Origin of the sequence: Elongatibacter sediminis, assembly GCF_037892215.1 — a bacterium.
In the GTDB taxonomy this organism is placed as follows: Bacteria; Pseudomonadota; Gammaproteobacteria; order Xanthomonadales; family SZUA-36; genus Elongatibacter; species Elongatibacter sediminis.
In genome coordinates, this window is sequence record NZ_JAZHOG010000008.1 from 57,672 (window position 1) to 115,342 (window position 57,671).

52 protein-coding genes and 3 tRNA genes (2 of these 55 cut by a window edge) are annotated in these 57,671 nt (G+C 61.5%); 50 read left to right on the forward strand and 5 right to left on the reverse strand.

Features of this window, described 5'->3' with window-relative positions; all coding sequences use genetic code 11:
- On the forward strand, positions 1–100 hold the end of the coding sequence (locus V3330_RS12510) for an outer membrane protein assembly factor BamC (RefSeq protein WP_354695769.1). It extends 575 nt beyond the left edge of the window; 100 of the gene's 675 nt are visible here — the last part of the coding sequence; its start codon lies off the left edge, out of view; its stop codon occupies positions 98–100.
- Between the two features lie 62 nt (positions 101–162).
- Here V3330_RS12510 and fdxA read toward each other — a convergent pair whose 3' ends face one another.
- Positions 163–486: a ferredoxin FdxA gene (fdxA, locus tag V3330_RS12515; RefSeq protein WP_354695770.1), complete on the reverse strand. Its 324-nt coding sequence runs from the start codon at positions 484–486 to the stop codon at positions 163–165.
- A gap of 44 nt (positions 487–530) precedes the next feature.
- Positions 531–606, reverse strand: a tRNA-Glu gene (locus V3330_RS12520).
- 183 nt (positions 607–789) lie between these two features.
- Between V3330_RS12520 and pcnB the strand changes: the two genes are divergently transcribed.
- From pcnB to tldD, 13 genes are all read left to right on the forward strand, one after another.
- Positions 790–2,046, forward strand: a complete 1,257-nt coding sequence (gene pcnB, locus V3330_RS12525) for a polynucleotide adenylyltransferase PcnB (RefSeq protein ID WP_354695939.1) — start codon at positions 790–792, stop codon at positions 2,044–2,046.
- Between the two features lie 7 nt (positions 2,047–2,053).
- Positions 2,054–2,533, forward strand: coding sequence for a 2-amino-4-hydroxy-6-hydroxymethyldihydropteridine diphosphokinase (gene folK, locus V3330_RS12530; RefSeq protein ID WP_354695771.1), 480 nt, complete (start codon positions 2,054–2,056; stop codon positions 2,531–2,533).
- 347 nt (positions 2,534–2,880) lie between these two features.
- Complete coding sequence (gene pgi / locus V3330_RS12535; protein ID WP_354695772.1) at positions 2,881–4,506, forward strand: glucose-6-phosphate isomerase; 1,626 nt, start codon at positions 2,881–2,883, stop codon at positions 4,504–4,506.
- Between the two features lie 313 nt (positions 4,507–4,819).
- A complete protein-coding gene (gene leuS / locus V3330_RS12540; protein WP_354695773.1) occupies positions 4,820–7,429 on the forward strand; it encodes a leucine--tRNA ligase in 2,610 nt (869 codons plus the stop codon).
- 10 nt (positions 7,430–7,439) lie between these two features.
- Complete coding sequence (locus V3330_RS12545; RefSeq protein WP_354695774.1) at positions 7,440–7,943, forward strand: LPS-assembly lipoprotein LptE; 504 nt, start codon at positions 7,440–7,442, stop codon at positions 7,941–7,943.
- Positions 7,944–7,955: 12 nt separating this feature from the next.
- Entirely contained in the window at positions 7,956–8,990 is a 1,035-nt protein-coding gene (gene holA, locus V3330_RS12550) for a DNA polymerase III subunit delta (protein WP_354695775.1), read from the forward strand.
- A gap of 24 nt (positions 8,991–9,014) precedes the next feature.
- The gene (gene nadD, locus V3330_RS12555) at positions 9,015–9,659 is read left to right on the forward strand and encodes a nicotinate-nucleotide adenylyltransferase (RefSeq protein WP_354695776.1); all 645 of its coding nucleotides are present in this window, start codon (positions 9,015–9,017) and stop codon (positions 9,657–9,659) included.
- 88 nt (positions 9,660–9,747) lie between these two features.
- Positions 9,748–10,128, forward strand: coding sequence for a ribosome silencing factor (rsfS, locus tag V3330_RS12560; RefSeq protein WP_354695777.1), 381 nt, complete (start codon positions 9,748–9,750; stop codon positions 10,126–10,128).
- 15 nt (positions 10,129–10,143) lie between these two features.
- Positions 10,144–10,614 (forward strand): 23S rRNA (pseudouridine(1915)-N(3))-methyltransferase RlmH, encoded by a 471-nt coding sequence (gene rlmH / locus V3330_RS12565; RefSeq protein ID WP_354695778.1) that lies wholly within the window; start codon positions 10,144–10,146, stop codon positions 10,612–10,614.
- 14 nt (positions 10,615–10,628) lie between these two features.
- Positions 10,629–11,228 (forward strand): Maf family protein, encoded by a 600-nt coding sequence (locus V3330_RS12570; RefSeq protein WP_354695779.1) that lies wholly within the window; start codon positions 10,629–10,631, stop codon positions 11,226–11,228.
- A gap of 114 nt (positions 11,229–11,342) precedes the next feature.
- The gene (rng, locus tag V3330_RS12575) at positions 11,343–12,809 is read left to right on the forward strand and encodes a ribonuclease G (protein ID WP_354695780.1); all 1,467 of its coding nucleotides are present in this window, start codon (positions 11,343–11,345) and stop codon (positions 12,807–12,809) included.
- 33 nt (positions 12,810–12,842) lie between these two features.
- Entirely contained in the window at positions 12,843–16,691 is a 3,849-nt protein-coding gene (locus V3330_RS12580; protein ID WP_354695781.1) for a YhdP family protein, read from the forward strand.
- Between the two features lie 72 nt (positions 16,692–16,763).
- Positions 16,764–18,203, forward strand: coding sequence for a metalloprotease TldD (tldD, locus tag V3330_RS12585; RefSeq protein WP_354695782.1), 1,440 nt, complete (start codon positions 16,764–16,766; stop codon positions 18,201–18,203).
- Positions 18,204–18,240: 37 nt separating this feature from the next.
- Here tldD and yjgA read toward each other — a convergent pair whose 3' ends face one another.
- Complete coding sequence (gene yjgA, locus V3330_RS12590; protein WP_354695783.1) at positions 18,241–18,798, reverse strand: ribosome biogenesis factor YjgA; 558 nt, start codon at positions 18,796–18,798, stop codon at positions 18,241–18,243.
- A gap of 44 nt (positions 18,799–18,842) precedes the next feature.
- On the opposite strand from yjgA, the gene pmbA reads away from it, so the two are divergent.
- From pmbA to V3330_RS12750, 32 genes are all read left to right on the forward strand, one after another.
- Positions 18,843–20,204: a metalloprotease PmbA gene (gene pmbA, locus V3330_RS12595; protein ID WP_354695784.1), complete on the forward strand. Its 1,362-nt coding sequence runs from the start codon at positions 18,843–18,845 to the stop codon at positions 20,202–20,204.
- Positions 20,201–20,989, forward strand: a complete 789-nt coding sequence (locus tag V3330_RS12600) for a hypothetical protein (protein WP_354695785.1) — start codon at positions 20,201–20,203, stop codon at positions 20,987–20,989. Before pmbA ends, V3330_RS12600 begins: the two co-directional genes overlap by 4 nt.
- 85 nt (positions 20,990–21,074) lie before the next feature.
- On the forward strand, positions 21,075–21,827 hold the full coding sequence (gene tpiA / locus V3330_RS12605; protein WP_354695786.1) for a triose-phosphate isomerase: 753 nt from the start codon (positions 21,075–21,077) through the stop codon (positions 21,825–21,827).
- 37 nt (positions 21,828–21,864) lie between these two features.
- Complete coding sequence (gene secG, locus V3330_RS12610; RefSeq protein ID WP_354695787.1) at positions 21,865–22,332, forward strand: preprotein translocase subunit SecG; 468 nt, start codon at positions 21,865–21,867, stop codon at positions 22,330–22,332.
- A gap of 15 nt (positions 22,333–22,347) precedes the next feature.
- Positions 22,348–22,432 (forward strand) — tRNA-Leu (locus V3330_RS12615).
- A 28-nt stretch (positions 22,433–22,460) separates the two neighbouring features.
- Complete coding sequence (locus V3330_RS12620; RefSeq protein ID WP_354695788.1) at positions 22,461–22,817, forward strand: NADH-quinone oxidoreductase subunit A; 357 nt, start codon at positions 22,461–22,463, stop codon at positions 22,815–22,817.
- A gap of 92 nt (positions 22,818–22,909) precedes the next feature.
- Positions 22,910–23,341 carry a NuoB/complex I 20 kDa subunit family protein gene (locus V3330_RS12625; protein ID WP_435791828.1) on the forward strand — a complete coding sequence of 144 codons (432 nt, stop codon included), beginning with the start codon at positions 22,910–22,912 and terminating at the stop codon, positions 23,339–23,341.
- A gap of 4 nt (positions 23,342–23,345) precedes the next feature.
- The gene (locus V3330_RS12630; protein ID WP_435791824.1) at positions 23,346–24,086 is read left to right on the forward strand and encodes an NADH-quinone oxidoreductase subunit C; all 741 of its coding nucleotides are present in this window, start codon (positions 23,346–23,348) and stop codon (positions 24,084–24,086) included.
- A 2-nt stretch (positions 24,087–24,088) separates the two neighbouring features.
- Positions 24,089–25,342 carry an NADH-quinone oxidoreductase subunit D gene (locus V3330_RS12635; protein ID WP_354695790.1) on the forward strand — a complete coding sequence of 418 codons (1,254 nt, stop codon included), beginning with the start codon at positions 24,089–24,091 and terminating at the stop codon, positions 25,340–25,342.
- Positions 25,342–25,854, forward strand: coding sequence for an NADH-quinone oxidoreductase subunit NuoE (locus V3330_RS12640; protein WP_354695791.1), 513 nt, complete (start codon positions 25,342–25,344; stop codon positions 25,852–25,854). The genes V3330_RS12635 and V3330_RS12640 overlap by 1 nt, the downstream gene beginning before the upstream one ends.
- Positions 25,855–25,866: 12 nt before the next feature.
- Complete coding sequence (nuoF, locus tag V3330_RS12645; protein WP_354695792.1) at positions 25,867–27,162, forward strand: NADH-quinone oxidoreductase subunit NuoF; 1,296 nt, start codon at positions 25,867–25,869, stop codon at positions 27,160–27,162.
- The gene (nuoG, locus tag V3330_RS12650; protein WP_354695793.1) at positions 27,159–29,546 is read left to right on the forward strand and encodes an NADH-quinone oxidoreductase subunit NuoG; all 2,388 of its coding nucleotides are present in this window, start codon (positions 27,159–27,161) and stop codon (positions 29,544–29,546) included. The genes nuoF and nuoG overlap by 4 nt, the downstream gene beginning before the upstream one ends.
- Entirely contained in the window at positions 29,546–30,583 is a 1,038-nt protein-coding gene (nuoH, locus tag V3330_RS12655) for an NADH-quinone oxidoreductase subunit NuoH (RefSeq protein WP_354695794.1), read from the forward strand. The genes nuoG and nuoH overlap by 1 nt, the downstream gene beginning before the upstream one ends.
- A complete protein-coding gene (nuoI, locus tag V3330_RS12660) occupies positions 30,583–31,071 on the forward strand; it encodes an NADH-quinone oxidoreductase subunit NuoI (protein WP_354695795.1) in 489 nt (162 codons plus the stop codon). Before nuoH ends, nuoI begins: the two co-directional genes overlap by 1 nt.
- Positions 31,072–31,087: 16 nt before the next feature.
- Complete coding sequence (locus V3330_RS12665) at positions 31,088–31,702, forward strand: NADH-quinone oxidoreductase subunit J (protein ID WP_354695796.1); 615 nt, start codon at positions 31,088–31,090, stop codon at positions 31,700–31,702.
- A gap of 10 nt (positions 31,703–31,712) precedes the next feature.
- A complete protein-coding gene (gene nuoK, locus V3330_RS12670; RefSeq protein WP_354695797.1) occupies positions 31,713–32,018 on the forward strand; it encodes an NADH-quinone oxidoreductase subunit NuoK in 306 nt (101 codons plus the stop codon).
- A gap of 1 nt (position 32,019) precedes the next feature.
- Complete coding sequence (gene nuoL / locus V3330_RS12675) at positions 32,020–34,014, forward strand: NADH-quinone oxidoreductase subunit L (RefSeq protein ID WP_354695798.1); 1,995 nt, start codon at positions 32,020–32,022, stop codon at positions 34,012–34,014.
- Between the two features lie 13 nt (positions 34,015–34,027).
- The gene (locus V3330_RS12680; RefSeq protein WP_354695799.1) at positions 34,028–35,569 is read left to right on the forward strand and encodes an NADH-quinone oxidoreductase subunit M; all 1,542 of its coding nucleotides are present in this window, start codon (positions 34,028–34,030) and stop codon (positions 35,567–35,569) included.
- Positions 35,570–35,582: 13 nt separating this feature from the next.
- On the forward strand, positions 35,583–37,028 hold the full coding sequence (gene nuoN / locus V3330_RS12685; RefSeq protein ID WP_354695800.1) for an NADH-quinone oxidoreductase subunit NuoN: 1,446 nt from the start codon (positions 35,583–35,585) through the stop codon (positions 37,026–37,028).
- Between the two features lie 62 nt (positions 37,029–37,090).
- A tRNA-Met gene (locus tag V3330_RS12690) sits at positions 37,091–37,167 on the forward strand.
- A 267-nt stretch (positions 37,168–37,434) separates the two neighbouring features.
- Entirely contained in the window at positions 37,435–37,908 is a 474-nt protein-coding gene (gene rimP, locus V3330_RS12695) for a ribosome maturation factor RimP (RefSeq protein WP_354695801.1), read from the forward strand.
- Positions 37,909–37,961: 53 nt separating this feature from the next.
- Entirely contained in the window at positions 37,962–39,461 is a 1,500-nt protein-coding gene (nusA, locus tag V3330_RS12700) for a transcription termination factor NusA (protein ID WP_354695802.1), read from the forward strand.
- 30 nt (positions 39,462–39,491) lie between these two features.
- Positions 39,492–42,029, forward strand: a complete 2,538-nt coding sequence (gene infB / locus V3330_RS12705; RefSeq protein WP_354695803.1) for a translation initiation factor IF-2 — start codon at positions 39,492–39,494, stop codon at positions 42,027–42,029.
- A 20-nt stretch (positions 42,030–42,049) separates the two neighbouring features.
- Positions 42,050–42,433 carry a 30S ribosome-binding factor RbfA gene (gene rbfA, locus V3330_RS12710; RefSeq protein ID WP_354695804.1) on the forward strand — a complete coding sequence of 128 codons (384 nt, stop codon included), beginning with the start codon at positions 42,050–42,052 and terminating at the stop codon, positions 42,431–42,433.
- Entirely contained in the window at positions 42,433–43,356 is a 924-nt protein-coding gene (gene truB / locus V3330_RS12715; RefSeq protein WP_354695805.1) for a tRNA pseudouridine(55) synthase TruB, read from the forward strand. Before rbfA ends, truB begins: the two co-directional genes overlap by 1 nt.
- A gap of 172 nt (positions 43,357–43,528) precedes the next feature.
- Complete coding sequence (gene rpsO / locus V3330_RS12720) at positions 43,529–43,798, forward strand: 30S ribosomal protein S15 (protein WP_354695806.1); 270 nt, start codon at positions 43,529–43,531, stop codon at positions 43,796–43,798.
- A 99-nt stretch (positions 43,799–43,897) separates the two neighbouring features.
- Entirely contained in the window at positions 43,898–45,991 is a 2,094-nt protein-coding gene (gene pnp, locus V3330_RS12725; RefSeq protein WP_354695807.1) for a polyribonucleotide nucleotidyltransferase, read from the forward strand.
- Positions 45,992–46,107: 116 nt separating this feature from the next.
- The gene (gene metA, locus V3330_RS12730) at positions 46,108–47,175 is read left to right on the forward strand and encodes a homoserine O-succinyltransferase MetA (RefSeq protein ID WP_354695808.1); all 1,068 of its coding nucleotides are present in this window, start codon (positions 46,108–46,110) and stop codon (positions 47,173–47,175) included.
- A gap of 397 nt (positions 47,176–47,572) precedes the next feature.
- Complete coding sequence (locus tag V3330_RS12735; protein ID WP_354695809.1) at positions 47,573–48,208, forward strand: response regulator transcription factor; 636 nt, start codon at positions 47,573–47,575, stop codon at positions 48,206–48,208.
- 336 nt (positions 48,209–48,544) lie between these two features.
- A complete protein-coding gene (locus V3330_RS12740; RefSeq protein WP_354695810.1) occupies positions 48,545–49,021 on the forward strand; it encodes a response regulator in 477 nt (158 codons plus the stop codon).
- 81 nt (positions 49,022–49,102) lie between these two features.
- The gene (locus V3330_RS12745; protein ID WP_354695811.1) at positions 49,103–49,528 is read left to right on the forward strand and encodes a hypothetical protein; all 426 of its coding nucleotides are present in this window, start codon (positions 49,103–49,105) and stop codon (positions 49,526–49,528) included.
- Positions 49,529–49,559: 31 nt separating this feature from the next.
- Complete coding sequence (locus V3330_RS12750) at positions 49,560–49,931, forward strand: PAS domain-containing protein (protein ID WP_354695812.1); 372 nt, start codon at positions 49,560–49,562, stop codon at positions 49,929–49,931.
- Between the two features lie 54 nt (positions 49,932–49,985).
- Here V3330_RS12750 and V3330_RS12755 read toward each other — a convergent pair whose 3' ends face one another.
- Both V3330_RS12755 and V3330_RS12760 read right to left on the reverse strand, forming a co-directional pair.
- Positions 49,986–53,702 carry a PAS domain S-box protein gene (locus V3330_RS12755; protein ID WP_354695813.1) on the reverse strand — a complete coding sequence of 1,239 codons (3,717 nt, stop codon included), beginning with the start codon at positions 53,700–53,702 and terminating at the stop codon, positions 49,986–49,988.
- A gap of 23 nt (positions 53,703–53,725) precedes the next feature.
- On the reverse strand, positions 53,726–54,466 hold the full coding sequence (locus V3330_RS12760; protein ID WP_354695814.1) for a response regulator: 741 nt from the start codon (positions 54,464–54,466) through the stop codon (positions 53,726–53,728).
- A 291-nt stretch (positions 54,467–54,757) separates the two neighbouring features.
- Here V3330_RS12760 and V3330_RS12765 point away from each other — a divergent pair, with 291 nt between their 5' ends.
- The 4 genes from V3330_RS12765 to V3330_RS12780 form a co-directional block, all read left to right on the forward strand.
- Positions 54,758–55,381, forward strand: a complete 624-nt coding sequence (locus tag V3330_RS12765) for a pilus assembly FimT family protein (RefSeq protein WP_354695815.1) — start codon at positions 54,758–54,760, stop codon at positions 55,379–55,381.
- Between the two features lie 2 nt (positions 55,382–55,383).
- On the forward strand, positions 55,384–56,085 hold the full coding sequence (locus V3330_RS12770) for a PilW family protein (RefSeq protein ID WP_354695816.1): 702 nt from the start codon (positions 55,384–55,386) through the stop codon (positions 56,083–56,085).
- Positions 56,086–56,149: 64 nt separating this feature from the next.
- Complete coding sequence (locus V3330_RS12775) at positions 56,150–57,616, forward strand: pilus assembly PilX family protein (protein WP_354695817.1); 1,467 nt, start codon at positions 56,150–56,152, stop codon at positions 57,614–57,616.
- 7 nt (positions 57,617–57,623) lie between these two features.
- Positions 57,624–57,671 carry the beginning of a type IV pilus modification PilV family protein gene (locus tag V3330_RS12780; RefSeq protein ID WP_354695818.1) on the forward strand. Its footprint extends 2,094 nt past the window's final position, so only the first 48 of its 2,142 coding nucleotides appear in the window; the start codon lies at positions 57,624–57,626; its stop codon lies off the right edge, out of view.

Sequence of the window (57,671 nt, forward strand, 5' to 3'; positions counted from 1 at the left end):
TGAGAAGGCTCGAGTCTACGTCAAGAATGCGGACGGCTCGGAACCCGACCCGGCGGCTTCGGAACACATCCTGGTCGTACTGGGCGAGCGCCTGGGCTGAGTGTGCATCTGGCCGTGCTCGCGCGGGTGCATCGGGGACGGGGCGGGAGCCCGCCCGGGCATTCAGCGTTCGAGTAAATCCAGCTTGTTCTCTTTTCCGTCCCAGTCATCCGCATCGGGTGGAGCATCCTTGCGCTGGGTGATCACCGGCCACTGCAGCGACAGTTCCGCGTTCAGCCGAATGAATGATTCCTGACCGGCGGGCAGGTCGTCCTCCGGATAAATGGCCTCGATTGGGCATTCCGGTTCGCAAAGTGTGCAGTCGATGCACTCCTCAGGGTCGATCACGAGGAAGTTTGGACCTTCGTGAAAGCAGTCCACGGGACAGACTTCCACGCAGTCGGTGTATTTGCACTTGATGCAGTTTTCGGTAACGACGAACGTCATATGGCTATCCCGGGCAAAGCCGGCACCCGGGCCGGACCGATAGGTGGCGCTCCCTACGAGAATCGAACTCGTGTTTCTGCCTTGAGAGGGCAGCGTCCTGGACCGCTAGACGAAGGGAGCACATTGTGGCATTCCGAGGTTGGAATCACTGAATACCGGTCGCACATGGTAAACTAGCGCAGACGCCGGATTCAACCTGCATCTGTTCCCATTTGAACACCCTCGAGAACGGGGCCGGGAGAGCTGTCGTTTCAATCAGGCACCGATCACCGACCAGGAATTCCTATCAGTAACTACACATCCATTCCAGAAGCAGAGCACGGTATTCCGCTGAAAGAACTCTGCCCGCATGCGACCGAAGTCGTCCGCGAACTCCAACAGGCAGGCTACCAGGCGTACATCGTCGGTGGCGGGGTGCGGGATCTGCTGCTGGGCAAGGCGCCCAAGGATTTCGACGTGGCCACGGACGCGACACCGGAGGAGGTGCACGACATCTTCCCCCGCTGCCGTTTGATCGGCCGCCGTTTCCGATTGGCGCATGTGCGCAAACGCGGAAACCTGATCGAGGTAGCCACTTTCCGCGGTCCACACGATGGCGAAGAGGGCAATGGCAGCGCCAACGGCCGAATTCTGCGGGATAACGTTTTCGGTACGGTCGAGGAGGATGCCATTCGCCGCGACTTCACGATCAATGCCATGTTTCTCGACCCCGTCAGTGGCGAGATCCGTGACTATGTCGGCGGTTACCAGGACCTGTGCGAGCGCCGGCTGCGCCTGATCGGCGATCCGGAAACCCGTTACCGGGAAGATCCGGTGCGCCTGCTGCGCGCCGCGCGCTTTGCGGCCAAACTCGGTGTCGAGCCCGATGCGGAATCGGAGGAGCCGATTCGGCGTCTGGCCGTGCTGCTCGAAGACGTACCCCCGGCCCGGCTGTTCGAGGAAGTCTGCAAACTGTTCCTGACCGGTCATGCGATGCGCAGCATGGAATCCCTGCAGCGTTTCGGGCTCAGCTCGACCTTGTTCCCCGTGTTGCCGGAGTCCGACAAACCCGGTGGTGTGATCATCGGGCCGTTGTTGAAAGCAGCGCTTGAGAATACCGATCAGCGTATCGCCGAGGAAAAACCGGTCACGCCGGCCTTTTTGCTGGCGGCCCTGTTCTGGCTTCCGGTCAAGGCGGGTACGGAGCGTCGCATGGCCGCCGGAGAAAGTGAGCACGAAGCCATCCTGAACGCCGCGGAAGAAGTGTTTTACGCGCAGTCGCGCCGCACGTCGGTGCCCAAACGCTTCACGGCCGTCGCCAAGCAGATCTGGGCCATTCAGCCCCGGTTCGCCAAAACCAGCGGGAAGCGCTGGACCCGGATATTCCGGGAGCCCAAGTTCCGTGCCGCCTATGACTTCCTCTTGCTGCGGGCGGTCGAAGACCCGGCACTCGAGGAACTCGGCGCTTTCTGGACCCAGGCCCAGGAAAGCCGGCCTATGGAAGCCCCTGCACCGGCCCCGTCCGGTCCCCGCAAGCGCCGTCGGCGCCGCCCCCGGTCGCGAAACCGCAAGCGCGCGTGACGCCGCCGTGGCAGTGCTGGTCGGGCTGGGCAGTAACGTCGGCGCCGGGCCGGCCACCCTCGATGCCGCGCTGGATCGTTTGAACAACACGGCCTCGGTCCGGGTCCTTCGTGTTTCCTCGTATTACCGATCCGCTCCCTGGGGTGAGTCCCACCAGCCGGATTTCACCAATGCGGTGGCCGAGTTGGGCTGCACCGTGTCGCCGGAGGGCTTGCTGCAGATTCTGCTGAACATCGAAACGGATCTGGGTCGGGTACGCGACGGGGTTCGCTGGGGACCCAGGACCCTGGATCTCGACTTGCTGGTGTTCGATGACCGCATTATCGATACGCCGCGTTTGCAGGTGCCGCACCCGCGCATGACCGAACGTGCGTTTGTGCTGGTTCCGCTGCTGGAACTGGAGCCGGCCTTCCGCATTCCCGGGGCGGGTTCGGCGCAACGCTGTCTGGATCGGCTGGCCGGCCAGACAGTCAAGCGCCTGCAATGATTCCAAAAGCCCCGCGGGAGTTGCAATCAGTGCGGATAGTGGTATTATTACAACCAACCTTGGTAAAACTGCAACGTTTAGCAAGGTCGCAGGGCGCGAAAGACGGGTACATCACTCCAAAAGCCTGCCTCTCCCCTTCACGGGGAGAGGTTTTTTTTTGCCCTCGAAATCATGCCGCCCAGGTGCCTTCCGAAAGCGGCAAATCATTCCCGAACCCCCTGTAAAATGGCGCTTTTCGCACTTGCGGGATACATCCGTCACGGGTACGGTGATGCGGCCGCATGGCGGCTGGTCGGCGCGATCCCCGAGTCGCCGCGAAGGATTCCGCGTGAAAAGGCAGCCCAGATATGAACGAATCCCGAAATATCGCTGAAAAACTGCTTTTGTTGCGAAAAAGCAACAGTTTCCCGGTCGATCCGGGCAGGTTGTTGCGTTCGGACCCGGATCGGTTTCAACGGTTTTCCGCCCGGTTGCCGGGAATGCTGATGGACTACAGCCGCAACGCCGTTGACGACGCCGGCCTCGGAGTGCTGCACGAGTTGAGCGCCGCTTCGATTGCGCAGGCACGCCAGCGCATGTTCGAAGGCCGCCGAATCAACACGACCGAGGATCGTGCGGTGCTTCACCACGTGTGGCGCAGCCGTGATTTCGACGCCCTGCTGACGCCCGATGAGGCCCGGAATTGCCGCGACGGCATCCAACGGATGCGGTCAATCAGCAGTTCCCTGCACGCGGGCCATCTGCCCGGTCTTCCCGATGAACCGGTCCGCGACGTGGTTCACATCGGCATCGGCGGCTCGCTGCTGGGCCCGAAACTGCTGTGTGAGGCCTTTCCGCCGGCCGGCCCGACGCCCCGCGTGCATTTTCTCAGCTCGGTGGACGCCCTGGAACGTGAACAATTGCTGCCACGGCTCGAGGCCCGGACTACGGTTGTCGTTGTCGTATCCAAGAGTTTCTCCACCAGCGAGGTGCTGGCGCATGGCGAACGGCTGCGGGAATGGCAGACCGCATCGCTCGACGATTCCGCGGCGGAGCGCAGGCGTTTCGCGGTTACGGCCAATCCGGCGCGCGCGGAGTCTTTCGGCGTGCCGCGCTCCGGGATACTTCCCATGGGTGAATGGACGGGCGGACGGTTTTCGGTGTGGTCGCCGGTCGGATTGACGGCGGCGATCGCCATGGGGCCGGATGCCTTCGATCGCCTGTGCGAAGGCGGCGCGAGCATGGACCGCCATTTTCTGAATGAAAACCACCGGTCCAATCTACCGGTGCTGCACGGCTTGCTGGCTTGCTGGAACCGCAACGTCGGTGGTCTGGCGGGCCACGTCCTGGCGCCGTACGACAGTCGCCTGGCTGGCCTGCCTGCGTGGCTCCAACAGGTCAGCATGGAGTCCAATGGCAAGTCGGTGACGCATGCCGGGCGAACCGTGAATTACGGGACGTCACCGCTGGTGTTCGGGGCGTGCGGCACCGATGCGCAGCACGCCCTGTTTCAGGCCTTCCACCAGGGTACCGAGGTGGTTCCCGTCGACTTCATCGGTGTCGTGCGCCCGGATCACCCGGATGGCGATGCCCATACCCTGTTGCTGTCGCACCTGCTGGCGCAGGCGACGGCGTTGGCCCTGGGGCGGGATGCCGAAGAGGTTCGTGCCGCGATGGCCGATGGGGATGCCGGTTCGGCGCAGGCCGGGGCCCTGGTGCCTCATCGGGTGATGCCGGGGGGGCGGCCGTCCACGGTCTTGCTGCTCGATCGCCTGGTACCCGAGACTCTGGGGATGTTGCTGGTGTTGTACGAACACAGCGTGTTCGTGCAGAGCGTGATCTGGGACATCAATGCCTTCGATCAATGGGGGGTGGAACTGGGCAAGGAGTTGTGCGACCGGATCGTGCCGGCCCTGTCCGGGGAGACCGCGCCCGCGAATGATCTCGCCAGCCTCGCGGGACTGGTCGAGGAGATTCGGGATCGTTCCCGTTGAATTGTCAGGCTCCGGGTGCTTGCGAATCGGTGCGGTTCAGGGCGGATCAAGGCGGCGGCCGGGCGTTACCCGCGTCCGCGGATCGTCCCGGTTATGCCACGCAGAGGGATGCGCCATTGGCCCTTGCCGGTCCCGGCGGGTTTCGCTTCGGGCACGGTGTTCACCCCGCCCCGGGGTGGTCGGAATTCATGATGTGACGCTGATCGCCGCCCGCGAAGCTTTTTTCCGCGCGGGGGGTCAGTTAAGCTTCCGCATTCCGCAACCCCGGCTCCGGTAGTGCATGCCGGGCATGGCAACACAGAAGAATCGCTGCATGACCCTACCCGAATACCAGCCCCAGGAAATAGAGCCCCTAATCCAGCAGCGATGGGAGCGCGAACAGGCGTTTCTGGCTGACGAGGACGCAGCGGGTGAAAAGTACTACTGCCTGTCGATGTTGCCGTATCCGTCCGGCGCGCTGCACATGGGACATGTGCGCAACTACACCATCGGGGACGTGATCAGCCGCTTCCATCGAATGTGCGGCCGCAATGTGCTGCAACCCATGGGGTGGGACGCGTTCGGACTGCCGGCGGAGAATGCGGCCATCAAGAACAAGACGGCGCCAGCCGCGTGGACGTACGCCAACATCGAGCACATGCGCGATCAGCTCAGGCGCCTCGGGTTCGCTTACGACTGGACCCGCGAAGTGACGACCTGCAGGCCCGAATACTACCGATGGGAGCAGTTGATGTTCACGCGCCTGATGCGTCAGGGGCTGGCCTACCGGAAAGACGCCGAGGTCAACTGGGACCCGGTCGACCAGACCGTGTTGGCCAATGAGCAGGTGGTGGACGGCCGGGGATGGCGATCGGGCGCCGTGGTCGAGCGGAGGACGATTCCGCAATGGTTCCTGCGGATCACCGAGTACGCCGACGAACTGCTCGAAGGCCTGGATCGCCTGGAGGGCTGGCCCGATTCGGTCAAGACGATGCAGCGCAACTGGATCGGCCGTTCCGAAGGCGCCGAGTTTCGCATGGCGGTTTGTGACGCGGACGGGGCCCTCGACCCGGCCGGACATGAAGTGGCCGTGTTCACGACCCGGCCGGATACCGCATTCGGCATGACCTACGCCGTGCTGGCACCCGAGCACCCGCTGGTCGATCGGGTCACGACACCTGAACAGGCGGAGGCCGTTACCCGGTTCGTGGCCGATGCCGGTGCGGCTTCGGAGGCGGATCGCCTCGACGTCCAGGGCGGCATGGAAAAGCGCGGGGTATTCACCGGCGCCTACCTGCTCAATCCGTTTACCGGCAAGGCGGTCCCGCTGTACATCGCCGACTATGTATTGATGGCGTATGGCACAGGCGCCATCATGGCCGTACCCGGCCAGGACGAGCGCGACTGGGACTTTGCCCAGAGTCACGGCCTGCCAATCGTCCGTACGGTGCAACCGCCGGAAGACTGGGAAGGTGGCCCGTGGACCGAAGACGGTCCCGCCATCAACAGCGAATGGCTCAACGGGCTGGACGTCACCGAGGCGAAACAGAAAGCCATCGAGTGGCTGGAAGCGGAGGGTATTGGTGAGCGGCGCGTGAATTTTCGCCTGCGCGACTGGGGCGTGAGCCGCCAGCGCTACTGGGGTTGCCCGATACCGGTCATTTACTGCCCTGAATGCGGGGCCGTTCCCGTGCCGGAAGCGGATCTGCCGGTCGTGCTTCCCGAAGACGTCCGGTTCATGGGGGTGCAGTCGCCGATCAAAGCCGACCCGGAGTGGCGTAAAACGACCTGCCCCGAATGTGGAGCCGCCGCCGAGCGGGAAACCGATACCTTCGACACGTTCATGGAATCGTCCTGGTACTACGCGCGTTACTGCAGTCCCGACGCCGAGGCGCAACTGGACGAACGTGCGCGCTACTGGCTTCCGGTCGATCAGTACATCGGCGGCATCGAGCACGCGATCCTGCATCTGATGTATTTCCGCTTCTATCACCGCCTGATGCGCGATGCCGGTCTGGTGGACGGGGATGAACCGGCGACGAACCTGCTGTGCCAGGGCATGGTGGTCGCGGATACGTTCTTTCGGGAAGATCCGGACGGTGAAATTCACTGGATCAATCCCGCCGACATCGACATCGAGCGCGACGACAAGGGACAGGTGAGCGGTGCCGTGCACCGCGGTGACGGCCAGCCGGTCCAGATCGGCGCCGTCGAGAAGATGTCGAAGTCCAAGAACAACGGAATCGATCCACAGGGCCTGGTTGATCGTTATGGCGCCGATACCGTGCGCCTGTTCTCGATGTTCGCGGCACCGCCTGACCAGTCCCTGGAATGGTCGGAATCCGGCGTGGAAGGGGCGTCCCGTTTCCTGCGCCGCCTGTGGAACCAGGTGAATGCCCATGCGGCGTGCGGTGTGGCTGAGGGGCTTGATCCGGAAGCGCTGAACGATCAGCAGCGTGAAATACGCCGGCGGGTACACGATGCCATCGCCAAGGTGAGCGACGACATTCGCCGCCGCTATACTTTCAATACCGCGATCGCGGCCGTCATGGAACTGTGCAATCACCTGGCCCGGTTTGAAGATTCGAGCCCCAACGGCCGCGCCGTGATGCAGGAAGCCTGGGAAGCGGTGGTTCGCCTGCTCAACCCGATTACGCCGCATATCTGCGAGGTATTGTGGCAAACCCTGGGTCACCAGGGACCGCTGTGTTCCACGTCCTGGCCCGAAGTGGACGACGCCGCGCGGGTACGACAGCAGGTTACCCTGGTGGTGCAGGTCAATGGCAAGGTCCGGGGGCGGGTCGAGGTCCCTCCGGGGCTGGATGAGGCCGCGGCGCGCGAGCGTGCGCTGGCCGAGGAGAATGTGCAACGGCATGTTGACGGAAAAACCGTGCGCAAGGTCATTCATGTGCCCGACAAGCTGCTCAACATCGTGGTGGCCTGATGCGGCGGCCATGAGGCAGAGACTGTTCACGTTACTGCTGGCAGGCCTTGCGGCCGTGCTGCTCAGCGCCTGCGGATTTCAGCTGCGGGGCAAGGCGGAGTTGCCGCCCGAAATGGCCCAGACCCATCTGGTGATCGACGATCGCTACAGTCCCTTCGCGCGGCGTGTCCGGGTATTGCTGGAACAGGCGGGTGTGAACCTGGTTGGCCTCAACGAGGCCGCCGCGGTTCTCGAAATACCGCGAAATGACGTGCGCACCGAAGTCCTGACCATTGGAGACAATGCGCGCGTGCGCGAGTATCGCATCAGCCACACCGTGCAATTCCGCCTGCTGAGGGCGGATGGGGCCGAACTCATTCCCCTGCAGACCATCCGCCAGACCCGCGACATCAGTTTCGATGAGCAGCAGATTCTGGCGGTCTCTCGCGAGCAGGAGTACGTCAAGCAGGATCTGGCCAACACTTTGTCGCGGCTTTTGTTGTCCCGCCTCGAAGTCGTGGGCAGCCAGACCTGATATCGTGCCGGCATGAACCTGCGTCCGGACCGCCTCAAGGCCGCTCTTGAAAAAGGGCTGGCGCCGGTTTATCTGATCGCCGGTTCGGAGCCACTGATCGTCGAGGAATGCCGGGATGCCGTGCTGGCCGCGGGGCAGCGGCAGGGATTCACCGAACGAACGGTGCATCATGTCGATGCGCGTTTCGACTGGGACACCCTCGAAAGCGAGGCAATGGAGCAGTCGCTGTTCGCTTCGCGCAAAATCGTCGACGTCCGGCTGCCGACCGGCAAGCCCGGCAAAGAGGGCGGAAAACAGTTTGTGCAGTGGGCCGAACGGCCCGATCCGGACCGGCTACTGCTGATCAGCAGTGGCGCGTGGGACGGCGCAACCCGCAAGACCAAGTGGGCGAGTACGCTCGCTGCGGCAGGAGTCCTGGTCGAAATCTGGCCGGTACGGCCCCATCAGATGCCGGAATGGGTGGAAAAACGGATGCGGTCACAGGGTCTGAGCCCCGATCGTGAGGCGGTGACGTTGCTCGCCGAGCATGTCGAGGGCAATCTGCTGGCCGCCCGGCAGGAGGTCGAAAAACTCGCCCTGCTGCATCCCGGCGGCGAGATCCGGGCGGAACAGGTGCGCGATGCGGTCAGCAACAATGCACGCTTCGACGCATTCCGGCTGATTGACTGCCTGCTGGCGGGCCGGGCTTCCGAAGCGCTGCGCGTGGCGGACGGCCTTCGACGCACGGGCGTTCCGATCCAGATGGTGGCCGGAGCCCTGTATTACCAGTTCGCCATGCTGGCCGGGGTGGGTGAAGCCCTGGGCGAAGGCGAGAACGAAGCGCGGGCATTCGGGCGGTTTCGGGTTTTCAAGATGCAACAACCGTTGGTGCGGAAGGCGCTGCAGCGGCTCGGTCCGACGCGGTTGGGTCGTGCGTTCAGTGCCCTCAGCCGGGTGGACCTGCAGAGCAAGGGGCAGGCCGGGGGGGATTCGTGGAACACCCTCGATCACCTGATCGTGGACTTCTGTGCACCGCGGGGTGCGGGCCGTGCCGGTCTGGCGGGCTGACACCGGACCGGGCGCGATTCGATCATGATCGGCATTTTTGGCGGAACCTTCGATCCCGTGCATTACGGCCACCTGCGAGCTGCCGTAGAGGCGCGCGAGCGGCTGGGGCTCAATCATGTGCGCCTGCTCCCGGCCGGTGAACCGCCTCATCGCAGCGGCACGTTTGCATCGGCCGGGCATCGTCTGGAGATGCTGCGTGCCGCGGTTGAGGGGCGCACCGATCTCAAGGTGGATGATCGCGAGGTCCGTCGGGCCGGCCGGTCGTACATGTCGGATACGCTGACCGAATTGCGCGCCGAGGCGGGAGATACGGCGCTGCTTCTGATGATTGGTCAGGATGCGGCCAATGCCCTCGACAGCTGGCATGACTGGCGTCGCCTGTTCGAGCTGGCCCATATCGTGATCATGCGGCGGCCGGATGCCGTGCATGCCTGTTCGGAGCGGCTGGCCGCCGAAATCGGCCCGCGCCGGGTGCAGGGTCCGGAGGACCTCCGGCAGCGGCCCGCCGGGTACGTGCTGCCGCTGGAAGTCACCCAACTGGCGATTTCCTCCACCGGAATTCGCGAAATGATCGCCGCCGGCCGGTCTCCTGCGTTTTTGCTGCCCGATGCCGTCATCGACCATATAGATCGGAGCGGAAACTACCGTGAGGGCGTGGCCCGGTCATGATCAGGCCCAGGTATTCCGCTTCCCTGTTTTGCGGCATCGCGTGGGAAAGGATAGAATTTCAGCTACTCAATCAGAGGTATTCCTGCTTTTGACCGATCAACTCGCCTCGGGCGGATCAACCACCGAACTCCGGCACGTTGTGCTCAGTGCGCTGGAGGACTTCAAAGCCTTCGACATTCAGGAAATCGACGTGTCCGATCAGAACCCGCTGACGGACCATTTCGTCATTGCCTCCGGAAATTCCAGCCGACACGTGAAGTCGATGGCGGAAAATCTGGTCATGCGCGTCAAGGCGGCCGGTTTTCAACCGCTGGGCGTGGAGGGCGAAAAACAGGCCGAGTGGGTGCTGGTGGATCTGAACGACATCATCGTACACCTGATGCAGCCCAAGACCCGCGCGTTCTACAACCTGGAAAAACTCTGGGAAGCCAGTTCCGCACGCCGCAGCAATGCGGCGGCTCCGGCCTGAGCGCATTCAGGTCTCATGCGATTGCGCGTCGTTGCAATCGGCCAGCGCATGCCCGCCTGGGTGCAGCAGGGCTGGAAAGAGTACGCGGGGCGAATGCCACGCAATCTCCCGCTGGAACTGCGTGAAATCCCGGCTGGCCGGCGGACCCGCCAGGCCGACGTCGGGGCGATCCGCGAGCGTGAGTGTGCCGCGCTGATCGATGCGGCGGCAGCGCCGGGTCCGGTCGTCGTGCTGGACGAGACCGGCCTCCAGTGGACCACCGCCGACCTTTCCCGTCAGCTGGCTGACTGGATGCAGTTCGGTGACGACATCCACTTTCTGATCGGCGGGCCTGATGGTCTGAATCAGGAAACGCGCGACCGGGCAGACCGGGTCTGGTCACTGGGCAAACTCACCCTGCCGCACCCGATGGTGCGCCTGATTCTGGCCGAACAGATTTACCGCGCCTGGACAATACTGCAGAACCATCCCTATCACCGAGCCTGAATCCGGAGGTACGAATGAAGAACCCCTCCCTGATCCTCGCATCGGCATCGCCGCGGCGCCGGGATCTGCTGAACCAGTTGGGAATCGCGCACCGGGTCGAGCCGGCCGATATCGATGAAACGCCTTATCCGGGGGAGCCGCCGGCCGACTACGTGATCCGCATGGCGACCGAGAAGGCCGAAGCCGTACGCTCGAGATTTGACGGGTACGGTGGCATTCTGGCAGCGGACACCACGGTGGTGCTCGATGGTTCGATGCTCGGAAAACCGGCGGATGAAACCGAGGCAGCCGGCATGCTGCACCGGCTTTCGGGGCGGACCCACGAAGTCATGTCGGCCGTGGCCCTGCTCACCCCCGATGGGAAATCACGTTCGGCCCTGAATGTTTCCCGCGTTGCGTTCGCACCGCTCGATGACGAATGGATCCGGGCGTACTGCGCGACAGGAGAGCCGTTGGACAAAGCCGGGGCCTACGGTGTGCAGGGCCGGGCCGCCGCTCGAATTCGGCACCTGGAGGGCAGTTTCCACTGCGTCATGGGACTGCCCCTGTACGAAACTACCGGGTTGCTGCACGCAGCGGGATGGGATCTGCGGCCGGGTGTCAATCCCGAATGAGGTTCGACCGGCCGAGCCGGTGCTATTCTACGGAAGCTCTGATCGATAACGCGCGGAGCGCGGACACGGGCCCATTGACCGGGCTGGCCCGGCCCGATTTCCGAAACTGATCCCTTGAACGAAGAAATACTGATCAATGCCACACCTTCCGAGACCCGCGTCGCGCTGGTCGAAGGCGGGATGCTGCAGGAAGTCTGGCTGGAGCGCCTCGGCCGGAACGGCCTGATCGGCCGTATATTCAAAGGCCGGGTATCGCGAGTTCTGCCGGGTTTGCAGGCGGCGTTCGTGGATATCGGCCTGGAACGCACTGCGTTCCTGCATGCCATGGACATGACGCGTCCGGATCCGGGTGAGTCCGAGGGGGAGGCCGGGACGCCTCTGATTGCCGATCTCCTGCGCGCCGGTGACGAGGTCATCGTCCAGGTCATCAAGGACCCCATGGGCAGCAAGGGCGCGCGCCTGACGGCCAACATCAGCATTCCATCGCGGTTTCTCGTGCTGCTGCCCGATGCCTGGAACATCGGCGTGTCCATGCGGATCGAAGACGAGTCGGAGCGTGCCCGCCTCAAGGAACTGGTGACCCTCCTTCGTGACGACGACTCCAGGCACGGATACATCGTGCGCACCAACGCAGAAGGCGTGAACGACTTCGCGCTGTCGGCAGACATGGCCTACCTGAGAAAAGTGTGGCAGGCGGTGCGCGAGCGCACCGCGGGAGTTGCGGCACCGGGTGTCATTTACGAGGAGTTGTCACTTCCGTTGCGCGCCCTGCGCGACATGATGCACGGCAACGTCGATCGCGTGCGGATCGACGATGCCGAGGTATTGGACCAGTCGCGCGCCTTCGCCCGGAGCTTCATTCCCGACTGGCTCGATCGCATCGAGGCCTATACCGGCGAACGCCCCATCTTCGACCTGTTCGGCATCGAGGATGAAATCGATACGGCGCTGGGCCGGGAGGTTCCACTCAAATCGGGCGGTTACCTGGTATTCGACCAGACCGAAGCAATGACGACCATCGACATCAATACCGGTGGTTTCGTGGGCAGTCGGACCCAGGAAGAAACCATCTACAAGACCAACCTCGAAGCCACCCAGGCAATTGCGCGCCAGTTGCGGTTGAGGAACCTCGGCGGGATCATCATCATCGATTTCATCGACATGTCGGACGAAGAACACCGCCGGCAGGTGATGCGCTCGCTGAAACGCGCGCTCGAACGCGATCACGCCAAGACCAGTGTTTCCGAACTCACCGCGTTGGGCCTGGTCGAAATGACACGTAAACGCACCACGGAAAGCCTGGAACGCCGACTGTGCGAAACCTGTCCCATGTGCGCCGGCCGCGGAACGATCAAGAGCGTCGAGACCGTCTGCCTGGAAATATTCCGGGAAATCATGCGGTCAGGACGGCAGTTCGAGGCCAGCAAGCTGATGGTTCTCGCATCGCCCGGCGTGGTCGAGCAGATTCTCGATGAACAATCCGGCGCCGTGGCCGAACTCGAAGAACTGATTGGCAAGACCATCCGATTCCAGACCGAAGACCAGTATCAGCAGGAGCAGTTCGATGTCGTGCTGCTTTGAACAGTGGCGCGGATGGCGCGCGGGACTGGCGCAATGACCCTGCTACGCACGGTGTTGCGCCGGGCGCGCACACTGTTATGGACCGCATTTTCAATCGTGATCATCCTGGCTGCGGTTCTGGTCGGGATCGGCAAGTTGCTGATGCCGTACAGCGAGCGGTACCAGCCGCAACTGGAGGCCTGGCTGTCCGAGGAGTTCGGACAACCTGTGGTGCTGGACGGATTCAGCGGGGAATGGAATGCCTTCGGACCCCGGTTGAGGCTGAGCGGCATGCACCTCAAGTCGCCGCGGGGGCAGACCACGGAACTCACCATCGATTCAGCGGCGCTGGACCTGAAGCCGTTGAATGCTCTTCTGCCGGGCCGTGCCTGGTACAACTTTCTGGTGATCGGCGCCGATTTCACCTTGATCGGAGGCCAGGATGGCGGTTTCCGGCTTTCCGGACTGCGTTCCGGAAACGACCGCGCCGAACCCGCGGCCTCGCCCCTGCGCAACCTCGTCGGCATCGGTGAACTGGTGCTGGAAGATTCACGGCTTGAATACCGGCATCCCGAAGCGGGCGTGCGCGTCCTTTTGACGGGCATCGATGCCGTGGTCGAGATGCAGGATGAAGCCGTGGCCCTGTCACTGAACGCTGATTTGTCGGATGAGGCGACCGGCCGGGTTTACGGTGAACTCGAAGGCGGTGCGCTGCTGACCCTCGACGCGGACGGGGGGCTGGCCGAGGCGCGATGGCATTTGAGCGCCCAGGACCTGATGCTCGATGTCCTGCACGGTCGCCTGCCTGACAGCCGGTTCATTCCCTATCAGGGGTTGCTGAACGGGGAGTTCTGGGGCGATTGGCTGGTTGATCGCCCGCTGGTGGTCCGTGGGGTTGGAGATCTGCGCAACGGCCGCCTGGAGCACTCCACCGGCGTTATCGAGGTCGATCATGCCAATGCCCGGCTGGGGTGGACCTACGGCGGACGCGGCGATTGGCGGTTGGACCTCCATGAGCTGAGCCTGGACGATGGCGTATCCGCGTGGACCGCCCCTGATATCACCCTGGCCCGGGATCTGAGCCGTGACGTGGGCTTGTGGATCAGTGCGGACATCCTTCCGCTCGATGTTTCGCTGCGGCTGGCGCGCGACGTCCTGGCGCTTTACGGAACGCCATGGCCCGATTTCCTGCCGGGTTCGGCGGAAGGCCGGATTTCCGATCTCGACCTGGTTCTCGACTCCAGTTGGCGCCTGCGCGCGGCATTCGGCCAGGCACGGGATGCCGGTGTGCGGGACTGGAGCCGTTGGCCAACGCTGTCCGGCATCGATGCCGATATTGATCTTTCCGGTGGGCACGGGGTCATCGACCTCCACGCCAGGGAACTGCTCATCGACTGGCCGCGCATGTTCGCCAACCCGCTGCGGTTCAGTATGCCATCCTGCCAGGCGGGCCTCGATGTACGTGAAGGCTGGCAGATTGCGCTGGAAGGCTGTTCCTGGATCAACGACGACCTGGCGATGGAGGGCGGAATCGTGTTGAGCGGCAACACGGGCCGGCCTGCGGTCGATGCCAACTTCCATGTCACCCGTGGGCGTATCGACCGGTTCGACGGGTACTGGCCACTGGCGATTCTGAAGCCGAAAGTTCTGGACTGGCTGCGGCGCAGCCTGGTCGGCGGGGAAATCGAAGACGGGCGGTTCCAGATCCACGGCGACATGGATGACTGGCCGTTTCGTAACCGCCGCGGACGGTTCGAGGCGATTGCGAAGGTCCGCAATGCGACCCTCGATTACCGGCCGGGATGGCCTCGAGCCGAATCCCTGGACGCGACAGTGTATTTCGAGGGTCCGTCGATGCGCGTCGAGACGGATGCGGTACGGGTCGGGGGAGTCCCCGTCAGTCAGGCCTCGGCCAGCATCGCGGATTTCAAGCAAGCCCGTTTGATGGTGGACTATGCGGCCGAGAGCGATCTGTCCGATCTTGTCGGCTACCTGCGCGACTCGCCGATACTGGGTGAATCGGATGAGGTGCTGGATCGGTTTGCATTCTCGGGACCGGCGTCGGTCACGGGATCATTGTCGATGCCGCTGGGCACCACGCCGGGAGAATTCACCCTGGACGGCCGCGGTTCGGTGCGACAGGCCGCATTCGCTGACCCGGATTCCGGCGTGGAACTGCGCGGTCTCACTGGCTCCTTCACTTACGACCGTTGGGGAATGTTCGCGCGGGAGCTTGCCGCCGAGTATCGTGAGGCTCCCGCCGTAGTGCAGGTGTCGGCGGATGCCCGGCCCGATGCGCCGGAACATTTTCGCGCCGATTTGACGGGCCGCTTCGAGGCGGACACGGTCATTCCGGATTTTCTGCGGGAATTGCCGCCGCTGCAGGAAATCAGCGGCAGGGCGCGATGGCTGGCTTCGGTGGTCGTTCCGCCCGCTACGGAATCGGGGTCCGCTGTACCCTGGCTGGAAGTCTCCTCGGATCTCGTGGGCATGGATTTGACCTTGCCGGATCCGTTGCGCAAACCGCCGGCCGACGCGCAGGCCTTTCACCTGCGGTATCCACTGGCGGGTAACAGCCGCATGCTCGAGCTGGATCTCGCGGGCCGGGCAGCCGGTGCACTGGAGATTCGTATGGCCGGGCAGGGCGAACCGGCCCAGGCCGAAATCCAACGTGCCGTCGTGGCGCTGGGTCAGACCCCGGCGGCCTTGCCACCGCCCGGGTTTCTGCGGGTGCAGGGTAATCCGGAAAGCCTGGATCTGGACGGCTGGACCGACCTGGTGACCGAACTATTGGGTGATGAAGCCAGTCTCGGCAGCCTCACGCTCGAGCGCTTTGAAATCGAAGCGGGTGAAATACGGTTTCTGGATCGCCTCTTCGCCGATGTGGGCATGACCCTGATGGTCAATCCCGGGGATATCCGGGCCGAATTCAGCTCCGAAGGGATCAACGGTCACGTTCTTTACACGCCGTCGCCCCGGGGCGGCAGTCTGACCGCGGAGTTCGACCGTCTCGTGCTCGACCGGCCCGTCACCGAGGGCATCTCGATGCGCTCGGATCCGAGCGAACTGCCGGAGTTGCACCTGTATGCCCGGTCCTTTCGCTATGCCGATATCGAAATGGGCGAGACCCGTATCGAGGCCTACCCGACAGCGGCGGGTTTCCATTTCGAAAAGGTGGAAGCCGAATCCGATTCCCTGAATTTGCGGGCAACCGGTGACTGGCTGGCGGACGAAGCGGGTCCACGTTCCGATTTTCGCATCCTGGTCACCACCGAATCACTTGGTGAATTTCTCGAGTCGGTGGACATCAGTTCATCGCTGGAAGGGGGGCAGACCGTGTTGCGTTTCAATGCCTGGTGGCCTGGCTCGCCGGCCGCCTTCGCATTGTCGCGCCTCAACGGCGAGGTTGAATTTTCCGTCACGCGGGGCCAGATCACCAATGCAAGCGCGGGTGGCGGACGACTGCTGGGGCTGCTGAGCGTACAGGCTCTGCCGCGCAGGTTGTCGCTGGATTTTCGTGACGTCTTCGACTCCGGCTTCGACTTCGAAGAAGCCCATGGCACGTTTCGCATGGAGAATGGCATGGCGATCACGGACGACGTGGAACTGGCGTCGTCGGCGGCAAAAATCAGCCTGCGTGGCAGTACGGATCTCGTGGCGCAGCGTTACGACCAGATCATGACCGTGAAGCCGGGCGTCGGCAATACTCTGCCGGTGCTGGGCGCCATTGCCGGCGGGCCGGGTGGCGCCGCGGCCGGGCTGGCCCTGCAGGGGCTGCTGCACGACGAGCTGGGTGAAGCCACCCAGGTGAAATACACGATTACGGGAAGCTGGGAGCAGCCCAGCATCGAGCCGGTACTGGAAGACACGGAAGCGACCGAGCCCGCCGCTGACGGACCGTAGGCGCCGCCGAATCGAGCGGGGACGACAACGACAAGGCGTCGCAGACAGCGGCTGCCAGAGGATGGTGCAAGCGTGAACGCAATCGATTTGGCTGAAAAACAGTTGCTGGAGCCGGGTGGCCTGGACCGCAATGCGCTGGAGCGCGTACTCGCCGACCTGATGGGGCCGGCTGTGGAATCCGGCGACCTTTATTTTCAGGCATCCAGTCATGAGTCGTGGTCGCTGGAAGACGGGCGGGTGCGCAACGCCTCGCATTCGGTCGAGAAAGGCGTGGGAATCCGGGCCATCAGCGGAGACCGTACCGGCTTCGCCTACGCCGATGAAATCGTCATGCCCTCCCTGCTGCAGGCGTCGGCCGCGGCGCGGGCCATCGCCGACCAGGGTCAGCGCGCCAGTGTGCAGGCCTGGCGCCGCTCGGGTACCGAAGCACTCTACCTTCCCGACGATCCCATGGACGCCATGACGGCCGAGGAGAAGGTGGACCTGCTGCGGCAGGTGGATACCTATGCCCGTTCCCGCGACCCGCGGGTCAACCAGGTGATGGTCAGCCTGGCAGCGACCCACGAAACCATTCTGGTGGCTGCCGCGGACGGCACCCTGGCCGCCGACGTGCGGCCGCTGGTGCGGCTCAGCGTTACGGTCATCGCGGAGCAGGGCAAACGGCGCGAGCAGGGCAGCGACGGCGGAGGTGGGCGATTTTCCTATGCCGAACTGATCCGGAATGAAGCGTGGCGTGCATTCGCCGACGAAGCCGTGCGGCAGGCTCTGACCAATCTGGAGGCCGATCCCGCGCCGGCCGGCACGATGACCGTGGTGCTGGGGCCGGGGTGGCCCGGTGTGCTGCTGCATGAAGCCGTCGGGCACGGACTGGAGGGGGACTTCAACCGCAAGGGAACGTCGGCCTATACCGGCATGATCGGCGAGAAAGTGGCCGCGGACGGCGTCACCATCGTCGATGACGGAACCCTGCCGAAGCGGCGGGGCTCCCTCACCGTGGATGACGAAGGCACGCCGACCACCCAGACCGTGTTGATCGAGAACGGTGTGCTGAGGGCCTATATGCAGGACAAGATGAATGCCGGCCTGATGAACATGCCGGTAACCGGTAACGGGCGGCGGGAATCCTTTGCCCATCTGCCCATGCCGCGCATGACCAATACGTTCATGCTGGCCGGTCCACACGATCCCCAGGAGATCATCGCTTCGGTCGATCGGGGTCTTTACGCGGTGAATTTCGCCGGTGGCCAGGTCGACATCACATCCGGGCGTTTCGTGTTTTCGGCCAGCGAGGCTTACCTCATCGAGAACGGAAGGGTCACGCGGCCGGTGCGTGGCGCGACCCTGATCGGAAACGGCCCGGACGCGATGAAGCGGGTTTCCATGGTGGGCAGCGACCTGGCGCTGGACGCTGGAATCGGCGTCTGCGGCAAGGACGGGCAGAGCGTGCCGGTCGGTGTCGGCCAGCCCACGCTCAGAATCGACGGTCTGACCGTGGGCGGCACCGAAGCATGACGGCAGAATCCCGGGAGTTTAGGGGGTGGGCCGTCATTCAGTCCGGGTCGGAGTGTGGCAGGGCCTCGGACGTGTCCAGATCCAGCAGTAAACGGAACAGCCGCCGTGCCGCCGCCGGTGGCTTTCCGGCCGCGGCTTCGCGGGTTGCCGCGCGAATGCATTGGCGAAGTGCCTGGGACTCCATGCCCGGACGTTGCTCCAGCAATTCGGACAGGGCCGCATCGCCATCGCGCAGCAGCCGGTCGCGCCAGCCCTCGGCCCGGTGGTGGCGCGCCACGCCCCGGCGGGCTTCGTTGCGCATGTCGTCCAGGGCTTCGGTAATGGGGTCCGTGTCGTCACGGCGCAGGAGCTTGGCGAGGTATTGCAGCTGCCGCTTGCGCGCGACATGGGACCGGATCGCACGCGTCTCACGAACAGCATCACGGATGGCATCGTCCAGGGGCACCCGCTCCAACCGGGAATCGTTCAAGTCAACCAGTTCCCGGGCAAGCTCCAGCACGGCGCGGGCTGCGCGCTTGCGCTGGCTTTTGCTGATGTCCCCGTTTGTGATTTCTGCGGGGTTGCCGGATGGCTCCGGACCCTGATGTTTGGACATCGGATGCTCCCGTCGGTGTCGTGCCGGAAAAAAGGCCTGGAAAAATGAAAGACTCGAACATGGTAGAACAGGATCGCATCGACCGCGAGGCTGAACTCGATACGTTGCAGACTCATGTCGAACATGCGTTGGCGCGCGCCACCCGGGGCGGTGCGACCGCGGCAGAGGTGTCGGCTCACGGCAGTCAGGGGCTGGCCGTCAGCGTGCGCAAGGGTGAAGTCGAAACCCTCGAACACATGCGGGATCGCTCCGTCAGCATTACCGTCTACCTGGGCCGGTGCAAGGGGCATGCGACCTGTGCCGATCTGGAGCGCGAATCCATTGATACCTGCGTCGACCGGGCCCTGGACATTGCCCGCTACACCCAGGAGGACCCCTGTAACGGGCTGGCGGATGCCGCCCTGATGGCGGATTCGTTTCCGGACCTGGATCTGTGGCACCCCGCTGAACTGGATGCGCGCGCCGCCATCGAGCGGGCGCTGGCCTGCGAAGCGGCGGGCCGCGACGTCGCCGGGATCACCAATTCCGAAGGGGCGAATTTCGAAGCGGGCCTGGGCTTGTCGGTGTATGGAAATTCGCATGGGTTCATCGGGCGCAGCGCCGGCACCCGCTTCAGCCAGAGTTGCGTGCTGGTCGCCGGCGCCGGCGATGGCATGCAGCGCGATTACAGCTATGACAGCCGAAGAAATCTCGCAGATCTGGAGCCGGTCGAGGAAACCGGTGCCGAGGCAGCGCGGAGAACGCTGGCGCGTCTCGGTGCGCGCCAGTTACCCACCGGCCACATGCCGGTGCTGCTGTCCGCCGAGGTGGCCAAGGGTTTTATCGGACACCTGGTCGGCGCCATCTCGGGGTCCACGCTGTATCGCAATGCCTCGTTTCTGAAGGATTGCGCCGGAGAGCGCCTGTTTCCGGAGTGGATGCACATCGCCGAGCGGCCGCGTTTGCCGCGTGGGGCCGGCAGCGCCGTTTTCGATTCTGAAGGCGTGGCCACCCGGGCGCGCGACATCGTGTCCGGCGGTGTGTTGCAGGGTTATGTGCTCTCGAGTTATTCGGCACGCCGACTCGGCCTGGAGACGACCGGTAACGCCGGTGGTGTGCGAAACCTGCTGGTCGAACCGGGAGGGCGGGGCGGGGACGATCCAGTCTCCGGCATGCAAGACGGTTTCTACGTCACCGAGGTAATGGGTCAGGGCGTGAGCCTGGTCACCGGGGACTATTCGCGGGGCGCTTCCGGCTTTCGCGTCGAAAACGGTCGCATCGGCCATGCCGTCGAGGAAGTGACCATCGCGGGCAACCTGCGGGACCTTTTTCTGGCCATCGAAGGCGTGAGCCGGCGATTGGATACCCGCGGCAATATCCACACGGGTGACCTGTTGATCGGACGCATGATGGTGGCCGGTTCGTGAGTCTTTTCAAGCTGATCAGGATTGTCATCCTGCTCAGCATTCTGTTTGTGATGGTCGTGGGCGCATGGCTGGCTGAGGGTCGGCTGGCCCGATGGGAGCGCCCGATCTGGATCACGGTCTATCCGGTCATGGCCAGTGGCGATGCCGAGACCGAGGATTACGCGGCCCGCCTGGACGCCAGTGCTTTCCAGGAAATCAACGCGTTTCTGGATCGGGAACTGGCTCTGTACGGGGTTCAGCTGACGCCGCCGGTTCACTTCCAGATCGCGCCGGTTAGCCACGAAATTCCACCCACGTTGCCGGATCAGAACGAACCGGCGCGGATTGCCATCTGGAGTCTGAAGATGCGCTGGTGGGCCTGGCGGCGACAGCACCAGGATGGGCTGATCGACTCCGACATCCAGATGTTCGTTCTCTATCACAAGGTGGGCGGCCACAGCGAGATCAACATGTCCGTGGGCATGCGCAAGGGGATGTACGGTGTGGTCAAGGCCTATGCCGGCCGGCAACACGAGTCTCGCAACCAGGTGGTCATCGCGCACGAACTGCTGCATGTTCTCGGGGCGACGGACAAATACGTACTCTCCACCGGCAATCCGGAATATCCTTTCGGTTACGCCGAGCCCGACAAAAAGCCGCTCTTTCCGCAGACCCTGGCGGAAATCATGGGAGGACGAATTCCGTTGAGCGCCTTCGATGCCGTGATGCCGGACTCATTGCGCGATTGCCGAATCGGCCAGCAAACCGCAGAAGAAATCGGGCTGTTCGACCAATTGGTGGACTGATCTCCCGGGCAATCCGGTTCTGCCGGAACCTTGCGATGCCGCGGCCCGGTGAGTATGCTACCGCGCCGTTTGCGAGGAGGTTTCGATGCGCAGGATTCTGGTTGCTGGAAACTGGAAAATGCACGGTTCACTGGCCATGGTCGATGAATTGATCAGCGCCCTGGTGTCCGGCTCGTCCACTGATGAATCCGCCGATCTGGCGGTGTTTCCTCCGTTCCCCTATCTCGATCGCGTGCGGAACCTGTTGCAGGACACTGGCATCGCCTGGGGCGGCCAGACCCTGAACCCGGTTGCGCAAGGCGCCTACACGGGTGAGGTGTCAGCCTCGATGCTGCTGGATCTGGGCTGTTCAATGGTGCTGGTTGGCCATTCGGAACGGCGTGCCCTGTTCGGGGAATCGGATGAGGACGTCGCGGTTCGTTTCGACGCGGCCCACAAGTCGGGTCTCCAACCCGTGCTGTGCGTCGGGGAAACCCTGGAGGAGCGCGAAGCGGGCATTACCGAGCAGGTGGTCGGCCGTCAGATCGATGCGGTCATCGGACGCTACGGCATTCAGGCGTTCGCCCAAGCCATCGTCGCCTACGAACCGGTGTGGGCCATCGGCACCGGAAAGACGGCCAGCCCGGATCAGGCTCAGGCAGTTCATGCATTCATACGTGACAAACTGTCCGGGGCCGATGGTATAATTGGCGGTCAAATACGAATTTTGTACGGCGGCAGTGTGAATGGCTCCAATGCCGCCGATTTATTTGCCCAGGACGACATCGACGGCGGGTTGGTCGGTGGCGCGTCATTGAAGGCCGGGGAGTTTCTGGCCATTCGCGACGCCGCCCGTTGAACTCCCTCCAAGCCGGCCGGGCCGGAAAGGAAAAGACATGCAGGTCTTGAATATTATTCACGTATTGATCGCCATCGCGATGGTCGCGCTGGTGCTGGTGCAGCGCGGCGCGGGTGCCACGGCGGGTGCGGCTTTCGGCAGCGGTGCTTCCGGCACCGTGTTCGGGTCGCGTGGCGCCGGTAATTTCCTGACGCGATCCACCTGGATTCTGGCCACCCTGTTTTGTGCCATCAGCCTGACGATGGCCGTGGTGGTTTCGCGCACTTCCGCCACTCCGGAAACGGATCTCGGCGTAGTCTCCGAAGCGCCGGCTCCGGCCGCGGCGCAGCCAGCGGACGATTCGTCCGCAATCGACGCGGGGCAGACCGATCTTCCGGCGCTCGAAGTATCCGGAGAGCCGGCCATCGACGCCGCCTCCGAAGATCTGCCGGCGTTCGATGGCACGACCGTCGTTCCGGACGAAGAGACCTCCGGGGCGTCCGGCACCTCGGCCGACGACTCCTGATAGTACGCATTGCAGGCCCAAGTGGTGGAATTGGTAGACACGCTATCTTGAGGGGGTAGTGGCGCAAGCCGTGCCGGTTCGAGTCCGGCCTTGGGCACCATCTTTACTGACGACGGATTCACAAGCGCATGCTCGCAGAGTATTTTCCGGTTCTGGTTTTCATCGCGATATCGGCGGTGATCGGCGTCGTGTTGCTGTCCGTCGGCGGCCTGCTCGGCCCGAGGCGGCCGGACAGCGAAAAACTTTCGCCCTATGAATGCGGATTCGAGGCATTCGAAGACACCCGCACCCGGTTCGATGTCCGTTACTACCTGGTCGCCATCCTGTTCATTATTTTCGACCTGGAAATCGCGTTCTTCATCCCCTGGGCCCTGGTGCTCGACCAGTTGGGCACGACCGGGCTGGTCGTCATGAGCATATTCGTGTTCGAACTGGTGATCGGATTCTTCTTCCTGTGGAAGAAAGGAGCCTTGGAATGGGAATGATGAACCCGGTGCCGGTCGCCGATGTCGACGACATCCTGCGGCCGGGTGCGGATGAGAATCCACTGCTCGATCGCGGTGTGGTGACCACGTCGATGGATGCCCTGATCAACTGGGCCCGTACCGGTTCGATGTGGCCGATGACTTTCGGTCTGGCGTGTTGCGCGGTCGAAATGATGCAGGCAGGCGCTTCACGTTACGACCTGGATCGCTACGGTGTGATATTCCGTCCGAGCCCGAGACAGTCCGATGTCATGATCGTCGCCGGCACCCTGTGTAACAAGATGGCACCGGCCCTGCGCAAGGTCTATGACCAGATGCCGGATCCCAAGTGGGTGATTTCGATGGGGTCCTGCGCCAACGGCGGTGGCTACTATCATTACTCCTACGCGGTGACGCGGGGTTGCGACCGCATCGTCCCGGTGGATGTCTATGTTCCGGGTTGCCCACCCTCCGCGGAGGCGCTGGTGTACGGCATTTTGCAGTTGCAGGCCAAAATCCGCCGCACCAATACGATCGCCAGGTAATCCCATGACCGACATACCCAAAACCCTGGCGGAACAGTTTTCCGGCCATTTCGGTGATCGTGTGACCCCGTGCGGAATGCATCGCGGTATTGCGACGGTCGAGGTTTCGGCGGACAACTGGATCGAGGTGTGCCGGGCTCTGCGCGACGAACCGGACTTCGCTTTCGCGCAATTGACCGATCTGTGCGGCGTGGACTACCTGGGATACGGCCAGGACGAGTGGGAAACGACGGATGCGACGGTCGAGGGTTTCAGTCGCGGCGTGGAAGGTCTGGGACCCGGGCGATTTTCCTGGTCCGAGCGTCCGGAAGCCGACCATGTCGAACACCGGTTCGCCGTGGTGATCCACCTGTTGTCGTTCACGCACAATCGCCGGTTGCGGGTGCGCTGTTTCGCACCGGATGAAGGCCTGCCGATTCTGCCGTCCCTGGTCGATATCTGGAGTTCCGCCAATTGGTGTGAACGCGAAGCCTTTGATTTGTATGGCATCGTGTTTGAAGGCCATCCCGACCTGCGCCGGATACTGACGGACTACGGCTTTACCGGCCATCCGTTCCGCAAGGACTTCCCGCTCATCGGCAATGTCACCGTGCGTTACGACTCCGAGCGCAGACGGGTGGTCTACGAGCCGGTCGAAATCGAACCGCGCGTGCTGGTGCCGCGTGTCCGGCGCAGCGATTCCCGTTACAAAACCGATGACATCGACGCGGCCGCGGGCGCCGAGGCCGACGGACAGGTGAACTGAACATGTCCGAGATTCACAATTACACGATGAACTTCGGGCCGCAGCACCCGGCGGCGCACGGTGTGCTCCGGCTGGTGCTGGAAATGGATGGCGAGACCGTCGTGCGCGCCGACCCTCACGTCGGGCTGTTGCACCGCGCCACTGAAAAGCTGGCCGAGAGCAAGCCGTTCAACCAGTCCATTGGTTACATGGACCGGCTCGACTACGTGTCGATGATGTGCAATGAGCATGCCTATGTGCGGGCCATCGAACAATTGCTCGGAATTCAGCCGCCGGACCGGGCGCTGTGGATTCGCACGATGTTCGACGAACTGACCCGGTTTTCGAACCACCTGATGTGGATCGGATCAGCGGCGCTGGACCTGGGTGCCATGACTGTATTTCTGTACGCCTTCCGCGAGCGGGAGATGGTCATGGACATGTACGAGGCGGTTTCCGGCGCGCGCATGCATGCCACCTACTACCGCCCCGGAGGGGTTTATCGCGATCTGCCCGAGCAAATGCCCAAATACCAGGAATCGCGCTGGACCAAGGGCAAGGCGTTGCAACGAAAGAATGAATGGCGCGACGGCTCGCTGCTGGATTTCATCGAAGCGTTCGTCCGAGACGTACCGGCACGGATTGATGAATACGAAGCCCTGTTGACCGAAAACCGGATCTGGAAGCAGCGCACCGTGAACATCGGCGTGGTTTCGCCGGAACGGGCCGTGCAGATGGGTTTCAGCGGCCCGATGCTGCGCGGATCGGGGGTCGAATGGGATTTGCGCAAGAAACAGCCCTACGCGAAATACGACGAGGTCGACTTCGACATACCGGTCGGGGTCAATGGTGACAGCTATGACCGCTACCTTGTCCGGGTCGAGGAGATGCGACAGAGTGCCAAAATCATTCTGCAGTGCGTCGAATGGCTGCGGGCGAATCCCGGAACGGTCATGTTGCGGAATTTCAAGGTCGTCCCGCCGACGCGCGAGGAAATGAAGGACGACATGGAAGCGCTGATCCATCACTTCAAACTGTTCACCGAAGGTTATTGCGTGCCGGCCGGAGAGACTTACGCGGCGGTTGAGGCACCCAAAGGTGAGTTCGGTTGCTACCTGGTGTCTGATGGCGCGAACAAGCCGTTCCGCGTTCATTTGCGGGCCCCCGGCTTCGCCCATCTGTCGGGGTTCGACGAAATGGCGAGCGGCCATATGCTGGCTGATGCCGTGGCTGTCATCAGCACGTTGGACCTGGTGTTCGGTGAGGTGGATCGCTGATGGCCAGGACGTCCGACACGGTCGAAGGAGTCGAAATGCTGGAGCCGACAACCCGCGAGCGCATCGATCACTGGGTCGCGAAATTTCCTGCTGATCAGAAACGCTCCGCGCTGATTCAGGCATTGATGGCCACCCAGGACCAGAATGGCGGCTGGCTGACGCGCGAACTGATCGAGGCCACGGCCGATTACCTGGACCTGCCACGGGTCTGGGCGCACGAGGTTGCTTCGTTTTATTCGATGTTTTTTCTCGAGCCCGTGGGCCGGCACAAGGTCAACCTGTGCACGAACATATCCTGCTGGCTCAACGGCGCCGAAGACCTTCAGGCCCACATGGAAAGCAAGCTGGGCGTCAAGCTCGGGGAGACGACCCCTGACGGACGGATCACCCTGGTGCGCGAGGAAGAATGCCTGGCGGCGTGTTGCGGTGCGCCGATGATGGTCGTCGACGGCCATTACCACGAGAATCTGGATGCGCAGAAGGTCGACGCCATCCTGGACGCACTGGACTGAGCGGGGGCGAAGATGGCAGATCACAACGTCGTATTCACAACGCTCGAGGCCGAACAGCCGTGGTCGCTGCAGACCTACTACGGCATTGATGGCTATGCTGCCTGGAAAAAAATTCTCCAGGAAAAGACACCGCAGGAAAAAATCATCGAGACCGTCAAGGATTCCGCCCTTCGCGGGCGTGGCGGCGCGGGTTTTCCGACCGGACTCAAATGGAGTTTCATGCCTCGCTCGGCGCCGGGGCAGAAGTACGTCCTGTGCAATTCCGACGAATCGGAGCCGGGCACCTGCCACGATCGGGACATCCTGCGCTTCAATCCACACGCGGTGATCGAAGGCATGGCCATTGCCGGCTATGCCATGGGTGCGACGGTGGCTTACAACTATCTGCGCGGGGAATTCCACCACGAACCGTTCGAGCGGTTCGAAGCCGCCCTGGCTGAAGCCTACGAAGCCGGCCTGCTGGGCCGGGACATTCTCGGTTCGGGCGTCGACATGGATATCCATGCCGTGCTCGGTGCCGGCGCTTACATCTGCGGCGAAGAGACGGCCCTGATGGAATCGCTCGAAGGCAAGAAGGGCCAACCCCGGTTCAAGCCGCCATTTCCGGCGAATTTCGGCTTGTACGGCAAGCCCACGACGATCAACAACACGGAAACCCTGGCCTCGGTGCCGCACATCATGCGCCATGGTTCCGACTGGTTTCTCAATATCGGCGAGCCGAACAATGGCGGGCCGAAAGTATTTTCCGTTTCCGGTCACGTCAACAAGCCGGGCAATTATGAAGTGCCGCTGGGAACGCCGTTTGCAGAATTGCTCGAAATGGCTGGCGGAGTGCGCACCGGACACAAGCTCAAAGGCGTGATTCCCGGTGGGTCGTCGATGCCGGTGCTGCCTGCCGACGTGATGATGGAGTCCACGATGGACTACGACTGCCTCGGCAAGGCCGGTTCGGGGCTGGGTTCCGGCGCGGTCATCGTCATGGATGATTCGACCTGCATGGTCAAGGCCTGCATGCGCATCGCCCAGTTCTATCACATGGAATCCTGCGGACAGTGCACGCCTTGCCGTGAGGGGACGGGCTGGATGCACCGCATGCTGCAACGTATCGTTGCCGGCAAAGGCCAGGAAGGCGATCTGGAACTCCTGCGTTCGGCCGCGGGGCAGATCGAAGGACACACAATCTGTGCATTCGGCGAGGCGGCTGCCTGGCCGGTTCAGGGCATGCTGCGGCAGTTCTGGCCGGAATTCGAGTACTACGTCAAACACGGCCGTTCCATGGTCGACGAGCAGCAGGGGCTGGCGGCATGAGCGCGGAAGCCAAAGAGGTGAAACCGGCCGTGGAAATGGTCAACATCGAGGTCAACGGCGTGCCGATGGAGGCGCCGAAGGGTTCGATGATCATCGAGGCCACCGACAAGGCCGGTATTTCGATTCCGCGGTTTTGCTACCACCGCAAGCTCAGCATCGCGGCCAACTGCCGGATGTGTCTGGTGGACGTCGAGAAGGCGCCCAAGCCGATGCCGGCCTGCGCGACGCCGGTGATGGAAGGCATGAAAGTCTATACCGAGTCGCGCCGCGCCATTGATGCGCAGCATGGCGTGATGGAATTCCTGCTGATCAATCACCCGCTGGATTGCCCGATCTGTGACCAGGGCGGTGAATGCGAACTGCAGGATCTCGCCATGGGCTACGGCCGCTCGGTGTCGCGCTTTACCGAGCGCAAGCGCGTGGTCAAGGACAAGAACGTCGGCCCGCTGGTGCAGACGGACATGACCCGCTGCATTCATTGCACGCGGTGCATCCGGTTTCTCGACGAGATCGCCGGCACCGTGGAAATGGGCGGAACCGGCCGAGGTGACCGGCTGGAAATCGGTACCTGTGTCGAGAACAGCATCGATTCGGAACTTTCGGGCAATATCATCGACCTGTGCCCGGTGGGCGCCCTGACCAACAAGCCGTTCCGTTTCTCCGCACGCGCCTGGGAAATGGCCGCCCGTCCGTCGGTCGGCGCACACGACGGCGTGGGATCGCACCTCTATTACCACGCACGCACGGGCCGCATCATGCGCGCCGTGCCGCGAGACAGCGAAGCGACCAATGAGACCTGGCTGGCGGATCGCGACCGCTACAGCCACTTCGGGCTCTACCACGAGGACCGGGTGATTCAGCCGCTGATCAAGGTCGACGGACAGTGGCGGGAATCCACCTGGGACGATGCGCTTGCGCGTGCCGTCGAGATCCTGAAGAACGCAGGCAAGGATTTATGCACGCTGATGTCGCCGTCCGCGGCCACCGAGGAGTATTACCTGGCACAGCGCTTGGTGCGAGCGCTGGGTAGCGCCCACATAGATCATCGCCTGCGCGAGTGTGATTTCGCGGATGATGGCATGCGCCCGTCCGCGCCGCTGTTCCAGACCCATATCGCCGGGCTCGAATCGACCGACGCCGCACTGCTGGTGGGCTGTAACCCGCGGCACGAGGCACCCATCCTGGGGCATCGCCTCCGCAAGGCGTGGCGGGCTGGTGCCACCATTTCCGTGATCAATCCCCTGAAGTGGGATTTCGTATTCGACGTGGAACATCAGCAGGTGGTGGCGCCACAGCAAATGGTGGGTGAGCTTGCGGCCGTGTGTGTCGCGGCGGCCGGTGAAACCGGGGTGCCAGATGCATTGACGGAGCTGGTGGCCGGGGTGGAACCCACGGATGCGCACCGCGCGCTGGCCGATCGGCTGCGCGGTGCAGAGCAGGGTGTGATCCTGGTCGGCCACTTCGCCGCGGGGCACGAGCAGGCTGCTTCGCTGAGGCAACTGGCCGGCTGGCTGGCGGAACTCACGGACTGCGGCATCGATATTCTGCCCCACGGCGCGAACGCGACCGGTGCCTGGCTGGCCGGCGCCGTGCCCCATCGCGGGCCGGGCGGCCGGCCGGTGGAAGCGGGGATGACGGTTGCGGACATGCTGGGGTCCGAAGGAAATTCCTGGCTGCTCTGGGATTTCGAGCCGGGCCACGATGTGTCCGATCCGGCTGCCGCGCAGGGCGCACTGGCGAATGCCGCAGGGGTGGTCGCCGTTGCCGCCTACGCCGGCGATGACTTGAAAAGCGTCGCCGACGTCATCCTTCCGCTTGCGCCGGTGGCAGAAAGCGAAGGCAGTTTCATCAACGTCGACGGTCTCCCGGTGCCATTCGCCCCGGCGGGCCGCGTGAGCGGTGACGCGCGTCCCGGCTGGAAGATTCTGCGCCGGCTGGGTGATGCACTGGGATTGGAGGGCTTCGGCCAGGTTTCGCTGGCAAACCTGCAGGCGGAAATGCGTGCCGACATCGACGCCGGTACCGCTCAGGCCGTTGCGCCGGCGTCCGTGGTCCTGTCCGCCGCGAGAGCGGGTGACAACGGGCTGTTCCGAATTGGCGAGGTTCCCATGTACGCCGTGGATGCCCTGTGTCGCCGTTCGGCGCCGCTGCAGCAAACCGTGCACGCCGAAAGCGATTTTGTCGGACTGAACCCGGCGGATGCGGACCGTCTTGGATTGACCCACGATGGCAAGGCACGGGTGCGTCAGGGCACAGCCTTTGTCGAGCTCCCCGTCCGGGTCACCGACCAAGTGCCGTCCGGCGGCGCCTGGGTCCGGAGCGCGACCGAATTCGGCCGGACTCTGGGTCCGGCCAGCGGGCCGATCAAAGTGGAGGTCGCGTGATGGAATCCGGCCTGCTCGACCAGGTGATCGAACTGGTGATCGTGGTGGCCAAGATCCTGGCCATCGTCGTGCCGCTGATTCTGGCCGTCGCGTATTACACATACTTCGAACGCAAGGTCATCGGCTACATGCAGATCCGGGTCGGGCCGAACCGGGTTGGCCCGTGGGGACTGTTGCAGCCGTTTGCCGATGTTTTCAAACTGCTGCTGAAAGAGATCGTCCTGCCGGAAAATGCGAATCGGTTTCTGTTCGTGCTGGCGCCCATCCTCTCGCTGGCACCGGCATTCGCGGCCTGGGCGGTCGTCCCGTTCAACGACTGGATGGTGCTGGCTGACATCGACGCAGGCCTGATCTACCTGCTGGCGATGACGTCGATGGGCGTCTACGGCCTGATCATCGCCGGCTGGGCATCCAACTCGCAGTATGCGTTTCTCGGTGCCTTGCGTTCCACGGCACAGATGGTGTCCTACGAAATCGCCATGGGTTTCTCCCTGATCGGCGTATTGATTCTGGCCGGCAGCCTGAATCTGCGTGAAATCGTGCTGGCGCAATCGGGTGGCCTGTTCGACTGGTTCTGGTTGCCGCTGCTGCCGTTGTTCGTGGTCTATGTCATTTCCGGGGTGGCCGAAACCAACCGCGCACCGTTCGACGTGGCCGAGGGTGAGTCGGAGATCGTCGCCGGTTTTCACGTGGAATACTCGGGCGCCGCGTTCGCGGTGTTCTTTCTGGCTGAATACGCGAACATGATCCTGATTTCGGCGCTCACGGCCCTGTTGTTCGCCGGTGGCTGGCTGTCGCCTTTTCAGGGCGTTCCGGTACTCGGCGATACCTTGCTGGGGCAGGGCAGTATCTTCTGGTTTCTGGGCAAGACCGTCATGTTCATGTTCGGCTTCCTGTGGTGGCGTGCGACGTTCCCGCGCTACCGTTATGACCAGATCATGCGCCTGGGCTGGAAGGTATTCGTTCCGATCACCCTCGTCTGGGTCATGGTGGCGGCCCTGATTTCGGTCTTCGGTCTCGTCGTGAGAGGAAGCTGATGAACGCCGTCACACGTTATTTCAAGAGCCTGATGCTGCTCGAACTGTTCGAGGGCCTTTCCGTTACCCTGCGGTATTTCTTCCGGCCCAAGTTCACGATCCGCTATCCGGAGGAGAAGACTCCCAAGTCGAACCGGTATCGAGGCCTGCACGCCCTGCGCCGGTATCCCAATGGTGAGGAGCGGTGCATCGCCTGCAAGCTCTGCGAGGCGGTTTGCCCGGCGCTAGCCATTACCATCGACTCGACCCAGCGGGATGACGGCACGCGCCGCACGACCCGATACGACATCGATCTGTTCAAGTGCATCTACTGCGGTTTCTGCGAGGAATCGTGTCCGGTCGACTCGATCGTCGAAACGGATTTTCTGGAATACCATTTCGAGAATCGCGGTGAAAATATCGTGACCAAGGACAAACTGCTCGCGATCGGCGACCGGTTCGAAGACCGCATCGCCGCGGCGCGCCGCCAGGACGCGGCTTTCCGCTGAGGAACAGGACACCACGATGCCCATCGTCGAAATCGTTTTCTACCTCTTCTCGCTGGTGCTCACCGGGGCCGCCGTCATGGTCATTTCGGTGCGTAATCCGGTGTTCGCCGCTCTGTTCCTGGTGCTGGCTTTCTTCAGCTCCGCGGCCATCTGGATGCTGCTGGAAGCGGAGTTTCTGGCCATCATCCTGGTGCTGGTTTACGTCGGCGCGGTCATGGTGCTGTTCCTGTTCGTGGTCATGATGCTGGACATCAATCTGACGCCGCTGAAGGAAGGATTCGCCAGCTATCTGCCCGTGGGGCTGATCGTGGCCGGCATCATGGCGGCCGAACTGCTCGTGGTGCTGTGGGCACGTGGACGGTTCAGCGCTGACGCTTTCCCGGTGCCGGCGCCGCATCCGGACGGCTATTCCAATACCAAGTACGTCGGTGAATGGCTTTATACGCACTATCTGCTGCCGTTCGAAGTGGCCGGCATCATTCTGCTGGTCGCGATCATCGCGGCCATTGCGCTCACCCTGCGCAAGCGTTCCGGCACCAAGACCCAGGACCCGAGCCGCCAGGTTTCGGTACGCCGTGACGAGCGAATCCGCCTGGCGAAAATGAAACCCGAACCACGGCAGGACGGCTGAGGAGCGAGCGATGTTGACTCTGGCACATTTCCTGACCCTCGGCGCGATTTTATTCTGTCTGAGCGTGGCGGGGATCTTTCTGAACCGTAAGAACGTGATCATCCTGCTTATGTGCATCGAGCTCATGCTGCTCGCCGTCAACATGAATTTCGTCGCGTTTTCCCGCTTTCTCGGTAACGCCGATGGCCAGGTTTTCGTGTTCTTCATCCTGACTGTCGCCGCGGCCGAAGCCGCGATCGGCCTGGCCATCCTGGTCGTGCTGTTCCGCAACCGCCGGACCATCAACGTGGCCGATCTGGACGAACTGAAGGGCTGACATGTCTCACGAAACCGCACTGTTGTTGGTTCCATTGCTGCCGCTGGCGGCCGCAGCCGTTGCGGGCCTGTTGCGTGCGCAGGTCGGGCGCGCGGGCGCGCACTGGTTGACGATACTCGGGGTGGGCGCGTCCTTCGGGATTTCCGTCTGGATTCTGTACCTGCAGGTTCAGGGCGGTCTCGAAACCCTGAACTACAGCGTTTACACGTGGATGATTTCGGATGGCATCCGTTTTGAAATCGGGTTTCTGATCGATCATCTCACTTCCCTGATGATGGTGGTCGTCACCTTCGTGTCGTTGATGGTGCACATCTACACCATCGGCTACATGGCCGACGATCCCGGTTACCAGCGGTTTTTCAGTTACATCGCCCTGTTCACGTTTTCGATGCTGATGCTGGTGATGTCCAACAACTTCCTGCAGCTGTTTTTCGGCTGGGAAGCGGTGGGCCTGGTTTCTTACCTGTTGATCGGCTTCTGGTTCAATCGCGAGTCCGCCATTTACGCGAGCCTGAAGGCGTTTATGGTCAATCGCGTGGGGGATTTCGGATTTCTGCTCGGCATCGCCGCGGTGCTGTACGCGACAGGATCGCTGGATTACGGCACGGTGTTCGGCCAGGCCGGAGCCATTGCCGAACGGACCTTCGTCATCATTCCGGGAATGGAATGGAATTTGATGACGGTCATCTGCATCTGCCTGTTCATCGGGGCCATGGGCAAGTCGGCGCAGGCGCCGTTGCACGTGTGGCTGCCGGATTCGATGGAAGGCCCGACCCCCATTTCGGCACTGATTCATGCCGCCACGATGGTCACCGCCGGTATTTTCATGGTGGCGCGCATGTCGCCGTTGTTCGAGTACAGCGAAACGGCGCTGAGTTTCGTCATGTTCGTCGGCGTGTTCACGGCACTCGCCATGGGTCTGATCGGCATGGTCCAGAACGACATCAAGCGCGTGATCGCATACTCCACGCTGTCCCAGCTCGGTTACATGACCGTGGCGCTGGGCGTGTCCGCCTACTCCGCCGCGATATTCCACCTGATGACCCACGCTTTCTTCAAGGCATTGCTGTTCCTGGGCGCCGGTTCGGTCATCATCGCCTTGCACCACCAGCAGGACATGCGGTACATGGGCGGCTTGGCCAAGCGCATGCCGATAACCTGGATCACCGCGTGGCTGGGTACCCTGGCGCTGGTCGGTTTTCCCTTCTTCGCGGGTTTCTATTCCAAGGACGCCATTATCGAGGCGGTCGCGGAATCGCATCGCGCCGGCGCCGGCATTGCCTACTGGGGCGTGCTGCTGGGGGTTCTGGTGACGGCGTTTTACAGTTTCCGCCTGCTGTACCTGACGTTCCACGGTCAACCGCGCTACCGGGTCGATGCCGAGGCTGGCCATCATCCACCCGACGGGGTTCTGCAGCATGAGCCGCACGAGTCTCCACTGGTGGTGACCGTGCCGCTGATCCTGCTGGCGGTGCCTTCGGTATTGATCGGTTACCTGACCATAGAGCCCATGCTGTTCGGTGGCTGGTTGTCCGACGCAATCGTGGTCAAGCCCGCCAACGATGTGCTGGCGGAGTTGGGCACCCACTTTCATGGCGCCTGGGCCATGGGCATGCATGCCCTGGCGACGCCGCCTTTCTGGTTGATGTTGACCGGTTTCGCGCTGGCGACCCTGATGTACCGCATCCGGACCGGCCTGCCCGGGCGCGTGCGCGACGCGCTACCGGGCTTGTACCGCGTGCTGCTGAACAAGTACTACTGGGACGAGGCTTACCAGGCGCTGTTCATTCGCCGCGCGGTGCAGTTCGGTCAGGGACTCTGGCAGAAGGCCGATGCCGGCCTGATCGACGGGGTGCTGGTCAATGGTTCGGCACGGCTGGTCGGCAGCGTGGCGCAACGGGTTCGGGTCTGGCAAAGCGGCTACCTGTTCCAGTATGCCTTCGCGATGATCATCGGCTTGATTGGCATCCTGGCCCTGTGGGTCGTACTGGGCTGAGGAAAGGGAAGACATGGAATCGCACTGGCCGTTACTGAGTCTGCTGATCTGGATCCCTATTCTTGGGGGAGCCGTGATTCTCGCCCTGGGCGAGCAGAAACCCGTTCAGGCCCGCTGGCTCGCGCTGGTGGTGGCCGCGGTGACTTTTGTGCTGAGTTTCCCGCTGTTCACGGACTTCGACCGTACGACGGCGGCGATGCAATTCGTCGAACACTCGGCGTGGATCGAACGCTTCGATATCTGGTATCACCTGGGTGTCGATGGTTTCTCGGTTCCCTTGATCCTGCTGACCACGTTTTTCGGTGTCATCGTCGTGGCAGCCGGCTGGGAGTCCATCCAGAAGAGGGTGCATCAGTACATGGCGGCCTTCCTGGTCATGGAAGGTCTGATGGTGGGTGTCTTCTCGGCACTCGACGGATTTTTGTTCTACGTGTTCTTCGAAGCCATGCTGATTCCGATGTTTCTGGTCATCGGCATGTGGGGCGGGCCGCGGCGGGTGTACGCGACGATCAAGTTCTTCCTGTACACGTTCCTGGGATCGGTGTTCATGCTCGTGGGCCTGATCTGGCTTTACCTTGAGTCGGGTTCCTGGGCCATACTCGAATGGCACCGGCTGCCGCTCGGCTTGACGGCGCAGACCTGGCTGTTCCTCGGTTTTCTCGCGGCTTTCTCGGTGAAGATTCCAATGTGGCCCGTGCACACCTGGTTGCCCGATGCGCACGTCGAGGCACCCACGGGTGGGTCCGTCATCCTGGCGGCCATCATGTTGAAAATCGGCGGCTACGGATTCATCAGATTCAGCCTGCCGGTCACCCCGGATGCCAGCGGCAGCCTGGATTGGCTGATCATCCTGTTGTCGCTGATCGCGGTCGTTTACATCGGTTTTGTCGCGCTGGTTCAGCAGGACATGAAGAAACTGATCGCCTATTCGTCGATTTCACACATGGGCTTCGTGACCCTCGGGATGTTCATCGCTTTCGGCATATTCCGCAATGGCGGGGGGCAGGGAGCGGCGCTGGGCGTCGAAGGCGCCATGGTTCAGATGGTCTCCCACGGGTTCGTATCGGGTGCGCTGTTCCTGTGTGTGGGGGTGCTGTACGACCGCATGCACAGCCGCATGATCAGCGATTATGGCGGTGTCGCCAATGCGATGCCCTGGTTCGCGATGTTCACCGTGCTGTTTTTCATGGCCAATTCCGGATTGCCGGGAACCAGTGGCTTCGTCGGTGAGTTCATGGTGATTCTGGCGGCTTTCCAGGCCAGTTTCTGGTACGCGTTCTGCGCCGCCATCACCCTGATTCTGGGCGCAGCCTACAGCCTGTGGCTGGTCAAACGGGTGATTTTTGGCGAACCCGGAAGCGAGGAAGTGGCGAAACTGAACGATATCGGCATTCGGGAGGCTTCCGTGCTGGGTGTGATCGCGGCCGCGGTGCTGCTCGTGGGTGTCTGGCCGGATCCGCTGGTCGATCTGATGCATGCCTCGGTCGAAGGCCTGTTGGCCCACATACAACAACCGAAAATCCCGGTCGCCGCCACGGCGGCAGCGGGCATTTGACGGAGGTTCGACCATGAACGGAACCTACTTCCTGCTCGCGGCACCGGAGATCTGGATTCTGTCCATCGCCTGCGTCATTCTGATCGCCGACCTGTTCCTGAGCGAAGAACGCCGTGGCATCATCCATTTGCTGGCCATGCTGGGCCTGGTGTTCGCGGCGATACTCACGCTGCGATCCGATTACCTCGAAAGCGGTCAGCGGGCGGTGGTGACCTTCAGCGGGAGTTTCATTCGTGACCCCGCGGGTGATGTGCTGAAGTTGTTCAGCTACGTCGTCCTGGCGTTCGTCTTCGTCTATGCCAAGCATTACCTGCGGCAATTCCGCATGTTTCGGGCGGATTTCTATACGTTGGCCCTGTTCGCACTGCTGGGCGTCATGTTGCTCATTTCCGCGAACACGCTGGTCATGGTTTACCTGGGGCTGGAACTGACGTCACTGGCTTCCTATGCGCTGGTGGCCTACAACCGGGATTCCGGTCGCGGTTCGGAAGCCGCGATGAAATACTTCGTGCTGGGAACCATGGCATCCGGCATGCTGCTCTACGGCATGTCGATGGTCTACGGGGCGACCGGAAGCATGGAACTGGATACCATCGCGGCCGCGATCAGCCTGGCCGGCAGTGATGATGTCATGCTGGTGTTCGGCCTGACTTTCCTGGTCGTGGGGCTGGCCTTCAAATTCGGTGTCGTTCCCTTCCACATGTGGATTCCTGATGTCTACGAGGGAGCCACCGCCCCGGTTACGCTGTTTCTCGCATCCGTGCCGAAGTTGTCGGCCTTCGCGATGGCCTACCGCTTGCTGGAGACCGGCATGGGTGGCTTGCATGGTGATTGGCAGCAGATGCTGGCGGTGCTGGCTGTTTTGTCCATCGTGTTGGGCAACGTGGCGGCCATTGCCCAGAGCAACATCAAACGCATGCTCGCCTACTCGACGATTTCCCATATGGGATTCGCGTTACTGGGATTTCTGCCGGGCACCGAGGAGGGTTTCGGCGCCGCGATGTACTACGTCATCGTTTATGCGCTGATGTCGGCCGCTGCGTTTGCCATGGTCGTCCTGCTCTCGGGGCGTGGAGTGGAAGCCGAGCAGCTCGATGACTTCAAGGGTCTGAACCAGCGCAATAACTGGTACGCGGCGATCATGGCCATGGTGATGTTTTCCATGGCGGGTGTGCCGGTATTCGTCGGGTTCTTCGCCAAGTGGCTGGTGATCCAGGCGGCTCTGGAAGCGGGAATGGCCTGGCTGGCCATCCTGGCCGTGGTGTTTTCGGTCGTGGGCGCCTTTTATTATCTGCGCGTGGTCAAACTGATGTACTTCGATGAACCGGCCTCGGAAGAAGCGCTTTCCGCGCCCGTGGATTTCAGGGCAGTGCTGTCACTGAACGGTATTCTGATGCTGGGTCTTGGGGTGTTTTCCGGGTCTTTGATCAGCGTGTGCATGAACGCTTTCGCGGGTTGATGTCAATGCGCATTGGCGGCTTGAATTCGATCGTGCGAACCTATATTATGATCGGCTGCTGATGCGGGGTGGAGCAGTCTGGCAGCTCGTCGGGCTCATAACCCGAAGGTCGCAGGTTCGAATCCTGCCCCCGCTACCAGTTTGAGAATAAAAAGGCCCCAGTGGGGCCTTTTTACTTGATCGGTCCCGTACGTGCTTTTGATGTGGACTGGACCTGATATTCGCGATGCACTGGAAGATGCAATGATTCTTTGATACGCGCATTGAGCCGTGGCACACCCAACGGGGAGGCCATGGCGGCTTCAGGGTCGGAGACCCGGGGTTCAGTTCGTTGCGAGGGGCTGTCATGCCCTTTTTTTGTGCCCGGATACCGGCAACCGGAAGCCACGGGCGCCTGGAGATGAGTTTGAGCGTTGCGAAATTAACCGCCCTGCTGCAGCCTCTGGTCACGGAACTCGGATTCGAGTTCGTGGGACTGGAGTACAGCAGCAACCCCAAGAACCCGGTGCTGGTGCTGTATATCGACAAGCCGGAGGGTATCGCGGTTGAAGATTGTGAAACCGTAAGCCGCGAAGCTGCTGCTTTACTGGATGTGGAAGACCCGATTCCCGGCCACTATGTGTTGGAAGTGTCTTCACCCGGTCTTGATCGCCCTTTGTTCACGCCCGAGCAATTCGAGCGTTTTGCCGGGGAGGTCGCTCAGGTTTCGGTATTTGCCCCCGTATCCGGGCGCAGGAAGTTCAAGGGACGGATTCTCGGAGTCGATGACTCGGAGATCCGGATTGAGCAGGACGGAGAAGCGATCGTCCTGGAACACGGCAACATCGCCAAAGCGCGGCTGGTGCCGGATTACGACCAAATATTCGCCGAGCTGGGCTGAAGCACGGCAGACTCAGCGAACAGAACCGCATTTCGACAGAGAGAACACACGCGATGAGCAAAGAGATCCTGCTGGTTGTGGATGCCGTCTCGAACGAGAAGGGTGTCGGCAAGGACGTCATTTTTGAAGCGCTGGAAGCGGCCCTGGCCTCGGCGGCCCGGCGCCTTGGCGGCGACGAACGCGATGTCCGGGTGGCCATCGACCGAAGTACCGGAGAATACGAGACTTTCCGCCGGTGGGTGGTCGTCGATGACGATGCCGAAGTCGAAAACGAAGACGCTGAAATGCGACTCAGCGCGGCGCGGGAAATCCAACCCGACATCGAAGTCGAAGGCTTCATCGAAGAGCCGATGGAAAACGCGGAATTCGGCCGGATCGCGGCGCAGACGGCCAAGCAGGTCATTGTCCAGCGGGTACGCGAAGCCGAGCGCGCCCAGGTGGTCGAGGCGTATCGCGATCGGGCGGGTGAACTGGTCAGCGGAATCGTCAAACGCGTCGAACGCGGAAATGTGTATGTCGATCTCGGGGGCAATGCCGAAGCCTTCATCGGGCAGCGGCACATGATTCCAGGCGAGTCCGTGCGGCCGGGAGAACGTCTGCGCTGCTACCTGTTCGAAGTTCGCGAGGAGCAACGGGGTCCGCAACTGTTCGCCAGCCGGACCATCGTCGAGTTTCTTGTCGCACTGTTCGAGCTCGAGGTGCCGGAAATCGGTCAGGATCTGATTTCCATCATGGGCGGGGCCCGCGATCCGGGACGTCGCGCCAAGATCGCCGTGCGTTCGAATGATCGCCGCACCGATCCCATCGGGGCCTGTGTTGGCATGCGCGGTTCGCGCGTACAGGCCGTTTCCAACGAACTGGCGGGAGAACGCATCGACATCATCCTGTGGGATGACAATCCGGCGCAGTTCGTCATTAATGCGATGGCGCCTGCTGAAGTGGCGTCGATCGTGGTCGATGAGGAGAAACAGGCCATGGACATCGCGGTCGAGGAGTCCAACCTGTCACAGGCCATCGGCCGGGGTGGCCAGAATGTCCGTCTCGCCAGTGAATTGTCCGGCTGGACCCTGAATGTGCTGACCATCGAGCAGGCTGAGCAGAAAGGCGAAGACGAGGCGCGAGCCATCCTCGATCGCTTCATGGAGAAGCTGGATGTGGGTGAGGACGTGGCCTCGATCCTGGTGCAGGAAGGCTTCAGCAATATCGAGGAAGTGGCTTATGTCCCCGAGTCGGAATTGCTGGAGGTCGAAGAGTTCGACGAAGAAATTGTCGAGGAGATTCGACGCCGGGCGCGGGATGCCCTGCTGACGCAAATGATTGCGCGTGAGGAGGTGCTGGACGAGAATCGCCCGGCGGACGATCTCGTGGCGCTGGAAGGCATGTCCGAGCGACTGGCCTTCCGGCTGGCCGAGAAGGGTGTGCGTAGCCAGGAAGACCTGGCGGAGCTGTCGGTCGATGAGTTGATGGCGATTGACGAGATAACGGAAGAAGAAGCGGCCGCGTTGATCATGGCCGCGCGGGCGCCGTGGTTTGCCGAAGAAAACGAAGAATAAGCGCAACCCGGGACCCGAAAGGAGCAAAGTATGTCGAATGTAAGCGTTGCACAACTGGCCGAAGTGCTCGGTGTGGATGTCGCCCGGCTGATCGAACAGCTCAAGGATGCGGGCATTGAGGCGTCCAGCGGTGAAGACGCGGTGTCCAATGAAGACAAGAAAAAACTGCTGGCGCATTTGCGTGCCAGTCACGGCAAGGCCGACAGTGATGCGACCGCGCCAAAGAAGGTCACTCTGAAGCGCAAGAGCGTCAGTGAACTGCGGGTGTCCGGAAGTGGGCCGCGCGCATCGACGAGAACCGTGAATGTCGAGGTGCGCAAGCGGCGCACCTACGTCAAGCGCGAAGTCGCACAGGAACAGCTTGGCGTCGACTATTCCGACCGGGAAGAAGCGCGCAAAAAGCTCGAGGAAAGTCGCGCCGAGCGAGCCGAAGAAGAGCGCAAGCAGCAGGAAGTGCTGGATCGCGCACGGCTGCAGCGCGAAGAAGAGGAACGTAAAGTCCTCGAAGAGCAGGAAAAGAAGGCCGCCGAGGAAGAGTCTCGCCGGGAGGCCGAAGAGCAGGCCCGGCTCGATGCGGAAAAGCAGGCCGAAGCCGAACGGGCACGCAAGCAGGAAGAAGAACGGGTGCGCAAACTCGCAGAAGAGAAGCGTCGCCGCGAGAAAGAAAAGAGCAAGCCGGCAACACGATATGGACGTAAGGAACTGCACGTCGCCGGCGGCGCCCTGGCGGCGCGGAGGCGTCGGCCCAGCAAGCGCATCAAGCACTCGAACCGGCCTTCCGAGCATGGATTTTCGCGCCCGACCGCTCCGGTCACGCGCGATATCGCCGTACCCGAAGCGATTACGGTGGCCGAATTGGCCAAGCTCATGGCCATCAAGGCCGGTGAGGTCATCAAGGCCCTGATGCAGATGGGCATGATGGTGACGATCAACCAGTCTCTGGATCAGGACACCGCGATGCTCGTGGTCGAAGAAATGGGCCACACGGCCAAGCCGGCCGAAGCCAAGGACGTGGAACAGGAACTGATCGCCACCAAGGAAGAGAGTTCGGCCGAAGAAGTCACTCGTCCACCGGTCGTCACCGTGATGGGGCACGTGGATCACGGCAAGACTTCGCTGCTGGATCACATCCGCAAGTCACAGGTGGCAGAGGGTGAAGCCGGCGGCATCACCCAGCACATCGGCGCATATCACGTGGATACTCCGCGCGGTACCGTGACTTTTCTCGACACGCCGGGACACGCGGCCTTCACATCGATGCGGGCCCGCGGTGCGCAGGCGACGGATATCGTCGTGCTGGTCGTGGCGGCCGATGACGGTGTGATGCCACAAACCCGTGAGGCCATCCAGCACGCCCGCGCGGCGGAGGTGCCGATCATCGTGGCGGTCAACAAGATCGATCGCGCCGAGGCGGATGTCGATCGGGTCAAGACCGAGCTGTCGAAAGAAGAAGTCATTCCTGAAGACTGGGGTGGCGAGGACATATTCGTCGAAGTGTCGGCCAAGACCGGGCAGGGTATCGAAAATCTGCTTGAATCCATCCTGTTGCAGGCCGAACTGCTCGAGTTGAAAGCGCCTGAAAAAGGTCAGGCCCGAGGCCTCGTGATCGAGTCCAGCCTGGACAAGGGCCGCGGCCCGGTGGCTACCCTGCTGGTCCAGCAGGGAACGCTGGAGCGTGGCGACATGATTCTGGCCGGCCAGGAGTACGGCCGGGTACGTGCCATGTTTGATGAAACCGGTGAGGCCATCGATTCCGCTGGCCCGTCCATGCCGGTCGTCGTTCTGGGCCTGTCCGGGGTGCCGGCGGCGGGGGACGAAGTGCTTGCGGTCACCAACGAGCGCAAGGCCAAGGAAGCGGCTTCCCAGCGCCAGGACCGCATGCGCGAGTCGCGTCTGGCACGGCAGCAGGCCGCAAAATTGCAGAACCTGTTCGAAAACATGGGCAAGGAGGACCAGTTGCAGGTCAATCTGCTCATTCGCGCCGATGTGCAGGGCAGTGTGGAAGCGCTGCGGGATGCCTTGACCAAGTTGAGCAACGACGAAGTGCAGGTCAATGTGATTGCCTCCGGCGTTGGTGCCATTACCGAATCCGACGCTTCGCTGGCCCAGGCCTCGAGCGCGATCATCATCGGCTTCAACGTTCGCGCTGATGCGTCGGCACGCAAGACGATCCAGGAAAACGAGCTGGACCTGCATTACTACAGCGTCATCTACGACGCGATCGACGAGGTGACCCAGGCCATCAACGGCATGCTGGGCACCGAGGTCAAGGAGCAGATCATCGGCCTCGCGGAGGTCAAGGATGTTTTCCGCTCCTCGCGTCTGGGCGCCATCGCGGGTTGCCTGGTGGTCGAAGGCGTGGTCCGGCGCAAGAATCCGATCCGTGTACTGCGAGACAATGTCGTGGTCTTCGAAGGCGAACTGGAATCCCTGCGCCGGTTCAAGGACGACGTCAACGAAGTCCAGTCCGGCACCGAGTGTGGTATTGGCGTGAAGCAGTACAACGACGTCAAACCCGGTGACCAGATCGAGTGCTTCGAGCGGATCGAGGTTGCCCGAACGCTCTAGCGGCGGGACCTTCAGCCAATATGCCCAGAGAATTCAATCGATCGGAGCGGGTCGCCGCGCAGTTGCGGCGCGAACTGGCTCAGCTCATTCAACATGAGCTCAAGGATCCCGAAGTCGGCTTCATCGGCCTGTCGGACGTCGAGGTGACTCGTGACCTCGCGCACGCCAAGGTTTTCGTGACGGTGTTTGACAGCGAACGTGCCGCCTCCACCCTCGAGGCCTTGCAGCGCGCCAGTGGTTATCTTCGCCGGCGTCTGGGCCAGGAAATGCGTATCCGGGCGGTCCCCGAATTGCATTTTCACCACGATGCTTCGGTGGAGACAGGGCGGCGAATGGACCAGCTCATCGAACAGGCCATCGCTTCCGACCGCAGCGCAGACGGAACCGACGAAGAAGAAAGCTGATGGCCCGGAAGCGTTCCGGACGGGACCTGCACGCGGTGTTCCTGCTCGACAAGCCGGCCGGGGAGTCTTCCAACCGGGCATTGCAGAAAGTGCGGCGTCTGTTGCATGCCCGCAAGGCGGGTCATACGGGTTCCCTGGACCCCTTCGCGACGGGCATGCTTCCGATCTGTCTGGGCGAAGCCAGTAAAACCGCGGCCTTCATGCTCGATGCCGACAAGACCTACCGGGCCGTCGCGCGCCTCGGCGCGGCGACCGAGACCGGTGATACCGAAGGCGAGGTCTGCGAGCGTGGACCGGTGCCGGAGCTGGGCCGGGTGGCTATTGACAAGGTCCTGCAGTCCTTCACGGGGCCCATCGACCAGATTCCCCCCATGTATTCCGCGCTGAAGCACGAAGGGCAGCCGCTGTACCGGCTGGCGCGGCGGGGTGTCGAAGTGGCTCGTGAGCCCCGCCGGGTGACCATTCACCGGCTTGAATGTGAGCATTGGGACGCACCGGATCTGACATTTACGGTGCGCTGTTCCAAAGGGACCTATATCCGCACACTGGCCGAGGATCTGGGTCGGGCATTCGGGACCTGCGCCTTCCTGGTGGCGCTGCGGCGGCTGGCGGTGGATCCTTTCCCTGGCGAGGCCATGCATACGCTGGAAGCACTCGAATCCGCAGTCTCGGATGGCCGGGAACAGGCGCTGCTGTTGCCGCCCGACGCCGGCCTTTCAGCCTGGCCCGTCGCTTGCCTGGAAGGCGCGTCGGTCGAACGTTTTCTGCACGGAAACCCGGTGCCACACCCGGGCGCAGCAGGCATGGCGCGGGTGCATGGCCAGGATGGCCGCGTGCTGGGACTCGGGGAGGTCAGGCCGGATGGCCGGTTGCACCCCAGGCGGGTTTTCGTGCCGCCGACGGACGGGCTCGCAAATCCTTGAATATTTGTAGTTCATGGCTTGTTTAGCAGGCCTCTCCCGGCTAAAATAGCCGGCTACTTAAACCGGGGCTTCGAAGTTTTTGCAAAGACCCTCGCCGTGGGACCATCGTTCGCCGGTGAATATGAGCGGGTTTTTACAAAGGCTTCGTCGCTCTAGATATGGAGAACTAACCATGTCTTTTGATGCAGAAGCTAAAGGCAAGATCGTCAGCGATTTCAAACGGTCGGAAAACGACACGGGCTCACCTGAAGTGCAGGTGGCGCTGTTGACCAACCGAATTCAGCAGCTGACGGAACACTTCAAGATCCACAAAGGCGATCATCACTCGCGCCGCGGCCTGTTGCGCATGGTCAATCATCGCCGCCGGTTGCTCGATTACCTGCGCAAGAAAGACCTGCAGCGCTATCGCGACCTGATCGAACGCCTCGGACTTCGTCGCTGATTTTTGCATCAAGACGCGGCAATCGCTCCGACACGCTCGAACGCGCCGTCGGCGCGTTTGCGTATACGGCTATGAAACCCTGAGAGCAGGAATCGTCCAGTGCAGAAACTCACAAAAACTTTTCAATTCGGCGAACACGAAGTAACCCTGGAAACGGGGCAGGTGGCGCGCCAGGCCGACGGCGCGGTCGTCGTCAGAATGGCGGATACCGCGGTGCTCGTAACCGTGGTGGGCAAGAAGACCGCCGATCCCAATCGTCCGTTCTTTCCCCTGACCGTCAATTACCAGGAAAAATTCTATGCCGCCGGCCGCATCCCCGGCGGTTTTTTCAAGCGTGAAGGACGTCCGACCGAAAAGGAAACCTTGACCTGTCGGCTGATCGACCGCCCGATCCGTCCTCTGTTCCCGAAGGGTTTCATGAACGAGGTGCAGGTGATCGCCACCTTGATGTCGTCGAATCCCGAGGTGGACGGTGACATCCCGGCTCTGATCGGTACGTCTGCCGCGCTGGCCCTTTCCGGTATCCCGTTCAGTGGCCCCATCGGCGCGGCCCGCGTCGGATACACGAATGGCGAGTACGTGCTTAATCCGACGGCTTCGCAGCTCGAGGATTCGCAACTGGATCTGGTCGTCGCCGGTACGGAAAAAGCCGTGCTCATGGTCGAGTCTGAAGCCAAGCTGCTGTCCGAGGACGTTATGCTCGGCGCTGTGATGTTCGGTCATGAAGCCATGCAGACCGTGATTCAGGCGGTCCGTGAACTTGCGGCTGAAGCGGGTGTGGTTCCGTGGCCGTGGGAAGCTGCCCAGGCCGATGAGAGCCTGGCGGAGAAAGTCAAGGCAGCGGCCGAAGACGGTCTGATCCAGGCTTACGGCATTGCCGACAAGCTGGAGCGCCGGGACGCGATTTCGGCGGTCAAGGAAGCCACCATCGCCGCACTCTGCGTCGAAGGAGACGAGTCGGCACCGGAACCCGGCGAGGTGTCGGATGCCGTGTCCAAGCTCGAAAAATTCCTCGTGCGTGACCGGATTCTCTCAGGTGAAGCACGTATCGACGGCCGTGATCTGACGACCGTTCGTCCCATCTCGGTCGAATGCGGTGTCCTGCCCCGGACCCATGGTTCGGCCCTTTTCACCCGGGGTGAAACCCAGGCAATCGTGACCACCACGCTGGGGACGACCCGCGATGCGCAGATTATCGATGCCGTCACGGGCGAATACCGCGATCCCTTCATGCTGCATTACAACTTCCCTCCCTACTGCGTGGGCGAAACCGGCTTCATGAGTGGGCCAAAGCGGCGTGAAATCGGCCATGGGCGTCTGGCGCGGCGCGGTATTTCCGCGGTTCTGCCCTCGCAGGAAGATTTCCCCTACGTGGTCCGCGTGGTTTCAGAAATCACCGAATCCAACGGTTCCAGTTCCATGGCTTCGGTCTGCGGCACCTCTCTGGCACTGATGGACGCGGGCGTACCGGTCAAGCAGCCGGTCGCCGGTATCGCCATGGGCCTGATCAAGGAAGGCGATCGTTTCGCCGTGCTTTCCGATATCCTCGGTGACGAGGATCACCTTGGCGACATGGACTTCAAGGTGGCTGGCAGTGTCGACGGCATCACCGCCCTGCAGATGGATATCAAGATCGAGGGCATCAACGAGGAAATCATGAAAATCGCACTGGCGCAGGCTCGTGACGGGCGTCATTTCATCCTCGGCGAGATGAACAAGGTTCTGGACGCGCCGCGTGGTGAAATGTCCGCCTACGCTCCGCGTCTGATGACGATCAAGGTGCACCCTGACAAGATCCGGGATGTGATCGGCAAGGGCGGTGTCACCATCCGCGCGATTACCGAGGAAACCGGAACCACGATCGATATCGCTGATGACGGCACTGTGACCATCGCTTCGGTTAACAAGGAAGCCGCCGATGCGGCGCGTACGCGCATTGAACAGATTACCTCCGATATCGAACCCGGTCAGGTATTCGAAGGGAAGGTCATCAAGATCATGAACTTTGGTGCTTTCGTCACTCTGACGCCGGGTCGTGACGGACTGGTCCACATCTCACAGCTTTCCGACGAACGCGTCGAGAACGTGACTGATGTGGTCAAGGAAGGTGACATGGTCAAGGTCAAGGTCCTGGAAGTCGACAAGCAGGGCCGGATTCGCCTGTCGATGAAGGCGGTCGGCGACGACGACTGAGCCACCAACAGAAAGTCGTGAAAACGCCCGGCCAGCCGGGCGTTTTTTTTTGGGACATTCCGCCCACCACCGTTTCGCGGTGCGCACGCGGGCGATATCCGGGTTAAACTTCGCCGATGCCATTGGTTGAACACTTCAATCTGCCGACATTCAGGCGCCTGCGCGATCAGGGACAGGAGGTGTTGTCGCTTGAACGGGCTCTGCACCAGGACATTCGGGAACTGCACATCGGATTTCTGAATATGATGCCGGATGCCGCACTCGAAGCGACCGAACGCCAGTTCATCCGCCTGATCGGCAACTGCAACCGTATCGCCCAATTTTTCGTTTACCCGTTTTCTCTTCCCGGTCTGCCACGTGGTGACCAGGCGCTGGGCTATATCGAACAACACTACGCCCGGTTCGAGGATCTGAAAGAGCAGGGGCTGGATGCCCTCATCATTACCGGTGCGAACGTAGCCAATCCGGCCCTCGACGAGGAGCCGTTCTGGGAGCCGCTGATGGAAGTGGTGGCGTGGGCCGAGAAACACGTTTCCTCGGTGCTGTGTTCCTGCCTGGCCACCCACGCCCTGCTCAAGCACGGTCACGGTATTGAACGGCGGCCACTACCCGCCAAGCGTTGGGGGGTTTACAGTCATCGCACGTGCTGCCCCGACCATCCGCTGCTGCGTGAAATCAATACACGCTTCGATACGCCCCATTCCCGCTACAACGATATTTCGCGCGAACAGTTGGAGGCCGCCGGTCTCACGGTGCTGGTCGAGGGTGAGGAATCCGGCGTGCATACCGCCGTTAGCCCAGACGGTTTTCGCGTGGTCTATTTCCAGGGCCATCCGGAGTACGACGCCAACAGTCTGCTCAAAGAGTACCGGCGTGAAGTCATGCGTTTTCTGGCTGGAGAGCTGAAGCAGCCGCCGCCCTTGCCGGAAAACTACATGGATGCCGATGCCGTGGAAATCGCGGAGAGCTACCTGCGCGAAGCTTCCGAGGCCATTGGAAAGGGGCAGGAGCCTGCGGAATTTCCGGTCCGGCGCATCGAGCCTTTGATTGACAATACCTGGGGCGATACCGCCAAAGCGATGTTCAACAATTGGCTCGGCCTGGTTTATCAGGTTACCGACGTCGATCGCCGTCTGCAGTTCATGCCGGGGGTGGATCCGTCGGATCCGTTGGGTTTGCGCTGAAATGCGTGGCGTGGCGCCAGTGTGACGCTTGAGCAGGAGGCAGAGGCACCGGAGTGGGAAGCGCATTTCCCCGATGCCCCTGCAGGGACGAACCTGGCAACGTCCGTTTGCTTGCCCGCCAAACTTTCATTTTTTCCCGATTCCCCGCATTCGGTGGAAAACCGTGCTTTGCAATACGCGAGTCCTTTCGCGCTGATGCACAGGGTCGCTGATCCGCCGCGTTGGGAAAACTGTCAATGTTGACAGTTCGTCAGGGGCATTCACTGCCCTAGGCTTTCCGTCGGAACAGGAGCCGGACATGGTTTAACCGCGGCGCGCCGGATGTTACAGTTGGGTTTCCGCGCATCTCCGGTTCCCGATATCGGGTGGCCGCGGCTTACATGGAGAGTAATTGAGTATGGGTCCCGTTCGAGTTGTTCTCGCTGATGACCATACCCTCGTGCTGGAAGCGTTTCGAACGTTGCTGTCCCCGGAAGTGGACGTCGTGGCAACGGCATCCGACGGCCACGAACTGATCCGGACCGTAAAAGAGCACAAACCCGATGTCGTGGTGACCGATATTTCGATGCCGGTGCTCAACGGCGTTGACGCCTGCATCAAATTGCTGAAAGTCCTCCCGGACCTCAAGATCATCTTCCTCACCGTTTCCGACGACCCGGACATTGTCGCCGAGGTGGTGCGTGCCGGCGCCAAGGGCTACCTGCTGAAGAGTTCCGCCGCCTCGGAGTTGCTTCAGGCGATCAAGTCGGTCGCGGCCGGGTCAACCTACATTACGCCGCTGGTGACCGAAAGCATGATCGGCTCCCTGGTACAGGGCGGCAAGCGCGACCTGGTTGAAAAACTAACGGTTCGGCAACGTGAAATTCTGCAGTTGCTGGCCGAAGGCAATACCATGAAGGAAGCCGCCAAGATACTGAGCCTGACGCCGCGGACCATCGCTTTTCACAAGTACCGCATCATGGAAACCCTCGGTATCGAAAATAACGCACAGCTCGTGCGATTTGCCGTCAAGAGCGGGTTGCTGGAGTCCTGAAGCACCTTTCGGCGCTTCCAGGCGCCGTGTCAAATTCCCCCGCGAACCGTTCGTTTTCCCCACTCCGACTGTCACTATTCACAGTGGTCCAACTGGCCCTGACGGGAGATGATTCCACTGCGCCCGGGAAGCTTTCCAACTGGACGGAGCCCGGAGCAAGTTCGCATCCCCAGGGATGCAGATCATTTTGGCGCGCAGGTATGCGTTGCACCACGAGGCCTTGGCGAGAAGGCAGCATGTGAACCCGGTGCAGTACACCTGAAGGGGGACACGGAAGTCGCCCGCGCTTTCATCCAGGAGCGGATTCCGACAGGAATCGGGTAACGGGAAATGAATGTGAAAACAGCTGACCACAGGGACGTTGGAAACGCATGCCGGGAGGTCCTGCTCGTGGGGACAGATCCGGCCAACATTCAGCTCACCCGGGAAGCACTCGAAGCACTGGAACTGGAGCACCGGTTGCAGGTGGCCGAGGACGGAATCGCGGCACTGAAGTATCTCACCCAGGTGGTCGCCGACCGCCTGAGCCGACAACCCGATCTGGTACTGCTGGATGCGGATATTAGCCGCATGAGCGGTCTCGAGGTGTTGGCTGTAATCAAGTCTGATGAGCAAATGAAATCCATTCCAGTGGTGCTCATGAGTTCGTCCGCCTCAGACGATGATGCCGCCGATGCGTGCCGTCTGAATGCGAACGGGATCGCACACAAGCCTTTGGAAAGTGACAGTTTTATGGAGGTCATCCGAACCGTGGGAAGGTTCTGGTTGGACTCCGTACTAAAGCCTGATGGTCCGGCAGGCAAACCACATTGAACCGGATCCGCAGTTGGAAAGGGGAAAATCATGGAAGAGAAACAGGAAATGAATTCCACTGAAGGGCAGGTAGCAATGCCCATGAATCGAAACGCGCGTCGTTTCCTGGTGTTGATCTTCGCCGGGACGATGATGCTGACGGGTTGTGTGCACTGGCCTGATATCGCAAGTGAGTGCGAAGCGTACGGCGTAACGGAGTCCTATCAGCCGATGGGATCGATCGTGGTCGCCGAGCCCTTGTTCCGGGATGAACTGGACGTTCAGTGTGCCGATGTGAAGGAAGCCACTGCCCGCATCAATCCGGACGCCCGGATCAGCGGTTGTGTCATTCCCCAGGAAGAGGGTGTGGCGCGGGCCTATTACTGGAAAGGGGACAAGTGCGCGCTGAATCATGAGCTTTGCCATGCCAAGCACGGTCCGGGTCATACCGAACGGTATCTGTCCGATCTGGAGAACGGTGTCCCGATGCCATACTGCCCCGAGAATCAGCTCTGGGGTGGCAAGTAAGCACCAGGCAACCATGGAGAGATGATCGAGAATGTCGTTGCATACCCTCAATGCCGATCAAACACGGCGCTCGGGCCCCGGTCGATCCGGGGCCTTCGAGCTCGATTTGCGCAGTGGCCGTTTTCGGGTTCAGTCCGGCGCACGGAATGCGTTCGGGCCTGACGTGATCGGCAAGGATCTGCAGACTTTCAGTGCCTTGCTGCATCCCGAGGACCGCATGACCATGGCACATGCCCTGGCGCGCAGCGAGGGAAACGGCGAACGGCTTGAGCAGAACTGCCGGGTTCTCATACACGGTGGTTATCGCTGGCTCAAAATCCAGGGCGAAGTCGAGTCCGTGGATGGTTCCCCGGTTCGACTGTCAGGCTTTCTCGAAACGATTTCCGCAAACCAAACGGCCTGAGTAAACCTGAGACTCGCGGATCCGCGGCCACGCGGATCCGGCAGCCGGAACGGGTCAATCGATGTTTTCGTCTGTCGCAGCCTGTGCCGATCGCACGGCCGCGGACACGGATTCGAACAGGTTTCCGAGTCGCAAAGGCTTCAGAACGAAGTCTGTAAATCCCGCCTCTTCGACCGCGCCGGAAGTTTCAGCGGTCGCGTTCGCCGACAAAGCGATGACCGGAATGTCTTGAGTGCGTTCGTCACTGCGCAGCGCCTCGAGTGCCTGGAACCCACTCAGTCCCGGCATGTTCAAATCCATCAGGATAACGTCCGGCCGGGCCGATTTGGCCAGGGCGATTCCGTCAATCGCGTTGGTCGCGGTAAGCAATTCGCTGTCATTCACCCGGCGGGTGATTTCGTACATGAAGTGAATGCTGGCCAGGTGGTCCTCGATATAGAGGATGCGCAATCCTTCCAGGTCTGTCGCGTCGACCAGTGAATCGAGGGTTCCGAACAGCCAGGAGTCGTCTTCCTGTTCCGATTCGGCAGCTGGCAGATCGATCCAGAACACCGATCCCACACCGGATTCGCTCTCGAATGCAATGCGCCCGCCCATCAGTTCGACCAGGCGTTTGCAGATACTCAATCCGATTCCGGTACCCTCGATAAGGCGGCTGGCATCGAGAACACGCTCGAAGGGTTCGAACAGCCGGTCCTGGTCTTCCCCGCGAATGCCGGTGCCGGTATCCCTGACCGAGATGCGGACCATGCCGCCCTGCAGCGATTCCTGGAGGATTTCGACTCGCCCCCCCGGACGATTGTATTTGATGGCATTGGACAGCAGGTTTACCAGGATCTGCTGCAAGCGTCTCGGGTCGGCCATTACCCCGACCGACGGACCCTCGGGTGGGTGAAGCTGGATGTCATGATGTTCCGCCATCGAGCGGACCAGGGACAGCGCCCGCTCCAGGGGCTCCGCCGTATCGACCCGCTGAATACCGAGATTCATGTGGCCGGTTTCGATGCGGGAATAGTCCAGTACGTCGTCAATCAGTTGCAGCAGGTGTTCGCCACCGGCCAGGATTTGATCAACGCCTTCTATCTGGCTGTCGGAAAAGTTTTCACTGCCCATCTGCAGCAACTGGCCAAAGCCCAGAACCGCATTCAGAGGTGTGCGTAGTTCGTGACTCATGCGCGACAGGAATTCGGACTTGGCCTGATTGGCACGATGAGCCTCGTCCCGTGATTTCTGCAGTTCTGCTTCGACTCGTTTCCGCTCGGTGATATCCGTGGTCGTGCCGAGATAACCGATCGTCTGACCGGCGTCGTTACGGAACGGCACGGCATTTCCCGATACCCAGATTGTGCGGCCGTCGGCATGCTGGAAACGGTACTCCAGGTCGAAACTGTCTGTGCCGCCCACAAATGCCCGCCAACGCTCCACCTTCTCGGCACGGTCGTCCGGATGCAAGGCGGTCAGCCAGCCATCACCGATCGCATCTTCCTGGCTGAGACCGGTGCTTTGCTGCCAGGCCTCATTGACGAAGATGCAGGAGCCGCGCGGGTCGGTCAGGAAAATCCCGACCGGGGCATGTTCGGCGAGTTCGCGGAATCGCCGTTCACTGGAGTGGAGGGCCTGAGCCGCCTCGCGTCGCTCCGTCACGTCCTCGCAGATACCGACGATGAGTGATGGTTGTCCCCGGCTGTCTGGAATGGCGATTTTGATGGTGTGGCCGTATAGTGTTTCTCCAGTCGCCGAGGATATTCGATCTTCGGGGATTACCAGCGGTTGGGCAGTCTCCGCGATTTCGAGGTCCTCCTCGCGATAGCGCAGGGCCACGTGTGCGGGTGCGAGTTCGAAGTCATTGCGGCCAACCACCTCTTCACTGGGCCAGCCATACAACTCCTCGCACTTGCGGTTGCACAGCGTATAGCGGAATCCATCGTTGATGTCCTTGCAGAACAGGGCAACCGGCAGGTGGTCGACAATGCTTTGCAGCATCCGCTCCTGATGGTGTAAACGGTTCAGTACGTCACGCTGTTCGGTGATGTCGACCGACCAGCACAGAATTTCACGCTCGCTGCCGGGATTGAACTGCCAGTCCACCCGCGCTTCGAATTCGCTGCCGTCAGGCCGGCGAAGTGTCGTCTCGCCTTGAGCCAGCCCATCCCTTCGCAATTCATCGAGCAACCGCGTTCGTTCGACATCGTCCACCCAGAGTTCATTGGAATTCAATGACTGGACATCTTCGTCGCCCACGCCGAGCATCGCTCGCGCACTGGCGTTGGCGAGCCGAACGGCACCGCTTTCGATATCGGTCACCATTATTGCCGTTGGGCTACCTTCGAGTACCGCCTCGAGGTATTCGCGATGGGCTTGCAGACGCCGCTCTGCTTCGACTTCGTGGCTGATATCGCGAATAACGGCCTGGATCAGGGTGACATCTCCAATCGCTACGGGTTGCAGGAAAACCCGGGCCGGAAACTCGCGTCCGGCCAGACTCCGGTAGTACCAGTCAAACCATATCCTTCCTTTCTCGAGGCAGGTCTTGAAATATTCGGTTGCGGCAACGGCGGAATCCCGTCCATCGGGCTGCATCGGTGGTGACAGTGCCCCAATACCCACGGAGTTCAATTGTTCGTATGAATCCAGTCCGAACAGTTCGAGCGTGGCCTGGTTGCAATCGACGTAGCGCCCATTGCGAATGGTAGCGATGGCGTCAGGTGAAAGATTGAACAGGGTCCGGTATCGGGCTTCGCTTTCGGCGACCCTGGTGTGAGCTTCTATCTCTCTCGAACGGTCGATGAGGACAAGGATCAGCTGGGATTCGCCGTCATGGTCCTGGGCGATGGAACAGGAAACATGGACATGAAGTGTACTGTCATCCGCGCGGCGAATGGCGGTTTCAAACTCCTGCTGGCGTCCCTGTCGCAGTTGTTCGAGGTTTTCGCCGTCCTCGCCCGGGCTGGCAAGCAATTGATCGATACGCTGGCCACATGCTTCTTCGGAGGTCCAGCCGAGCAGCACTTCTGCCCCTACATTCCAGCGCACGACCCTGAGGCTTTCGTCGGTCGTGATTATGGCATTGTGAATGGCATTGATGACGAGTGCCTGATCTGCAATCGTCCGGGCACGATCCGCGACCTGACGTTCGAGGCGCTCACGATGTGCCGTGAATTGACGTTCCTGGCGAGCGGATTCCCTGTCGCTCTCGTAAGCCCGGAAAAGCTGTCCGTAGGTGCGCAGCAGGGGTTTGAGAAATTCCGTGATGGAAGCGTCATAACCACCCTCCCGGTTCACAGCCGCCACAACGCCAACCAGTTCCCTGCCGTTGAGTACCGGCAGGACCAGAACGGAAGTCGCTGGCTGAAGACAGTGCGGTAGTGGCGGTACGGGTAAACCCGGGTCGGTGTCCGTGGCGATGAGGGGTTTTCGGTGGTTCAGCACCGCCTGCATCCAGTCTTCCGCAGTGATGCCGCGCATGTCAGTCGGCAGATTCGGCCCGGCCACGGATTCGCACAATTCATCCCCGGAGGCCGCGGATACTGCCAGAATATCCAGTTCCGGTACGCCGTCCTCGGGCGTCCAAACCCTGCCCATGAAGCCGCCGGCGCTGCCGGTCAGCTCGATGAAGCCCTCGAGCAGGCGCGGGAAAAAGGTTTCGGCTTCGTTGCGGGAAATATAGTGTTCCTGTGCCCGGCTGATGGCATCGAGCAGGCGAGCGCTGTTCTCCGCGGATTTCTCCCAGTCACCCTCTGAGGTCGTCAGTGGCTGTTGCGGCTTGCTCATGTCATCATGATCACGCAAAAACGTCAGTCGTGCTTCCGCCGGGGCGGGTGCAACCTCGATTCCAGATGGCGAATTTCTTCGGTCAACCTGGATTTCAATCCGGGGGCTGACTTCCCGTCGTTGTTGCGGGCGCAGTTTTCCAGGTTTTCTGCCGCCTTTGAAAGGGCTTGTTCGCCAAAAACGTCAGCCGCTCCGCGAATCTTGTGCGCCAGTTGGCCCAGGGCCTGGAGGCCATCCGTGTTGGACAAGCGCTGGAGTTCTTGCCGCCAATGCTTCAAATCTGTGGCCAGACGGTCTTTCAGTGAATCCAGTATGTCCGCCGGGGGCGGCGACGGCGCGTGCACGGCCGTAGCGGCACGGGAGTCGGATGGTTCCAGTTCGCCGAACAGGGTGTCCAGTTTTTCAAACAGGTAGTCGGCGACCACGGGCTTGCTGATGTAGTCGTCCATGCCGCAGGCCAGACATTTCTCCCGGTCTCCGGGCGCCGCCAGTGCGGTAATGGCCAGAACCGGTATGTCCGGATCGAATCCCTGGTTCTTCGAGGCCCGGATTTTCCGGGTGGACTCGTAACCGTCCATTGATGGCATCATACAATCCATGATCACCAGGTCGTACGGGTTGGCGGCGAGGGCGCACAGAACTTCCTCGCCGTTATGCACGGAATCGACCTCGTGGCCACGATGTTCGAGCATACCGCGGATGACCCGCTGGTTGATCTCGTTATCGTCGGCCACGAGTATGCGTAAAGCAGTTTCTCCTGCCATTTCAAGTCTCCTTCCCATCTCGCGGCTGTGGGAATGATCGGGCACCGTCAGCGGGGAGATTAAGGGTTCCCTGCTTATACGGTAGATATGTGCTTGATATTAAACCCCGGCGGCTCTGTCGGAAAGCACCTTCTGGCCGGACTGCCAGTCTTACGGCGGGTGACTGTCAATTGTTGCAGTGTTGCCGTGCCGCCCTGACCCGTATAAATGTCGCCAGGGGATCAATAATGATGTTGGGTGACATCAACCAGGGGGCTCTCAGGATGAGAGCGTCGATCAGGATGATTGACAATGAATGGATTTGGAAAGGGTGAAACACACAAGGGAAGGGCGTCTCGCGGACTGCGTGCCGCCAATTCGGGGTTCGGTCTCACAGAACTGGTCGCCACGGTCGGAATGGTCGCGGTTGTGATCGGACTGGGTATTCCATCGTACGAAAATGCGGTTGAAAAGCGTCGTGTCGCGCAGGGGGCCGAGCATATCGCGGCATTCGTCAATTCCGTGCAGAGCGAGTCCATTAAACGCAACCGTATGGTTGCGGTGTCCTACGCCACGGAAACGGATGGGAGTTGGTGCATCGGAGCCGTGCTCGGCCAGCTTCCTTGCGATTGTACGGAGACAAGGCCCGAAGCAAACGGGTACTGCGCGCTGGAAGGCGAACAGTGGGCGCTGAGGGATCGGGATATCGAGACTCCCAATCTGATCCGGTCGGTTTCAGGCGATGGTGCCTATGTTTTTGATCCGGTGCGCGGCCTGTTTACGGATTCGTCCGATGTCATGTCGCTGGGCCTGGGTGCGGCTGATAGCAATTATCAGGTTAATCTGGATGTCATTCCGACCGGGCGAGTTTCTGTTTGTCTGCCCGAGCCCAGCGAGAGCATTCAGGGCTTCAATACTTGCTCACAGGATTTGTAAGAATGATTGCGATGAAACGTCACAAGCACTGCTGCGGTCCGCGGACGTCCCGTGGCTTCAGTCTCATGGAAGTGATCGTTGCGACCAGTATCAGCCTGGTCGTCACAGCTTCCATGGTCGGACTGATGATCAACTCGCTGTCCAATACATCGCGGGTGGTCAAAATGAGCAAGCTGACGGATGACATGCGGATTGCACTGCAGATGATGACCCGTGATGTTCGTCGCAGTAATTATTCTGCGGATGCCGTGCTGTGCTTCGCCAACCCGGACTGTGCAAGCGATGGTACGGTGGCCTGGTCAGGGGATGTTCAAATCAGCCAGGACGGTGACTGCTTCATCTACCAGCTGGACCGCGATTTTGACGGCGACATGACCGAAAACGGCGCGGGCGCATTTCGGCGCACGGTGCAGAATGGCGTGGGTGTCATCGAGATGTGGGTGGGTTCGACTGTTCCGGACTGCGACGGAGTGAATGCCAACTGGGGTCTGGTGACGGACCCGAATGACATAACGATCACCGGGTTCAGTGTGGATGACACCCTCTCGTATGCGGAAGTGATCTGGGATGATGGGGAAGGCAACCAGTTCCAGCAGAAGGTTCGCAAACTGCGCTTGAGCATCAGCGGCGAATTGACGACGGACGCGTCCATTTCGCGCCGGATTGATGACGTCATCAAGCTGCGCAACAACTTGTACATGTAGCCGGCGACGGCGAACCAGCGGCGCATGGAATGGCGCCTGAACAGATTCAAGGATGAATCAGAAGATGCAAGCAACCGCTCAATGGCAGCCCATCAGGCATCAGCGTGGTGTACTCACGGTATTCACCGGCGTCTTCATCCTGGTGATGCTGACCCTGATGATGATGTTCGCGGTGCGGGCGGGTGTTGCCGAACAACGGACCTCGTCCAATGAAGTGCGGCAGAAACTGGCGTTGCATGCCGCCGAAACAGGCATCCAGCACGCCAAGGAATATTTCATTGCCAATTCGGCGCTGATCGCTTCCGATCTGATCGACAAGCTACCCGATGGCACCGACGGTTGGCTCGCCGCCGGCGCAACCCGGTGGTTGCCGTGTGCCGATGTCGATTTGTCCGCGGGGCACGGATCGCACCCTTGCTTCGCCGAACCCGATCTCGATCGCCGGGCGGAAACCTATTACTACTCCCGCAACGGTTCAACCGAAGTTTCACTTGGTACCGACACGGTATTGTCGGGGACAGGCCAGGAAGTCACCGTGTACGCCCTGTTGTGCAAGCTCATGGTCAGCGATTTTGCTTCGCCGCCGGTGCAGGGCTGTAGCCGCGATCCGAATATCGCGGATGAATATCACTACATGATCACCATTCTCGCGCGGGGGCGGGCCGATTGCAGCGACGGTACCTGCGGGGCCGAGGCGCTGGTCGCCGAACCCCTGGCGAACTACGGGGTGCTATCGGGTGGTAACGGCCCCGGCGTACCGTTAACCACGCGAACGTCCTGGGCACCGTCCGGCACTGCCGAAATTATTCCCAACCCCAACGGTGGCGGCGTTGGCGTTCCCGTGTCGGTCTGGTTGAACAACAATCCCAATTGCCCGAACCAGGCCGTTGTTGACCCCAGTAGCGGTTCCTGGTCGACCTGTGAGCTGCACGAATGGTACGAAACCGAACAGGTTCCGGAGAATCTCGAGTGTCCAGGTAGTTGCAGTTGTTCGGTCAGTGAGTCGATCAGCTACACCCATGGCAACAGTGACGTGATCGGTATCGACATGGATCTCGATACCGAGTTTCCGTGTGACCTGTTCACGTTCTATTTCGGCATTCCGAAGACACACTACGAGGCGATCAAGAGCCAGGCCCAGATCATCGACGACTGCAGTGAGCTGGGCCCCAATTCCTACGGCGTGTACTGGGCCACGGGGCCGCTGTGTCACATCGGATCCAATACCGTTATCGGCTCGCAACACGCGCCCGTCATGCTGATTTCCGCGGCCTCGACGATCCGCTTCAATGGCGGAACCAAGATGTTCGGCACCTTGTACGTCACCGATGTGGAAGATGCCGCAGCGTCCATCGAAGGCACGGGCAACAATACTTTTTACGGCGCCGTCATTGTCGATGCGGCCATCGACAAGTTCTCCGGAACCTTTCAGGTCGTCTACGTGGAAACCGTCGCGCGTATCACCGCCGGAACCGGCGGTATCGGCACCCTGGCAGGGGGCTGGACCGATTTTCACCGGGACTGGGAGTGATGAACCGATGATTTTTGCCGTGGAATCGAATCAGGGCATGCAGACGGGCATGACT

Excerpts from the sequence above, each read along its gene's own strand:
- fdxA (WP_354695770.1), bottom strand. The coding sequence starts at position 486 with ATGACGTTCGTCGTTACCGAAAACTGCATCAAGTGCAAATACACCGAC.
- pgi (WP_354695772.1), top strand. The coding sequence starts at position 2,881 with ATGAACGAATCCCGAAATATCGCTGAAAAACTGCTTTTGTTGCGAAAA.
- leuS (WP_354695773.1), top strand. The coding sequence starts at position 4,820 with ATGACCCTACCCGAATACCAGCCCCAGGAAATAGAGCCCCTAATCCAG.
- V3330_RS12545 (WP_354695774.1), top strand. The coding sequence starts at position 7,440 with ATGAGGCAGAGACTGTTCACGTTACTGCTGGCAGGCCTTGCGGCCGTG.
- holA (WP_354695775.1), top strand. The coding sequence starts at position 7,956 with ATGAACCTGCGTCCGGACCGCCTCAAGGCCGCTCTTGAAAAAGGGCTG.
- nadD (WP_354695776.1), top strand. The coding sequence starts at position 9,015 with ATGATCGGCATTTTTGGCGGAACCTTCGATCCCGTGCATTACGGCCAC.
- rlmH (WP_354695778.1), top strand. The coding sequence starts at position 10,144 with ATGCGATTGCGCGTCGTTGCAATCGGCCAGCGCATGCCCGCCTGGGTG.
- V3330_RS12570 (WP_354695779.1), top strand. The coding sequence starts at position 10,629 with ATGAAGAACCCCTCCCTGATCCTCGCATCGGCATCGCCGCGGCGCCGG.
- V3330_RS12580 (WP_354695781.1), top strand. The coding sequence starts at position 12,843 with ATGACCCTGCTACGCACGGTGTTGCGCCGGGCGCGCACACTGTTATGG.
- yjgA (WP_354695783.1), bottom strand. The coding sequence starts at position 18,798 with ATGTCCAAACATCAGGGTCCGGAGCCATCCGGCAACCCCGCAGAAATC.
- pmbA (WP_354695784.1), top strand. The coding sequence starts at position 18,843 with ATGAAAGACTCGAACATGGTAGAACAGGATCGCATCGACCGCGAGGCT.
- tpiA (WP_354695786.1), top strand. The coding sequence starts at position 21,075 with ATGCGCAGGATTCTGGTTGCTGGAAACTGGAAAATGCACGGTTCACTG.
- secG (WP_354695787.1), top strand. The coding sequence starts at position 21,865 with ATGCAGGTCTTGAATATTATTCACGTATTGATCGCCATCGCGATGGTC.
- V3330_RS12620 (WP_354695788.1), top strand. The coding sequence starts at position 22,461 with ATGCTCGCAGAGTATTTTCCGGTTCTGGTTTTCATCGCGATATCGGCG.
- V3330_RS12625 (WP_435791828.1), top strand. The coding sequence starts at position 22,910 with ATGGATGCCCTGATCAACTGGGCCCGTACCGGTTCGATGTGGCCGATG.
- V3330_RS12630 (WP_435791824.1), top strand. The coding sequence starts at position 23,346 with ATGACCGACATACCCAAAACCCTGGCGGAACAGTTTTCCGGCCATTTC.
- V3330_RS12635 (WP_354695790.1), top strand. The coding sequence starts at position 24,089 with ATGTCCGAGATTCACAATTACACGATGAACTTCGGGCCGCAGCACCCG.
- V3330_RS12640 (WP_354695791.1), top strand. The coding sequence starts at position 25,342 with ATGGCCAGGACGTCCGACACGGTCGAAGGAGTCGAAATGCTGGAGCCG.
- nuoF (WP_354695792.1), top strand. The coding sequence starts at position 25,867 with ATGGCAGATCACAACGTCGTATTCACAACGCTCGAGGCCGAACAGCCG.
- nuoG (WP_354695793.1), top strand. The coding sequence starts at position 27,159 with ATGAGCGCGGAAGCCAAAGAGGTGAAACCGGCCGTGGAAATGGTCAAC.
- nuoH (WP_354695794.1), top strand. The coding sequence starts at position 29,546 with ATGGAATCCGGCCTGCTCGACCAGGTGATCGAACTGGTGATCGTGGTG.
- nuoI (WP_354695795.1), top strand. The coding sequence starts at position 30,583 with ATGAACGCCGTCACACGTTATTTCAAGAGCCTGATGCTGCTCGAACTG.
- V3330_RS12665 (WP_354695796.1), top strand. The coding sequence starts at position 31,088 with ATGCCCATCGTCGAAATCGTTTTCTACCTCTTCTCGCTGGTGCTCACC.
- nuoK (WP_354695797.1), top strand. The coding sequence starts at position 31,713 with ATGTTGACTCTGGCACATTTCCTGACCCTCGGCGCGATTTTATTCTGT.
- nuoL (WP_354695798.1), top strand. The coding sequence starts at position 32,020 with ATGTCTCACGAAACCGCACTGTTGTTGGTTCCATTGCTGCCGCTGGCG.
- V3330_RS12680 (WP_354695799.1), top strand. The coding sequence starts at position 34,028 with ATGGAATCGCACTGGCCGTTACTGAGTCTGCTGATCTGGATCCCTATT.
- nuoN (WP_354695800.1), top strand. The coding sequence starts at position 35,583 with ATGAACGGAACCTACTTCCTGCTCGCGGCACCGGAGATCTGGATTCTG.
- nusA (WP_354695802.1), top strand. The coding sequence starts at position 37,962 with ATGAGCAAAGAGATCCTGCTGGTTGTGGATGCCGTCTCGAACGAGAAG.
- infB (WP_354695803.1), top strand. The coding sequence starts at position 39,492 with ATGTCGAATGTAAGCGTTGCACAACTGGCCGAAGTGCTCGGTGTGGAT.
- rbfA (WP_354695804.1), top strand. The coding sequence starts at position 42,050 with ATGCCCAGAGAATTCAATCGATCGGAGCGGGTCGCCGCGCAGTTGCGG.
- truB (WP_354695805.1), top strand. The coding sequence starts at position 42,433 with ATGGCCCGGAAGCGTTCCGGACGGGACCTGCACGCGGTGTTCCTGCTC.
- rpsO (WP_354695806.1), top strand. The coding sequence starts at position 43,529 with ATGTCTTTTGATGCAGAAGCTAAAGGCAAGATCGTCAGCGATTTCAAA.
- metA (WP_354695808.1), top strand. The coding sequence starts at position 46,108 with ATGCCATTGGTTGAACACTTCAATCTGCCGACATTCAGGCGCCTGCGC.
- V3330_RS12735 (WP_354695809.1), top strand. The coding sequence starts at position 47,573 with ATGGGTCCCGTTCGAGTTGTTCTCGCTGATGACCATACCCTCGTGCTG.
- V3330_RS12745 (WP_354695811.1), top strand. The coding sequence starts at position 49,103 with ATGAATCGAAACGCGCGTCGTTTCCTGGTGTTGATCTTCGCCGGGACG.
- V3330_RS12750 (WP_354695812.1), top strand. The coding sequence starts at position 49,560 with ATGTCGTTGCATACCCTCAATGCCGATCAAACACGGCGCTCGGGCCCC.
- V3330_RS12755 (WP_354695813.1), bottom strand. The coding sequence starts at position 53,702 with ATGAGCAAGCCGCAACAGCCACTGACGACCTCAGAGGGTGACTGGGAG.
- V3330_RS12760 (WP_354695814.1), bottom strand. The coding sequence starts at position 54,466 with ATGGCAGGAGAAACTGCTTTACGCATACTCGTGGCCGACGATAACGAG.
- V3330_RS12765 (WP_354695815.1), top strand. The coding sequence starts at position 54,758 with ATGAATGGATTTGGAAAGGGTGAAACACACAAGGGAAGGGCGTCTCGC.
- V3330_RS12770 (WP_354695816.1), top strand. The coding sequence starts at position 55,384 with ATGATTGCGATGAAACGTCACAAGCACTGCTGCGGTCCGCGGACGTCC.
- V3330_RS12775 (WP_354695817.1), top strand. The coding sequence starts at position 56,150 with ATGCAAGCAACCGCTCAATGGCAGCCCATCAGGCATCAGCGTGGTGTA.